The sequence below is a fragment of the Amycolatopsis coloradensis genome (assembly GCF_037997115.1).
Taxonomy (GTDB): domain Bacteria; phylum Actinomycetota; class Actinomycetes; order Mycobacteriales; family Pseudonocardiaceae; genus Amycolatopsis; species Amycolatopsis coloradensis_A.
In genome coordinates, this window is the sequence record NZ_CP150484.1 from 5,782,776 (window position 1) to 5,838,754 (window position 55,979).

At 69.5% G+C, this 55,979-nt stretch carries 53 protein-coding genes and 2 pseudogenes (2 of these 55 cut by a window edge); 35 read left to right on the forward strand and 20 right to left on the reverse strand.

Annotation, left to right across the window (positions count from 1 at the left end; genetic code table 11):
- A protein-coding gene (locus LCL61_RS27070) for an acyl-CoA synthetase (protein ID WP_340682324.1) crosses the window boundary here: on the reverse strand, window positions 1–317 show its 5' end (the start). It extends 1,099 nt beyond the left edge of the window; 317 of the gene's 1,416 nt are visible here — the first part of the coding sequence; the start codon lies at window positions 315–317; the stop codon falls past the left edge of the window.
- An 11-nt stretch (window positions 318–328) separates the two neighbouring features.
- Window positions 329–1,606 (reverse strand): SLC13 family permease, encoded by a 1,278-nt coding sequence (locus LCL61_RS27075; RefSeq protein ID WP_340682325.1) that lies wholly within the window; start codon window positions 1,604–1,606, stop codon window positions 329–331.
- A gap of 145 nt (window positions 1,607–1,751) precedes the next feature.
- Here LCL61_RS27075 and LCL61_RS27080 point away from each other — a divergent pair, with 145 nt between their 5' ends.
- Together LCL61_RS27080 and LCL61_RS27085 are read left to right on the forward strand one after the other, a co-directional pair.
- Window positions 1,752–2,456 (forward strand): FadR/GntR family transcriptional regulator, encoded by a 705-nt coding sequence (locus LCL61_RS27080; protein WP_340682326.1) that lies wholly within the window; start codon window positions 1,752–1,754, stop codon window positions 2,454–2,456.
- 90 nt (window positions 2,457–2,546) lie between these two features.
- Window positions 2,547–2,687, forward strand: a pseudogene (locus LCL61_RS27085) (FAD-dependent thymidylate synthase); the annotation flags it as partial.
- Between the two features lie 382 nt (window positions 2,688–3,069).
- On the opposite strand, the gene LCL61_RS27090 reads toward LCL61_RS27085, so the two are convergent.
- Entirely contained in the window at window positions 3,070–4,236 is a 1,167-nt protein-coding gene (locus tag LCL61_RS27090) for a PLP-dependent aminotransferase family protein (protein WP_340682327.1), read from the reverse strand.
- A gap of 110 nt (window positions 4,237–4,346) precedes the next feature.
- Here LCL61_RS27090 and LCL61_RS27095 point away from each other — a divergent pair, with 110 nt between their 5' ends.
- The gene (locus LCL61_RS27095; protein ID WP_340682328.1) at window positions 4,347–4,697 is read left to right on the forward strand and encodes a hypothetical protein; all 351 of its coding nucleotides are present in this window, start codon (window positions 4,347–4,349) and stop codon (window positions 4,695–4,697) included.
- Here LCL61_RS27095 and LCL61_RS27100 read toward each other — a convergent pair.
- Window positions 4,694–5,917 carry an FAD-binding protein gene (locus tag LCL61_RS27100; protein WP_340682329.1) on the reverse strand — a complete coding sequence of 408 codons (1,224 nt, stop codon included), beginning with the start codon at window positions 5,915–5,917 and terminating at the stop codon, window positions 4,694–4,696. The genes LCL61_RS27095 and LCL61_RS27100 overlap by 4 nt on opposite strands.
- A gap of 71 nt (window positions 5,918–5,988) precedes the next feature.
- Here LCL61_RS27100 and LCL61_RS27105 point away from each other — a divergent pair, with 71 nt between their 5' ends.
- From LCL61_RS27105 to LCL61_RS27125, 5 genes are all read left to right on the forward strand, one after another.
- Entirely contained in the window at window positions 5,989–7,227 is a 1,239-nt protein-coding gene (locus LCL61_RS27105) for an ArsB/NhaD family transporter (protein WP_340682330.1), read from the forward strand.
- 12 nt (window positions 7,228–7,239) lie between these two features.
- Window positions 7,240–8,010: an IclR family transcriptional regulator gene (locus LCL61_RS27110; protein WP_340682331.1), complete on the forward strand. Its 771-nt coding sequence runs from the start codon at window positions 7,240–7,242 to the stop codon at window positions 8,008–8,010.
- Window positions 8,011–8,042: 32 nt separating this feature from the next.
- The gene (locus LCL61_RS27115; RefSeq protein ID WP_340682332.1) at window positions 8,043–9,218 is read left to right on the forward strand and encodes a 4-hydroxybenzoate 3-monooxygenase; all 1,176 of its coding nucleotides are present in this window, start codon (window positions 8,043–8,045) and stop codon (window positions 9,216–9,218) included.
- Between the two features lie 227 nt (window positions 9,219–9,445).
- Window positions 9,446–9,922 (forward strand): hypothetical protein, encoded by a 477-nt coding sequence (locus LCL61_RS27120; protein WP_340682333.1) that lies wholly within the window; start codon window positions 9,446–9,448, stop codon window positions 9,920–9,922.
- A gap of 51 nt (window positions 9,923–9,973) precedes the next feature.
- The gene (locus LCL61_RS27125) at window positions 9,974–10,147 is read left to right on the forward strand and encodes a hypothetical protein (protein WP_340682334.1); all 174 of its coding nucleotides are present in this window, start codon (window positions 9,974–9,976) and stop codon (window positions 10,145–10,147) included.
- Here LCL61_RS27125 and LCL61_RS27130 read toward each other — a convergent pair.
- Window positions 10,131–11,894, reverse strand: a complete 1,764-nt coding sequence (locus LCL61_RS27130) for a bifunctional sugar phosphate isomerase/epimerase/4-hydroxyphenylpyruvate dioxygenase family protein (protein WP_340682335.1) — start codon at window positions 11,892–11,894, stop codon at window positions 10,131–10,133. The genes LCL61_RS27125 and LCL61_RS27130 overlap by 17 nt on opposite strands.
- Window positions 11,884–12,732 carry a shikimate dehydrogenase gene (locus tag LCL61_RS27135; RefSeq protein ID WP_340682336.1) on the reverse strand — a complete coding sequence of 283 codons (849 nt, stop codon included), beginning with the start codon at window positions 12,730–12,732 and terminating at the stop codon, window positions 11,884–11,886. Before LCL61_RS27135 ends, LCL61_RS27130 begins: the two co-directional genes overlap by 11 nt.
- A 110-nt stretch (window positions 12,733–12,842) precedes the next feature.
- On the opposite strand from LCL61_RS27135, the gene LCL61_RS27140 reads away from it, so the two are divergent.
- The 3 genes from LCL61_RS27140 to LCL61_RS27150 all read left to right on the forward strand — a co-directional run bounded on the left by LCL61_RS27140 (window position 12,843) and on the right by LCL61_RS27150 (window position 15,103).
- Complete coding sequence (locus tag LCL61_RS27140) at window positions 12,843–13,484, forward strand: TetR/AcrR family transcriptional regulator (RefSeq protein ID WP_340682337.1); 642 nt, start codon at window positions 12,843–12,845, stop codon at window positions 13,482–13,484.
- Window positions 13,485–13,604: 120 nt separating this feature from the next.
- Window positions 13,605–14,912 carry an MFS transporter gene (locus LCL61_RS27145; RefSeq protein ID WP_340682338.1) on the forward strand — a complete coding sequence of 436 codons (1,308 nt, stop codon included), beginning with the start codon at window positions 13,605–13,607 and terminating at the stop codon, window positions 14,910–14,912.
- Window positions 14,909–15,103, forward strand: coding sequence for a hypothetical protein (locus LCL61_RS27150; protein WP_340682339.1), 195 nt, complete (start codon window positions 14,909–14,911; stop codon window positions 15,101–15,103). Before LCL61_RS27145 ends, LCL61_RS27150 begins: the two co-directional genes overlap by 4 nt.
- Before the next feature lie 287 nt (window positions 15,104–15,390).
- On the opposite strand, the gene LCL61_RS27155 is transcribed toward LCL61_RS27150, so the two are convergent.
- The 4 genes from LCL61_RS27155 to LCL61_RS27170 form a co-directional block, all read right to left on the reverse strand.
- Complete coding sequence (locus tag LCL61_RS27155; protein ID WP_340682340.1) at window positions 15,391–15,822, reverse strand: SRPBCC family protein; 432 nt, start codon at window positions 15,820–15,822, stop codon at window positions 15,391–15,393.
- Window positions 15,823–16,167: 345 nt separating this feature from the next.
- Complete coding sequence (locus LCL61_RS27160) at window positions 16,168–16,329, reverse strand: hypothetical protein (RefSeq protein WP_340682341.1); 162 nt, start codon at window positions 16,327–16,329, stop codon at window positions 16,168–16,170.
- Between the two features lie 98 nt (window positions 16,330–16,427).
- Window positions 16,428–17,813 (reverse strand): PepSY-associated TM helix domain-containing protein, encoded by a 1,386-nt coding sequence (locus LCL61_RS27165; RefSeq protein WP_340682342.1) that lies wholly within the window; start codon window positions 17,811–17,813, stop codon window positions 16,428–16,430.
- Window positions 17,814–17,926: 113 nt separating this feature from the next.
- Complete coding sequence (locus LCL61_RS27170) at window positions 17,927–18,472, reverse strand: hypothetical protein (RefSeq protein WP_340682343.1); 546 nt, start codon at window positions 18,470–18,472, stop codon at window positions 17,927–17,929.
- Window positions 18,473–18,529: 57 nt separating this feature from the next.
- Here LCL61_RS27170 and LCL61_RS27175 point away from each other — a divergent pair, with 57 nt between their 5' ends.
- The 6 genes from LCL61_RS27175 to LCL61_RS27200 all read left to right on the forward strand — a co-directional run bounded on the left by LCL61_RS27175 (window position 18,530) and on the right by LCL61_RS27200 (window position 25,834).
- On the forward strand, window positions 18,530–19,726 hold the full coding sequence (locus tag LCL61_RS27175) for an MFS transporter (RefSeq protein WP_340682344.1): 1,197 nt from the start codon (window positions 18,530–18,532) through the stop codon (window positions 19,724–19,726).
- Between the two features lie 32 nt (window positions 19,727–19,758).
- The gene (locus tag LCL61_RS27180; protein WP_340682345.1) at window positions 19,759–20,763 is read left to right on the forward strand and encodes a LacI family DNA-binding transcriptional regulator; all 1,005 of its coding nucleotides are present in this window, start codon (window positions 19,759–19,761) and stop codon (window positions 20,761–20,763) included.
- 236 nt (window positions 20,764–20,999) lie between these two features.
- Window positions 21,000–22,373 carry an ABC transporter substrate-binding protein gene (locus LCL61_RS27185; RefSeq protein WP_340682346.1) on the forward strand — a complete coding sequence of 458 codons (1,374 nt, stop codon included), beginning with the start codon at window positions 21,000–21,002 and terminating at the stop codon, window positions 22,371–22,373.
- Window positions 22,351–23,325, forward strand: a complete 975-nt coding sequence (locus LCL61_RS27190) for a sugar ABC transporter permease (protein WP_340682347.1) — start codon at window positions 22,351–22,353, stop codon at window positions 23,323–23,325. Before LCL61_RS27185 ends, LCL61_RS27190 begins: the two co-directional genes overlap by 23 nt.
- Window positions 23,322–24,191, forward strand: a complete 870-nt coding sequence (locus tag LCL61_RS27195) for a carbohydrate ABC transporter permease (protein WP_340682348.1) — start codon at window positions 23,322–23,324, stop codon at window positions 24,189–24,191. The genes LCL61_RS27190 and LCL61_RS27195 overlap by 4 nt, the downstream gene beginning before the upstream one ends.
- A gap of 50 nt (window positions 24,192–24,241) precedes the next feature.
- Window positions 24,242–25,834, forward strand: a complete 1,593-nt coding sequence (locus tag LCL61_RS27200) for a glycoside hydrolase family 13 protein (RefSeq protein WP_340682349.1) — start codon at window positions 24,242–24,244, stop codon at window positions 25,832–25,834.
- On the opposite strand, the gene LCL61_RS27205 is transcribed toward LCL61_RS27200, so the two are convergent.
- Window positions 25,835–27,400 carry a BTAD domain-containing putative transcriptional regulator gene (locus LCL61_RS27205; protein ID WP_340682350.1) on the reverse strand — a complete coding sequence of 522 codons (1,566 nt, stop codon included), beginning with the start codon at window positions 27,398–27,400 and terminating at the stop codon, window positions 25,835–25,837. It lies immediately after the preceding gene.
- Window positions 27,401–27,538: 138 nt separating this feature from the next.
- Here LCL61_RS27205 and LCL61_RS27210 point away from each other — a divergent pair, with 138 nt between their 5' ends.
- Entirely contained in the window at window positions 27,539–27,970 is a 432-nt protein-coding gene (locus LCL61_RS27210) for an organic hydroperoxide resistance protein (protein ID WP_340682351.1), read from the forward strand.
- Here LCL61_RS27210 and LCL61_RS27215 read toward each other — a convergent pair.
- The gene (locus tag LCL61_RS27215; RefSeq protein ID WP_340688690.1) at window positions 27,945–30,659 is read right to left on the reverse strand and encodes a helix-turn-helix transcriptional regulator; all 2,715 of its coding nucleotides are present in this window, start codon (window positions 30,657–30,659) and stop codon (window positions 27,945–27,947) included. The two genes, LCL61_RS27210 and LCL61_RS27215, sit on opposite strands and share 26 nt — an antisense overlap.
- A 135-nt stretch (window positions 30,660–30,794) precedes the next feature.
- Between LCL61_RS27215 and LCL61_RS27220 the strand changes: the two genes are divergently transcribed.
- The 4 genes from LCL61_RS27220 (at window position 30,795) to LCL61_RS27235 (ending at window position 35,700) form a co-directional block, all read left to right on the forward strand.
- Window positions 30,795–32,372 (forward strand): tannase/feruloyl esterase family alpha/beta hydrolase, encoded by a 1,578-nt coding sequence (locus LCL61_RS27220; RefSeq protein WP_340682352.1) that lies wholly within the window; start codon window positions 30,795–30,797, stop codon window positions 32,370–32,372.
- A gap of 357 nt (window positions 32,373–32,729) precedes the next feature.
- Entirely contained in the window at window positions 32,730–34,076 is a 1,347-nt protein-coding gene (locus LCL61_RS27225; protein ID WP_340682353.1) for an alpha-lytic protease prodomain-containing protein, read from the forward strand.
- A complete protein-coding gene (locus LCL61_RS27230) occupies window positions 34,061–34,702 on the forward strand; it encodes a sigma-70 family RNA polymerase sigma factor (RefSeq protein WP_340682354.1) in 642 nt (213 codons plus the stop codon). The genes LCL61_RS27225 and LCL61_RS27230 overlap by 16 nt, the downstream gene beginning before the upstream one ends.
- On the forward strand, window positions 34,699–35,700 hold the full coding sequence (locus tag LCL61_RS27235; protein WP_340682355.1) for a LysR family transcriptional regulator: 1,002 nt from the start codon (window positions 34,699–34,701) through the stop codon (window positions 35,698–35,700). Before LCL61_RS27230 ends, LCL61_RS27235 begins: the two co-directional genes overlap by 4 nt.
- A gap of 6 nt (window positions 35,701–35,706) precedes the next feature.
- Here LCL61_RS27235 and LCL61_RS27240 read toward each other — a convergent pair whose 3' ends face one another.
- Window positions 35,707–35,943, reverse strand: a complete 237-nt coding sequence (locus LCL61_RS27240; RefSeq protein WP_340682356.1) for a hypothetical protein — start codon at window positions 35,941–35,943, stop codon at window positions 35,707–35,709.
- Between the two features lie 144 nt (window positions 35,944–36,087).
- Between LCL61_RS27240 and LCL61_RS27245 the strand changes: the two genes are divergently transcribed.
- Both LCL61_RS27245 and LCL61_RS27250 read left to right on the forward strand, forming a co-directional pair.
- Window positions 36,088–36,561 carry a DUF6130 family protein gene (locus LCL61_RS27245; protein ID WP_340682357.1) on the forward strand — a complete coding sequence of 158 codons (474 nt, stop codon included), beginning with the start codon at window positions 36,088–36,090 and terminating at the stop codon, window positions 36,559–36,561.
- 12 nt (window positions 36,562–36,573) lie between these two features.
- A complete protein-coding gene (locus LCL61_RS27250) occupies window positions 36,574–37,665 on the forward strand; it encodes an aldo/keto reductase (protein ID WP_340682358.1) in 1,092 nt (363 codons plus the stop codon).
- A 301-nt stretch (window positions 37,666–37,966) separates the two neighbouring features.
- Here the strand turns inward: LCL61_RS27250 and LCL61_RS27255 are convergent, their stop codons facing one another.
- Window positions 37,967–38,650, reverse strand: a complete 684-nt coding sequence (locus tag LCL61_RS27255; RefSeq protein WP_340682359.1) for an alpha/beta hydrolase — start codon at window positions 38,648–38,650, stop codon at window positions 37,967–37,969.
- A gap of 24 nt (window positions 38,651–38,674) precedes the next feature.
- Window positions 38,675–39,682: a hydroxyacid dehydrogenase gene (locus LCL61_RS27260; RefSeq protein WP_340682360.1), complete on the reverse strand. Its 1,008-nt coding sequence runs from the start codon at window positions 39,680–39,682 to the stop codon at window positions 38,675–38,677.
- A gap of 181 nt (window positions 39,683–39,863) precedes the next feature.
- Between LCL61_RS27260 and LCL61_RS27265 the strand changes: the two genes are divergently transcribed.
- The 9 genes from LCL61_RS27265 to LCL61_RS27305 all read left to right on the forward strand — a co-directional run bounded on the left by LCL61_RS27265 (window position 39,864) and on the right by LCL61_RS27305 (window position 49,832).
- The gene (locus LCL61_RS27265) at window positions 39,864–41,192 is read left to right on the forward strand and encodes a sugar ABC transporter substrate-binding protein (RefSeq protein ID WP_340682361.1); all 1,329 of its coding nucleotides are present in this window, start codon (window positions 39,864–39,866) and stop codon (window positions 41,190–41,192) included.
- Window positions 41,189–42,145 carry a sugar ABC transporter permease gene (locus LCL61_RS27270; protein WP_340682362.1) on the forward strand — a complete coding sequence of 319 codons (957 nt, stop codon included), beginning with the start codon at window positions 41,189–41,191 and terminating at the stop codon, window positions 42,143–42,145. The genes LCL61_RS27265 and LCL61_RS27270 overlap by 4 nt, the downstream gene beginning before the upstream one ends.
- Window positions 42,142–43,008, forward strand: coding sequence for a carbohydrate ABC transporter permease (locus tag LCL61_RS27275; protein WP_125690702.1), 867 nt, complete (start codon window positions 42,142–42,144; stop codon window positions 43,006–43,008). Before LCL61_RS27270 ends, LCL61_RS27275 begins: the two co-directional genes overlap by 4 nt.
- 32 nt (window positions 43,009–43,040) lie before the next feature.
- Window positions 43,041–44,342 (forward strand): alpha-L-fucosidase, encoded by a 1,302-nt coding sequence (locus tag LCL61_RS27280; protein ID WP_340682363.1) that lies wholly within the window; start codon window positions 43,041–43,043, stop codon window positions 44,340–44,342.
- Window positions 44,343–44,355: 13 nt separating this feature from the next.
- Window positions 44,356–45,798: a polysaccharide lyase 6 family protein gene (locus tag LCL61_RS27285; protein ID WP_340682364.1), complete on the forward strand. Its 1,443-nt coding sequence runs from the start codon at window positions 44,356–44,358 to the stop codon at window positions 45,796–45,798.
- Window positions 45,799–46,089: 291 nt separating this feature from the next.
- Window positions 46,090–47,127: a LacI family DNA-binding transcriptional regulator gene (locus LCL61_RS27290; protein ID WP_340682365.1), complete on the forward strand. Its 1,038-nt coding sequence runs from the start codon at window positions 46,090–46,092 to the stop codon at window positions 47,125–47,127.
- Complete coding sequence (locus LCL61_RS27295; RefSeq protein ID WP_340682366.1) at window positions 47,124–47,885, forward strand: sugar phosphate isomerase/epimerase family protein; 762 nt, start codon at window positions 47,124–47,126, stop codon at window positions 47,883–47,885. The genes LCL61_RS27290 and LCL61_RS27295 overlap by 4 nt, the downstream gene beginning before the upstream one ends.
- On the forward strand, window positions 47,882–48,514 hold the full coding sequence (locus LCL61_RS27300; protein WP_340682367.1) for an SGNH/GDSL hydrolase family protein: 633 nt from the start codon (window positions 47,882–47,884) through the stop codon (window positions 48,512–48,514). Before LCL61_RS27295 ends, LCL61_RS27300 begins: the two co-directional genes overlap by 4 nt.
- Window positions 48,515–48,530: 16 nt before the next feature.
- Window positions 48,531–49,832: a serine/threonine-protein kinase gene (locus LCL61_RS27305; RefSeq protein ID WP_340682368.1), complete on the forward strand. Its 1,302-nt coding sequence runs from the start codon at window positions 48,531–48,533 to the stop codon at window positions 49,830–49,832.
- Here LCL61_RS27305 and LCL61_RS27310 read toward each other — a convergent pair.
- From LCL61_RS27310 to LCL61_RS27320, 3 genes are all read right to left on the reverse strand, one after another.
- A complete protein-coding gene (locus LCL61_RS27310; protein WP_340682369.1) occupies window positions 49,829–50,848 on the reverse strand; it encodes a LacI family DNA-binding transcriptional regulator in 1,020 nt (339 codons plus the stop codon). The two genes, LCL61_RS27305 and LCL61_RS27310, sit on opposite strands and share 4 nt — an antisense overlap.
- Window positions 50,849–51,493, reverse strand: coding sequence for an NAD(P)H-dependent oxidoreductase (locus LCL61_RS27315; RefSeq protein ID WP_340682370.1), 645 nt, complete (start codon window positions 51,491–51,493; stop codon window positions 50,849–50,851).
- 64 nt (window positions 51,494–51,557) lie between these two features.
- A complete protein-coding gene (locus LCL61_RS27320; RefSeq protein WP_340682371.1) occupies window positions 51,558–52,262 on the reverse strand; it encodes an alpha/beta hydrolase in 705 nt (234 codons plus the stop codon).
- A 125-nt stretch (window positions 52,263–52,387) separates the two neighbouring features.
- On the opposite strand from LCL61_RS27320, the gene LCL61_RS27325 reads away from it, so the two are divergent.
- Together LCL61_RS27325 and LCL61_RS27330 are read left to right on the forward strand one after the other, a co-directional pair.
- The gene (locus LCL61_RS27325) at window positions 52,388–52,948 is read left to right on the forward strand and encodes a helix-turn-helix domain-containing protein (protein WP_340682372.1); all 561 of its coding nucleotides are present in this window, start codon (window positions 52,388–52,390) and stop codon (window positions 52,946–52,948) included.
- Between the two features lie 80 nt (window positions 52,949–53,028).
- Window positions 53,029–53,422, forward strand: a pseudogene (locus LCL61_RS27330) (AMP-binding protein); the annotation flags it as partial.
- A gap of 375 nt (window positions 53,423–53,797) precedes the next feature.
- Here the strand turns inward: LCL61_RS27330 and LCL61_RS27335 are convergent.
- Window positions 53,798–55,072, reverse strand: coding sequence for an MFS transporter (locus tag LCL61_RS27335; protein ID WP_340682373.1), 1,275 nt, complete (start codon window positions 55,070–55,072; stop codon window positions 53,798–53,800).
- A protein-coding gene (locus tag LCL61_RS27340) for a M20 family metallopeptidase (protein WP_340682374.1) crosses the window boundary here: on the reverse strand, window positions 55,072–55,979 show its 3' portion. The gene runs 475 nt beyond the window's last position; 908 of the gene's 1,383 nt are visible here — the last part of the coding sequence; the start codon falls outside the window, past its right edge; it ends in the stop codon at window positions 55,072–55,074. Before LCL61_RS27340 ends, LCL61_RS27335 begins: the two co-directional genes overlap by 1 nt.

The window sequence follows — 55,979 nt, forward strand, 5'->3', positions numbered from 1 at the left end:
AGCACATCGAGTTCCGGTGGCAGCTCGGCGTCCGGCGCGGCCAGCACGAGGTCCGGCGCGCTGTCGGCGACGATATGCGCCAGTTCGCGTGATCCGGCCTTCGGGTTGATCGGCACCACCGGGACACCGGCGGTCAGCGAGGCGACGATCGCGACGCAGGTTCGCAGCGTCGGTGTCGCCCACACCGCGACCCGCGGGCGCCCGGCCAGCCCGGCGGCGAGCGGGCCCGCGACGCACGCGAGTTGGCCGTAGGTCAGGGATTCGTCGCCGAACCGCAGGGCGACGCGGTCGTTCCCGGCAGTCAGTCGGGACAGCATGGATCTCCTCCTCAGCCCCAGTTGGGCACGACGAACACGAGCCAGGCGATCAGCGGCACGACGGCCACCACGAGCGCCCCGTAGACCAGCAGTTGTTTGAAGAACTTGTCGCGGTCGACGTCCTTCGCGTTGGCGAGGACGAGCGCGCCGTTGGTGGAGAAGGGACTGACGTCCACCATCGTCGCCGAGACCGCGAGGGCGGCGATCATGCCGACCGGCCCGATCGTGCCCTGTGCCAGGAACGGCACGGCCAGCGGGATGAGCGCGCCCATCAGCCCGACCGACGACGCGAAGGCGGAGACGACACCGCCGATGTAGCAGAGCAGAAGCGCCGCGAGCAGCGGGATCCCGACGGTGGTGACCGCGTTGCCGACGTAGTCGATGGTGCCGATCTCCTTCAGCACCGCCACGTAGGTCAGCACACCGCAGATCAGCAGCACGGTCGGCCAGGTGATCTCGGAGACGGCGGAACGGCTGGTCTTGGGCCACGCGACGCTCAGCAGGACGGCGACGGTGATGGCGGTCAAGCCCGGGTCGAGGTCGAACACGAGGGTGCCGACCACGAGCGCGACCAGGCCGGTCAGCGTCACGATCTTCGGCCCGTCCAAGGGAATGCGCTGTTCGTGCGGCAGCGGTTCTTCGTCGGCCTCCACTCCCCCGGCGCCCGCCGTCACGAGCTGGCGGCGCCGCAGTTTGGTCCCGCCGAGTACGACGAAAAGGACGCCCGCGATGGCGAGGTTCATGCCGAGGCTCGCGAAGAACAGCACCACGGGGCTCCCGGCGATGTGGTTGCGCTCGACGATCCCGTTGACGATCGAGCCGTAGACGCTGATCGGCGAGAACCCGCCACCCTGCGCGCCGTGCACGACCATCGCGCCCATGAGCAGTGGGCTGATCTTGTAGCGGGCGGCGAAACCGAGCGCGATCGGCGCGACGATCGCGCAGGCAGCCGGGCTCACCGCGCCGATCGCGGTCAGCGCTCCGGTGACCACGAACATCACCCACGGGATGAGCGCGATCCGGCCGCCGACCAGGCGGACGGCCGCGGCCACCAGCCAGTCGGTGGTGCCGTTGGCCCTGGCGATGGCGAACAGATAGGTGACCCCCACCAGGACCACGAAGATGTCGCCGGGGAAGCCGGCGAAGATGCCGTCGGTGTCCAGGCCACCGGCGAGGGTGCCGACGAGGAAAGCGCCGGCGAAGGCGAGCGCCCCCATGTTGATCGAGCGGGTCGTGGCGAGGGCGAAGATCACCACGAGAACAAGGATCGAGATCAGCTGGGCGGACATGACCGTCCTCCTTGACGGCGGGAGCCCCTTGGCGAGTGGCCGAGTGGACTAGTGGCTGAGCCACTTTCCCTGTGACGGCGACCACCTGTCAACCCATGAGTGGTAAATTGGCTGAGCCACTTGTCCAGCCAAGGGAGGGCACCGAGTGCCGGAGGCGTTGAGCCGGTTGAACCGGGCGAAGCTCTACGAGCAGGTCGTCGAGCGGATCAAGGCGCACGTCGAGGAGTCCGGCCTGCGCGCGGGCGGCAAACTCCCCAGCGAACGCGACCTCGCCGAGCGGCTCGGGGTCAGCCGCGCGTCGATCAAGCAGGCGATCGTCGTACTCGAGGTGCAGGGCCTGCTCGAATCCCGGCACGGCGGGGGCACCTACCTGCGGAACGATCACCTCGACGTCGAACCGGTCGACGAACTCGTCGCCCGCCGCAAGCGGCTTCCGGAAGTACTCGAAGCCCGCGAGGCGATGGAGACCAAGCTCGCGGAACTCGCCGCGTCTCGACGATCCGACGCGGACCTCGCCGCCATCGACGCGGCACTGGAGTACATGAAGACCGAAATCGAGGACGGCGGGCACGGCGCCGAAGGCGATCGCCGGTTCCACGAAGCGATCACCGCCGCCGCGAACAACGCCCTCCTCGCCGAGTTCATGCGTTCGATCGACACGCAGATCGCGGAAAGCCGCAACGAGTCTTTGCGGCAACCCGGCAGGCCGTGGCGCTCACTGAGCCAGCATCACAACATCGCCGAGGCCATCCGGAACGGCGACCCGAAGGCGGCCGCGAACGCGATGCGGCGGCATGTCCAGACCGTCAGCAAGGTCCGGTTGCTGACCTGGGACCCGCAGGCCGACTAGCGTTTCACCAAGCCGTTCGCGGCGATCTCGATCACCGAATGGGCGCGGCAACTTCTTTAGAGGCGAAGCGACCGTGGCGCGTTGGTCCGGCACGAGCTGATCCGCCACCGCCACTTCTCCTACTCGCAGCTCTCGCAGCGCTACGTGCCGGAGCGCGACGCCGCGTTCGTCGAGCCCGACGTCATCGCGCAGGACCCGGAGCTGCACGCGAAGTTCCTCGCCGCCTCGCAGGNCCGGTGCCGTTCTTGGTGATTCGAACTGGACCTCCCGAACGGATGACAGAGGCCCTGAACGGACGATGTCCACAAAGGACACCAGAGGGGCAGGTGAATGTCCGTTTGATGCCTATCTGTACGGCTTTGACCGGGGCCGTGAGTGATGAGGACGGTTCCAGCCCTCCTTATCGCTCACGACCCCTTCGCAAAACGCCCGAATCGACATGGTCGCCCCGAAAGCGTCCCCTGCGGACAGTCGAGAAGTGTCAGGCCACCGTGACGAGCCCTCCGCCACCCACTTGGGCAGCGTGAACACGACTTCGCCGGGACCCTGACCTTCAGAGTGGGCAAGGAGGCCTTCACTACCCCGAGGAGCGCGGCAGCGGCTCGAGACCTCACTACGACAGGGCTTTGCCCAGCCGCCGCAATCCCTCGGCGATCGTCTCCGGCGCGTGGGTGGCGAACGACAGCCGCAACGCCGAGCGCTCCGGCTCCCCCACCTGGAACGCCGAGCCGGGCACGAAAGCGACGTCACGCCGCAGCGCCTCGGGAAGCAGCCGGTCCGTGTCCGCGCCGCCGGGAAGGGTGACCCAGACGAACATCCCGCCGTCCGGGTCGGTCCATGTCGTCCCGGGAGGGGTGATCGCGGGCAGTTCGGCCAGCATCGCGTCACGGCGCACGCGGTACGTCGCGCACAGCTTCCGCACGTGCGCGTCGAGATCCGCGACGGCCAGATACTCGGCCGCGGCCGCTTGGTCGACGGTCGAGCTGTGCAGATCCGTCGCCTGTTTGAGGATCGTGACGCGGCGCAGCAGTTCCCTCGGCGCCCGGAACCAGCCCAGCCGCACCCCGGGCGCGATCACCTTCGAAAACGTGCCGAGATAGATCGTGCGCCCGGCGAGCTCGGGGCGGGCCGACAGCGGTTGCTCGCGTTCGCCGCGATAGCGCAGCTCGTGGTACGGATCGTCCTCGACGAGCCAGAACCCGTGACGCGCGATCACTTCCGCGAGCGCGCGGCGTCGCTCCGGACCGATCGTGCGCCCGGAGGGATTCGAGAACGTCGGGACGAGGTACAGCAGCGCCGGCCGTTCCCTGGCCGCGATCTCGTCCAGCGCGGCCGGATCGATCCCGTCCGCGTCGCCGGGAACGGGCACGACACGTGCCTCGGCGAGCTGGAAGCATTGCAGCGCCGACAGGTACACCGGTTCTTCCACCAGCACGGTGGCGCCGGGGTCGAGCAACGCGGTGCTCAGCAGTTGCAGGCCCTGCTGTGAACCCGTGGTGATCAGCAGATCGTCCACAGTGGTCGTGAGCCCGCGACCGGACAGCCGTCGCGCGAGCAGCTCGCGCAGCCGAGCATTGCCTTCGGTGGGCGAATACTGTAACGCGGACCTGTCGGCGAGTGCCCGGTCGAAGGCGGCGCGGAGGCCGTCCGCATCGAACAGTTCCGGCGCGGGCATGCCACCGGCGAACGAGATCACGCCCGGGCGGGCGGTGAGGGCGAGCAGGTCGCGCACGGGAGAACTGGTGACACCGTCCATACGACGGGCGAGGGGAAGAGACATGAAGGCTCCTCGGGAGAAACGTGCGGCTCCAGTGCAGCAGCCGGGGATCTTCCCGCGCGAGCAAGCAACTGCCGCCACGATAGCAGTTTCGCCTGTCCTAGGCTTGTGCCGTGCCTCTCGTGGAAATCACCTACGCGCCCCATCTTCCCGAAGCCAAACTGCGCGAGCTCGGCTCGGTTCTGCCGCATCTCGTGTCCGTCGCGGTGGAGTGCCCCGAGGAACCCTACGACGGCGACCTCCAGCCGGGCGACGTCGAACTGCGTTTCCGCGTACCGGGACCGTTCGACCGCTTCGGACTCGACCTCCTGGTGGAGGTCAGGTCGAAGTGGTTCCCGAGCCGGGCGGACAACCGCCAGGAGCGGGTGGACCTGCTGCGCACGAGCATCGAATCCGCGACCGGGATCGACGACGTCGGCGTGTACCTCTCACTGCCCGTCGCGGCTTGGTCGCAGTCGGACTAGTGCTCCCCGAACACGTACCGCCGGACGAACGGATTCCGGAACTTGCCGTCCGGGTCCAGTTCGCCGGCGAGCGCCCGGAAATCGGCCAGCTTCGGGTAATCCGCCGCGCGGTGGAAGAGCTTTCCCCAGTGCGGCCGGACGTCGAACGGTGCCAGCCGCTCCTCCATCACGGGCAGCAGCTCGCGGACCGCCTTCTCGTCCGGCAGCCACGTGAAGTGCAGCGCCAGCCGGTCTCCACCGTGGAACGGGCTGAGCCACAGGTCGTCCCCCGCGACCGTGCGGATCTCTGAGGTGAGCAGGACGGGCGCCAGCCGGTGCCCGAGTCCGCGCATCGCCTCCATTGCCGCGACGGCGTGCCGGACGGGCACGAAGTACTCGGTCTGGAGTTCGTTCCCGACGCTGGGCGTGAAGTCCAGGCGGAAATGCGGGATCCGTTCATGCCACGGCCCGGTGACGCCGAGCTGACGCGTGCAGTTGTCCGCCGGGATGCCCGCCGCGTGTGCCGGATGCCGTGGCCCGTCCGCCGCCGTCGCGCCGAAGAAGTCCGCGCCCGGTCGCCCCGGTCCTTTGACCCAGACCTGGTCGACCTCGTCACGGGCCCAGTTCGTGAACAGGCTGACGCTGTAACCGGCGTCCTGGATCTCGTCGAAGTGCTCGTACACCGATTCCCAGGGCAGGCCGTCGAAGACGTCCTGGCGGAGGTCGAAGGACGGCACCAGGTCGAGAGTCAGCCGGGTCACCACACCCAGCGCGCCGAGGCCGACGACCACGCCGTCGTGCCGGGAGAAGGTCTTCAGCCCGCCATCGGCGGTCACCAGCTCCAAACCGGACACCGCCGACGCCAGGCTCTGGTTACGCCGCCCGGAACCGTGCGTCGCCGTCGCGACGGTGCCCGCCACCGTGCAGTGAGGCAGCGAAGCGAGGTTTGCCAGCGCGAACCCGGCAGCGTGGACCTGGACGGCGATGTCGCCGTAGCGGGCCGCCGCGGGCACCGTGACCGTCGCCGAGTCCGCATCGAGGACGGCGTCGCCGTCGAGCGCGGACAAATCGAGCAGGACGCCACCCGGACAGTCCGCGATGTCGTTGAAACAGTGCCCGCTGCCGAGAGCCCTGACCGCGGCCGCTCCGGCCACGACGTCCTGGATCTGATCGACGGTGCGCGGGCGGAGGATCCGTTCCGCGGTGAAGCTCTGATTTCCCGCCCAGTTCGTCTCTCGCACCAGGCCCAGCCTAGATTGCCGGAGTCGGCTTCACCCGGAGGAGGTTCGCACTGACAGGCTTTCCCGGCGAGATGGTGTCCATCGCGCTCTTGCTGGTCGTCCTGGCCTTCGCGGTGATCCGGCCACGCGGACTCCCGGAGGCGGTCGCGGCCGTCCCCGCCGCCGGGATCGTCCTGGCGGCCGGGGCGATCTCGTTCCCCGACGCCCTCGACGAAGTGACCAGGCTCGCCCCGGTCGTCGCCTTCCTCGCCGCGGTGCTCGTCCTGGCCAAATTGTGCGACGACGAAGGACTGTTCCAGGCGGCCGGGACACTCATGGCGCGGTTCAGCCGGGGACGGCCACAACGGCTGCTGCCGGCGGTGTTCGTCGTCGCCGCGGCGGTCACCGTGGTGCTCAGCCTGGACGCCACCGTCGTCCTGCTGACCCCGGTCGTGTTCGCCACCGCCGCGCGGATGGGCGCGCGGGCCAAACCGCACGCCTACGCCTGTACGCATCTGGCGAACTCGGCCTCGTTGCTGCTGCCGGTGTCCAATCTGACCAACCTGCTCGCCGTCGCCGCGACCGGGATCTCGTTCCTGCGGTTCACCGCGCTGATGACCTTGCCCTGGCTCGCGGCCGTGCTCACCGAATACGTGGTGTTCCGCCGGTTCTTCGCCGCCGACCTGGCGGCCCGGCCACGAGGGGGAAAAGCGGTCCCGGCCGGGAAAGTCCCGGCGTTCGTCCTCGTCGTGCTCGTCCTGACGCTGGCCGGGTTCGTGGTCGCGTCCCTGCTGGACGTCAGCCCCGCGTGGGCCGCGTTCGCCGGTGCCGCCGTCCTGGCCTGCCGTGCCCTCGCGCAGCGAAGGACGTCGCCCGCCGCGATCGTGCGATCGGCGAGCATCCCCTTCGTCGCTTTCGTGCTCGCGCTGGCGATCGTGGTCCGCGCCGTCGTCGACAACGGACTGGACGAGGCGCTCAGCCACCTGGTGCCGTCTTCCACCTCGTTCCCCGCCCTGCTCGGCGCGGCCGCGGTGGCGGCCGTCCTCGCCAACCTGATCAACAACCTGCCCGCCGTGCTCGTGCTGCTGCCGCTCGCCACCGCCGGCGGGACACCGGTGGTGCTGGCCGTGCTGATCGGGGTCAACCTCGGGCCGAACCTGACCTACGTCGGTTCGCTGGCGACGCTGTTGTGGCGGCGGATCCTGCACCGGCACGACACCCGCGCCGAGCTGGGCGAGTTCACCAGGCTCGGGCTGCTCACGGTCCCGGCGTCCATCGTGCTCGCCGTCGGCGGGCTGTGGCTCGGGCTCGTCTTGACTTCCACTCAGTGAGAGAATGGGCGCATGCCCGGGAACCTGTCGACCCCCGGCGCCAGTGTCACGTCGCGGGCGTTCGCGCTGCTCGGCGCCTTCGACGTCGACCATCGTGAGCTGTCGCTGACCGAACTCTCGCAGCGGGCCGGCCTGCCGCTGCCCACCGCCCACCGGCTCGCCCGCGAACTCGTCGGGCTGGGCGCGCTGGAGCGGCGCGAGGACCGGTACGCGGTCGGGAGACGGCTATGGGACCTCGGGCTGCTCGCGCCCGTCCAGTTCGGACTGCGGCAGGTCGCCGCCCCCTTCCTCCAGGATCTCTACGGCGCGACCGGCGCCACCGTCCACCTCGGCGAACGTGACGGCGACCAGGTGCTTTACCTCGACCGGCTCTCCGGGAACGCGTCCGTGCCGGTGGTCAGCCGGATCGGCGGACGGCTGCCGCTGCACGCCACCGGGATCGGGAAGGTCCTGCTGGCCTGGGCACCGGAGGACGTTCAACGGCAAGTGCTCGCTTCGCTGACCCGCGTCACGCCGTACACCATCACGCAGCCAGGCCGCCTGCGCGAGCAGTTGCGGCGGGTCCGGCGAGAGGGCTACGCGCAGACCGTCGAGGAGATGAGCCGGGGCGCGTGCTCGGTCGCCGTCCCGATCCGGCCGTCGGGTGGCGACGTCGTCGCGGCGCTCGGCCTGGTCGTCCCGGATCTGAGCCGCGGCCGGGCCCGGCTGATCTCCGCACTCCAGGTCGCGGCCGCCGGAATCGGCCGGAGCCTGCGAGTTTCACTGAGTGGAAGCGACCGCTAGCGGTTCCGCGGCCGCGCGATCAGACTCCGGTCATGCGTACCCCAGTCGCCATCGTCGGCGCCGGCCCGGCCGGACTGCTCCTGTCGCATCTGCTCGATCTCGCAGGGGTCGAGTCGGTGATCGTGGAGACCCGCTCGCGCGAGTACGTCGAAGGGCGGATCCGGGCGGGCATCCTCGAACAGTCCACAGTGGACCTCCTTCGTGAGACAGGACTCGGCGACCGGCTCGATCGCGAAGGCGACGAGCACCGCGGTATCCATCTGCAATGGCCCGAGGAACGGCATCACCTCGACTTCGTGGACCTGGTGGGCCGAAGCGTCACCGTGTACGGCCAGACCGAGGTGACGAAGGACCTCGGCAAGGCGCGTGCGACTGCCGGGCAGCAGATCCACTACGAAGTCACCGGCACCGCCGTGCACGACATCGAGACCGAGCGGCCCTACGTCACTTTCACCGACGCGGACGGCGCACAGCAGCGGCTGGACGCCGACGTCGTCGTCGGCTGCGACGGCTCCTTCGGCCCCTGCCGCACCGCGATCCCCGACGCCGCGAAGCAGACTTGGGAACGCACCTACCCGTACTCGTGGCTCGGCGTGCTCGCCGACGTCGCCCCTTCGACCGACGAACTCATCTACGCGTGGCATCCCGACGGTTTCGCCATGCATTCGATGCGCTCGGCCAGCGTCAGCAGGCTCTACCTGCAGGTGCCCAACGGCACCGACATCGGCGCCTGGTCCGACGACAGGATCTGGGAAGCGCTCGCGACCAGGCTCGGCCACGGCCAGAACGGCTGGACGCTCACGCCGGGGCCGATCACCGACAAGAGCGTGCTGCCCATGCGCAGTTTCGTGCAGCAGCCCATGCGACACGGCCGCCTGTTCCTCGCCGGTGACGCCGCCCATATCGTGCCGCCCACCGGCGCGAAGGGCCTCAACCTCGCCGTCGCCGACGTCGCCCTCCTCGCCCCCGCGCTGACCGCTTTGGTGCGAGACAAGGACTTCGCGCTCGCCGACGCCTACTCCGACACCGCGCTGCGCCGGGTCTGGCGGTGTACGCACTTCTCGTGGTGGATGACGACGATGCTGCACCAATCCGGTGACCCGTTCGACCGGCAGTTGCAGCTTTCGCAGTTGCAGTGGCTGGCGCGGAGCGAGGCGGGCCGGGCGGGCCTGGCGGAGAACTACGCGGGACTGCCCATCGGGTTCTGAATATCGGTGGCTGCTGACGGTCGTCGTCGCGTACCTGACGCACCGGCGGTCCCATCGGGCATGTCGCGAAAGCCACATTCGGGACACCTCTGGTCAACCGTGCCGGCGACCGGGCGGCGAGGCGTTGTGATTTCCCGAAACCCGCCACGCGGACGGCGGCTCACCGCATAGGATCTCCGCGGCGTCGCCGGCCCCCGATCTCCGGCGGAGACCTGTGGAAGGCAGACATGTCACCCTTTGCGTTCGCGAGCATCGAGACCATCCCACTGATGTTGCAACTCGCGGTGGGCCTGCTCGGCCTGATCGTCTCGGTCAAAGGACGCGCCCGGGGAGTCTCCGGCCTGATGGTGGCCGCCTTCGCGGTCATGCTCGTCACGACGGTGATGAGCATCGTGTGGCAGTTCGTGGCGCTGAACGTGCCAGACTGGAGCGAGTCCGGCGACCTGTCCATCGACGCCATCCGCTCGATCTACCTGGCGGTCGCCCTGGTGTTCGACTCCGCCTCACTGCTGTCCTGGTTGCTGGTCGCTGTCGCGGTCGTCAAAAGCGGCCGGTCGTCCCGGCAGCAGCAGGGCTTCGCCCCGCAGGCCGGCTACCCGATGGCCGCTCAGCCGGGATACCCGGCCGCACAGCCCGGTTACGCCCAGCCAGGTCAGCCGGACCAGACACCGCCGAACCCGCCTGCTCAGCAGCCGCCGAGCTAGCGCGAGGCGACGAGAAGCCTCAGCCGCCGCAAGCCGGGCAGTCGGTGGGCGATGATCATCAGCGGGGCCATTTCGACCCTCGCCGGGACTTCCTTCCTCCTGCAGGCCGCCCAACCGGACGCCTCACCGGTCAACCTGGCCGGATACGCCGTCCTCGGCGGGGTGTTCGTCCTCGTCTCGGCGATCCGTCTCGGCCGCCACACCCGGCTCACCGCGTCAGACTGAGCCGCCGTTCCCGATGCGCGGTCATGTACACCGGCGTGTTCACGACCCCGTACCCGCGATACCCGCCGATCCGTTGCACGACCTCGAAGAACACCCGTGACCCGACCAGTTCGGTACAGAAGTGCAGGAACTCACCGGACGAGTCCCGGTCGTACAGCACCGAATTCTCCCGCAACGCGGCCGAAAACGGCAGATCGAACCGCGCGTCGAGGTCGTCGTAGTAGTTGCCGGGGATCGAAAGCAGTGGCGCGCCCGCCTCCCGCATGGTCCGCGCGACGGCGATCGCGTCATCGCAAGCGAAGGCGATGTGTTGCGGCGAAGGCACTCCTGGCGCCCACTCCCCGCGCCGCACCAGGGCGCTGTCCAACGTCAGCCGGACATCCCGGTTCCCGACCGCGCGGCTGCGCACGAGCCCGAACGGCGCCGCGAATTCGGACACCCGCTCGGGCCGCAGGCCCAGCACCGACCGGTAGAACAGCGTCGCCTCGTCGAAGTGGTCGAATGGCTGGGTCAGGGCGACATGATCGATTCCGGTGATCCCCACCTCCGCCGGGGCCGCTCCGGAGGGAACGAAGTCGCGAAGCCATTCGTCGTTGCCACAGAAGAAGATTTCGGTTCCGTCGGGCGCGGCGACGGCGGACAGGTCCGCCTCGTCCGGGCCGTGCTCGCGGGGTAGCACGGGCGCGAGCAGGGCCTCCGCGCGCCGCGCCGATCCGGCCGGATCCGCGCTGGTCAGGCCGAGGGCGCTGATCGTGCCCTCCGCTGCGGCCTCGTTCACCAGCAGCCGAGCCGATCCCTGTTGCCACAAGTGAACTGGCTTCGTGCGATGGGTTCCGACGTGCGCGAAACCGAGATCCGCGAGCACGGTGCCCGGAACCGCGAGCTCCGCGAAAGCGTGTCCATCCAGTCGAGGCGCCTCGGCAACCTCAAGGGCGCCAACGGATTCGCGCAGCGCCACCAGCGATCGCATGGCGTCGACGGCCGCGGGCCGCGGATCCGCCTGCCGGAAGACGTCGTTGAACACCTCCAGCGAAAGCGGCCCTCGATACCCCGCCGCCAGGACGTGCCCTGTGAACGTGGCCAGGTCGAACGCGCCCTGGCCGGGGAAGAGCCGGTGATGCCTGCTCCAGTGCAGCACGTCCATGTCCAGCAAAGGCGCGTCGGCCAGTTGCAGGAAGAAGATCTTCTCCCCGGGGATCGTCCGGATCGCGCGGGGATCGCTGCGGCGCGACAGGATGTGGAAACTGTCGAGGCAGACTCCCAGTACCGGATGATCGGCCCGCCGCACGATCCGCCACGCGTGCTCGTAGGTGTTCACGAACCGGCCCCACGCGAGCGCTTCGTAAGCGACCCGGATTCCACGCGACGCGGCCAGCGAAGCCAGCTCGTGCAGCTGCTCGGCGGCCAGATCGTCGTCGTCGACGGCGTCGGGCGAGACCGACGAGCAGACCAGGACGGTGTCCGTCCCGAGTTCGGCCATGAGGTCGAACTTCCGCCGCGCCCGGCGGAGGTTCGCGCGGAGCACGTCCGGCGGCACGGCCTCGAAATCGCGGAACGGCTGGTAGAGATCGATCGTGAGGCCGAGGTCGGCGCAGAGCCGCCGGATCTCCGACGGTGTCCGCCGGGACGCGATCAGGTCGTTCTCGAAGATCTCGACGCCGTGGAAGCCGGCCGCGGCGGCCGCCGCGAGCTTGTCCTCGAGCGTGCCGGAAAGACAGACGGTCGCGATGGCGGTGTCACCGGACATGGGAGGGTTTCCCTTCCAGCGCTTCGAAATGCCGGAGCATCCGGTCTGCGTCCGGCTCCGCGCCGGTGAACAGGCGGAACGAGTCCGCCGCCTGGAACACCACCATCCCGCCGCCGTGCAGTGTCCGGCATCCTCGCTCACGCGCCTGCTTGAGCAGCGTGGTCTCCAGCGGCCGGTAGACGATGTCGGCCACCCACATCCCCGGGCGCAGCGACTCGGCGGGAACGGGCGATCCCGGATACGCGGCCATCCCGGTCGGTGTGGCGTGGACGAGGCCGTCGGCGACACGGATGTCATCGAGGGAACCGGGGAGGGCCCGGTCGTCACCGAACCGCCGCAGCAGCGCGGAGACCAGTGTCCCGGCACGCGCCGAGTCGACGTCGTGGACGATCAGCCGCCCGGCCCCCAGCGAAAGCAGGGCATGGGCCACGGCCGCGCCCGCCCCACCCGCGCCGAGGAGGACGACTGTGTCCATCTCGGCATCCGGCAGGCCCTGGATGAGGTTGCGGGCGAAACCGGTCGCGTCCGTGTTGTGCCCGGTGGCGACCCCCTCGCGGAACACCACCGTGTTGACCGCGCCGAGTGCCGCGGCGTCCGGCGCGACCTCGTCGAGATACGGCAGCACCTGTTGTTTCACCGGATGCGTGACGTTGAGACCGTCGAAGCCCGCGGTCCGCGCGGCGGCCAGCACTTCGCCGATCGGCAGCCTCAGCACGTCGAGGTCGAGCCGCCGGTAGAGATAGCGCAGCCCGAGCTCGTCGGCTTCCCGTTCGTGCAGCGCCGGGCTGAGCGACGGCCCGATACCGGTACCGACCAGGCCGATGAGGTAGCTGGTCACCAAGATCCTCCGTAATGTACGAACTAGTGAGTTCACTGTAGCGCGGACCGGCCGGCACGAGAAGGGCTGCGCTAGAGTGAGGCCTCCACCAGCGGTTCGGAGGGAGTCAGGTGGCCGCACCGTCGTCCGAGGTCGAGCGTCAGCGCGACAAGGAACGCACCCGCGCCGAAATCCTCGCGGTGGCCACCAGGGAGTTCGCCGACAAGGGCTACGCCGGCGCCAGAGTGGACGAGATCGCCGCCCGCACGAGCACCACCAAGCGGATGATCTACTACTACTTCGGCGGCAAGGAACAGCTCTACGTCGCCGCCCTCGAACGGGCGTACGCGACGATCCGCGCCCTCGAACAGGATCTCGACGTCGACCACCTCGAACCCGAGGACGCGATCCGCCAGCTCGCCGAACTCACCTTCGACCACCACGAGGCGAACCCGGACTTCATCCGTCTCGTGAGTATCGAGAACATCCACCACGGCGAGCACATCGCGCGCTCGGAAGCCTTGTCCGGCATGGCGAACCCGGCCCTCGACGTGCTCACCCGCATCCTCGACCGCGGCCGCGAAGCAGGCCGGTTCCGCGACGACGCCGACGCACTCGACGTGCACATGGTGATCAGCTCGTTCTGCGTGTTCCGCCTCGCGAACCGGCACACCTTCTCGGCGATCTTCGGCCGCGACATGCTCGATCCGGCGCGCCGCGATCACTATCGCCTGATGCTGGGCGATCTGGTGATCGAGTACCTGACGGCCTGAAATCCCGGCTCTTGACAACCCGGGCACCGTCTCGCAGGCTGCATTAACTAACTAGATCGTACATTGCTGGATCGTCCCTGGAGCGTCGACGTGGCCTCTCCCTCCCCTGTCACGCAAGGCATGCCCCGCAAGGCCGCAATGGCCGCCTGGATCGGCAGCGCCTTGGAGTACTACGACTTCTTCATCTACGGAACCGCCGCCGCACTGGTGTTCAACAAGGTCTTCTTCCCCGCCTCCTCCCCCGCCACCGGAACACTGCTCGCGCTGGCGACCTTCGGCGTCGGCTACCTCGCCCGCCCGGTCGGCGCGTTCGTGCTCGGGCACGTCGGCGACCGCTTGGGCCGCAAGAAGGTCCTGGTGTTCACGCTGGTGCTGATGGGCGTCACGACATTCCTGGTCGGCTGCCTGCCGACGTACGACTCCGTCGGGGTGCTCGCGCCGGTCCTGCTGGTGATACTTCGCCTCCTGCAAGGACTTTCGGCCGCCGGCGAGCAGGCGGGCGCCAACTCGATGTCGCTGGAACACGCGCCGTCCCACCGGCGCGGCTACTACACGAGCTTCACCCTCAGCGGCACCCAAGCCGGTCAGATCCTGGCCACCGCGGTGTTCCTGCCGATCGCCGCGCTCCCCCAGGAGCAGTTGCTCACGTGGGGCTGGCGGATCCCGTTCTGGTGCAGCGCCGTCGTGGTGGTGGTCGGCTTCGTGATCCGCCGCAAGATCGACGAGACCCCGGTCTTCGAACAGAACCGGTCCGACATCGCCAAACTGCCGGTCGCCGTGCTGTTCCGGACGCACTGGAAAGACGTGCTCCGGGTGGTCGTCGCGGCCACCATCGCCTCCGTCAGCACGATCTTCACCGTCTACGCGCTGAGCTACGCGGTCAACACGGTCGGCCTGGAACGCGGGCCGATCCTGTGGGTCGGCGTACTGGCCAACGTCGCCGCGCTGCTCGCGATCCCTTTCCTGGCAGGGCTTTCCGACCGGATCGGCCGTAAACCGGTGTTCATCGCTGGCTGCCTCGCTTGCGCGGTGCTGATCTTCCCGTACCTGTGGTCCATTTCGGACGGTTCGTACCCGTTGATCTTCACCCTCGGAATCCTGCTGTTCGGTGTCGCCTACAGCGCCGTCAACGGGGTGTGGCCGTCGTTCTACGGCGAGATGTTCAGCGCCAGGGTCCGCCTTTCGGGGATGGCGATCGGAACGCAGATCGGGTTCGCCATCGCCGGGTTCGCACCCAGCGTCGTGGCCGCGATCGGCTCGGGGAAGGACGACTGGCTCGGCGTCGCCGTCTTCACCGCAGCCGTCTGCCTGCTCAGCGCCGCGGCCGCGCTCACCGCGCGCGAAACGCACCGTGTCCCGACCGAGGACCTCGGCGTGCCGCACGTTCGGCGGGTGAAAGAGTCCGCTTCGGTGACACGTGGCGGATGAATCCCCGAGGCCGGGGCGGCCAGAATCGGTGGCGGATCTCCCGCCGAGTCCGGAGTGCGACCGGTGACTACGCGTTCGACCCCGAAATCGCTCCGGCCGTCCCGCTGTTGCCCAAGCTGGACCTCACCGACCTGCCCGGCACCCGAGAACAGCTGAAGCGATCACCGTGCTCGCGCGGGCGCTACTCGTGAGTGGCGATTCGGGTTCTGACCCGGATCGCCACTCACGACGCGTTCGGTGGGCTCGGTACCGGCGCCCGTGCCCGCCTGAAGTACCTGAAGGCCCGCTTCACGCGCGGCCGCTGCGCCTGCTGTGGTCGCCGGTGCACCTGGGACGAGAGCGGCGCCCCTGAAGGTAGTGAAGGCCTCTTTCACTACCTTCAGGGTAGGCAAGGAGGCCTTCACGGACACATGATCAGCCCCAGCCAAACCCAGTCAGTAGGTACCCAAGACGCTGACCCGAATCGCCGCTCACGAGGTCAAAGCGCTTCGAGCGTCGCCTTCATCGCCGGCACCAACTCGTCGCCCATCCTTTCGAACTCCCGCTTGAGAAACGGGTCCGCGAGTTTGGCCAGGCCGTGGAACTCGATGGTGGCGTGGTAGCTGACGGTCGTCGCGCCATCTTCCTCGGAGATCGTCAGATCGTCGGTGGACGTCGCGGTCTTGTTGCTGCCGACGAACACGATCCGGTCCGGCTCCAGCCGCTCGAGGCGATAGGTCAGCTCGGTCTTCTTGCCGCGGAACTCGGACACGTTGTGCCATTGCGCTCCGACGGCGATCGGGCCGGTATCGATACGGGTGCAGGACACGGTACCGGGGTCCCACGACTCGGCGTGCGCGAAGTCCCGCAGGTAGCCGACGACGGTCTGGGCGGGGGTTCGGACGGTGATCGTCCGGTGCACGTGGACCATCTCGACAACGGTACGCAGGAGAACCTGGACCCGCAGCGTGGCTGCGCGTGAAGGCCCCCTTCCCTCGGTTCAGCCGAGGGAAGGGCTCTGCGAAGCCACCTGCGGGCTGGAGGTGACGATCGACGAGAAGAGCCTNCACATGATCAGCCCCAGCCGAATCCAGTAGGTACCCAAGACGCTGACCCGAATCGCCACTCACGACACGCGCGAAACCCGTGCGGCAGAACACTTCCAGTGCCGCGACGTCGGCGGCCCGGTCGGCGTCGCGGCAAGGGGCATCCAGCGCCAGGACGTGGTCCTGTCCCCCGCAACCGGGCCACCGGCACCTCGGCGAGCGAACCCAGGTCACCGTGCACCACGATCGGCTCGACGGCGGGGAACCGATCCGCCAGCTTGGCCTGCGACCACGAGCGACGGCGTCGCGTTCCCTCGCCCGTCGGCGAGCGACGCGCGCAGCGCGCCCACGATCGCGTCGTCGTCGCGGGGTTGCAGCAGTACAGCGGCCACTTCGCCCACCGTCGCCACGTGCAATCGAGGCAGCGAACCACCTCGCGCCAGGAGCCCGACGGCGGCCGTCCTCGGTACCGACGGCCAAGACCCGGAACTCACCCGGTGACGTCGGTCGAGTCCGGTGTGGACCGGCCACGGGACCGCAGGCCCAGCAGCAGGTCGATCACCAGGAACGCCAGCAGGCTGATCCCGAACAGCGGAACGAACCAGCCGATCGCGGCCGCGAGGACGAGAAGACCCACCACCAAGGCGAGCGGCGCCTTGCGCCACTGACCGCGCGGGATGGGCCGCCCCAAGGTCAGCCCGGTGGCGCGGGTCGGCCGACGCCGCCACCACATGCGGTAGCCGAGCACGACCAGCGTGACCAGACCGGCGCCGAGCAGGAGCAGCACGAGCTGGTTGGGCCAGCCGAACAGCACGCCCATATGCGCGTCGACCCCCCAGCGGGCGAGCTTGGCCATCAGCGGGTAGTCGGCGAACCGCACCTCGCCCAGGATCTGCCCGGTGGTCCCGTCGACCGCGACGGCGTCGACCTGCGTCGGCCAGCCGCGCTCGATTTCCGCCACCTGCCACGGAGCGCCGGGTTCCGCGGGCAGCCCGATCTCCACCGACGGCGCGTCGATCCCGGCGGCACGGGCCGACGCGAGCATCGCGTCCACGCTCTCGGGTTTCGCGGCGGGCGCTTCACCGTGACCCGAGTGCCCGGCGTGGCCGGCGTGCTCGCCGGCGCCGGCCACCTTCAACGCCGGGGTGGCCCAGCCGAGGGATTCACGCAGCGCCGAGACGTTCTCGCCCGCGTACGCCGACCACGTCAGCCCTGTCGCGGAAAGGAACAGCGCGCCGAGCAGCACCCACAGGCCGACAGATCCGTGACGGCGCACCGACTTCCCGCGCGCGGATTCGCTCTTCTCGTTCCGGCGGGCGCGGCGGCGGCTCACCCACAGCACGAGACCGCCCAGCGCGACCACCCACAGCCAGGACGCGGCCAGTTCGCTGTAGAGCCGGCCTGGCTCACCGAGAAGCAGGTTGCGGTGCAACTGGTCGAGCGTGGTCCGGAACGGCAAGGCGCCGCTCGAGCCGTACGCGACGAGATCCCCGCGCACCTGCGCGGTGGCGGGGTCGACGAAGATCGCGCGTCGTTCGGACTCGCCGAGCCCGTCCTCGGCGAAGAGCACGCGGGTGGTGTCGCCCGGTTCCGGAGCGGGCCGGATGGCGACCAGGTCACCGCCGGGGTTCGCGGCTTGTGCCGCTTTGACCTGGTCGGCCAGTGAGACCTGATTCAGCCCGACGGGTGCCCGGAGCTGATCGGCGTAGATCCAGGACTCCATCTGCGGAGTCGCCGCGTACAGAACGCCGGTGAGCGCGGCGATGAGGACGAACGGGCCGACGAGAACGCCGGCGTAGAAGTGGAGACGGAGGAACAGTCCGCGCCAGCCGGACGCGCGCGGCGGGCTCGTGGTCGATTCGATTCGCGTTGCCATGGGGGACTCCTGAGGCGTCGGTGGGGAGGCGTGCGCCTGCGCCGCGCGCCGGTGTGGTCACGGCACGCGTGCTGAGCCCTGCCGCGACAGGGGTCTCGGCAGGGTTTCGGGGATCAGGCGAACGTCACCGGCGGGCCGCGCCGGGAAAGCACGTCTCGCAGGAGCGCCTCGGTCGCGGGGAACTTCACCACGAGCGGGACGTGGATCCGCAGCGGCGCCGTCGCAGGCCGCGGTGTCAGACGGCGTGGAAGGACCGAAGCGATCAGCGCCGTGAGCGCGAACAGGACGCGCTCGGCGCCCGCGAGCACCATCGCCACCACAAGGGTCGCCGCGGCGTGCCCGGCCGCCATGGCCAGGCCGTTGCCGGGGGCCTCGGCGTGGTGGGCGTGTGACTGCCAGGTCAGGAAGGTCAGGCAGGCGTGCATCGCCAGTTGCCCGCCCGCCACCAGGCCGAGGATGGCGAGCGGACCGCGACGGCGTCCCGCGAACGCGTACGCCACCCAGCTCAGCAGGACGACGAGCAGCACGACCACGCCGAGGTCGGGGACTCGTCCGCTGGTCCCGGCGTGCGCACCGGTCGCCAAAGTGCCGGTCAGGACCCCCACGGCCCCGCCGCGGAGGCGCCTGGCCGGGCCTCGGGCCGAGGTCGGCGTACGCACGGGAGGCAGAGTAGAGCGCGAAAGGGCCCGCTGTCTCTCCTTGCTATCGTCACCCCGGTGTTCCGCAGCCTGTCGTTCCTCCGGCTCTGGACCGGGAACACCGCCTCCGGGCTGGCGACCTGGGCCCTGCCGTTCATCCTCGGACTCGCGGTGCTGGAACGGTCGCTTTCGGCTGTGGACCTCGGCATCGTGCTCGCCGCGCGGACCGCGGGATTCCTCGTGGCCGTACCGGTGGCGGGCGTACTGGCCGACCGGTACTCACGGCGCGGGGTCGTGCTCTGGGCCGGTTTCGTCGCGGGTGCCGCCACTCCCCTGATCGCGGTCGGTATGGGCCGATCGGTCGTGGCGATGGCCGTCGCGGCCGCCGTCGTCGGCATCGGGCAGGGCGCGTGCCGCCCGGCGTTCCAGGCGCTGACCGCCGAAGTGATCGCCGAAGACCGGCGCCAGCAGGCCAACGCCGCGATGACGCTCGCCGTCCGGGTCACGACCCTGGTAGCCCCCGGGCTCACCGCCTTGCTCTCGCAGTTCGCCTCTACGTCGGCCCTGGTGATCGGGACCGGAGTGCTGTGGCTGGGCGCGGCGATGATCCCGCCGCGAGGCACTTTCGCGCCTGCCCCGGCCACGACCAGGATCCGCTTCTTCGGCGAGTTCGCCGACGGTCTCCGCGAAGCTCGCCGTCATCCGTGGTTCCTGGCCGGGCTCGGCGCGCTGACCGCCGTGATCGCGACCGGCTATTCCGCCACCGGTGTCGTACTGCCGTTGGTCAGCCGCGACCGCTACGACACCGAAGCCGTCCTGGCCGCCGGGCTCACCGCATACACCGTCGGCGCCCTCGCGGGCGCCGTCGTCATCGCGCGCCGGCGACCGAAACGGCAGGGCTGGGCGGCGCTGCTCGGGCTCGGCTGCTATGGCTTCGCGCCACTGAGCCTGCTGTTCCCGGTGCACCCGGCCTTCGTCATCGCCGCCTACGCGGTCGCCGGGCTGGGCATCGAACTGTTCAACGTCCCGTGGTTCACCGCGACCCAGCGGGAGGTCGAGCCGGGGAAGCTCGCGCGGGTGTCCTCTTTGGACTTCCTGTTCTCCTATGGACTGGCGCCCGCCGGGCTCGCGCTCATCGCCCCCGCGATCGACCGGTTCGGGGCGGAGCCGGTGCTGGCGGCGTGCGCGGTCGTCTGCTTCGCCGCGCCTGCGGCCGCCGCCCTCGTTCCTTCCTCGCGTGACTTTCGGGCAACCGCACCGATCAAAAGTGTCTAGTTTTTGCGCTCACTTGCGGTAATGTTGCAACCATGACGCGTCGTCTTGCCGAAGTCGCCCGCAAGGTCGGGGTCAGTGAAGCCACGGTCAGCCGGGTGCTCAACGGCCGGTCCGGGGTCTCCGCCAGCACCCGGGCCGCCGTCCTCACCGCGCTGGACGTGATGGGCTATGAACGGCCGACCCAGCTGCGCGGAGATCGTGCCCGCCTGGTCGGACTGGTCCTTCCCGAACTTCAGAACCCCATCTTCCCCGCGCTGGCCGAGATCATGGGCAACGCACTCGCCCAGCAGGGCTTCACCCCGGTGCTGTGCACCCGCACCGCGGGCGGCGTCTCCGAAGCCGAGTACGTCGAACTGCTGCTGCAACAGCAGGTTTCCGGTGTCGTGTTCGCCGGCGGGCTCTACGCCCAGGCCGACGCGGTGCACTCCCACTACCACCATCTCGCCGAGCGCCGCCTGCCGACGGTGCTGATCAACGCCGCCGTCGACCACCTCGGACTGCCGCAGATCTCGTGCGACGACGCGGTCGCCGTCGAGCAGGTCGTCGGCCACCTGAGCTCACTCGGACACGAGAAGATCGGTCTCGTCCTCGGCCCGAACGACCACGTGCCGTCGCGGCGCAAACTCGAGGCGTTCCGCGCCTACGCGGCGAAACTCGGGCTCCCGGTCCTGGACGAACTCGTCGAACACGGCATGTTCTCCATCGAAGGCGGGCACGCCGCCGCGGCCAGGCTGTACCCGCGCGGCGCGACGGCCGTCCTGTGCGCGAGCGATCTCCTGGCACTGGGCGCGATCCGCGCGGCCCGGCGGCAGGGCCTGTCGGTTCCCGAAGACGTCTCGGTGGTCGGTTACGACGATTCGGCCCTGATGAACTGCACCGATCCGCCGCTGACCACGACCCGCCAGCCGATCGAGGCGATGGGCCGCGCCGTGGTGGAACTACTGGTCAAGCGCATAAACGGCGGCGAGGTCGCGGCCGAGGAACTGCTGTTCGCCCCCGAACTCGTCGTCCGGGGCTCCACCGCCCGTCGCATTTAGCCGACTACGCCACAACGACAGCGCGTGAAGGCCCCCTTCCCTCGGCTGAGCCGAGNATCGCCCGCTCGCTTCCCTCGGCTGAGCCGAGGGAAGGGGGCCTTCACGCGCTGTCCACACAGTCACCTATTGTCGGAAAGTTGCAAGTTCTCATCCAGTTATTGCGTTGATCCGGGGCTTCACTTTAGAGTGACCGCAATCACGTGACAGCCGTCGCGATCCCGAGATGAGGCTTGAAGATGAGCAGCACTTGGTCCCCCACCGTGCGCCGCCGGATGTTCTGCCTGCTCCTCGCGGGCGGACTCACCCTGGGGGTGGCCGCCTGCGGTTCCGGTTCCGGTGAAAGCACCGGGGGCAAGGTCAAGATCACCGTGACCGGCCAGCCCCCGACCAGCCAGCCGTTCGAGCGCGGCGTGTTCGACGCCGACGTCAAGGAGTTCGAGGAGACCCACCCGGACATCGACATCGAGCCCCACGAAGGGTTCATGGATCCGAAGACGTTCTCCGCCAAGCTCGCCGGCGGGCAACTCGAAGACGTCTACTACGTCTACTTCACCGACCCGGCGCAGATCATCGCGCGCCGCCAGGCCGCCGACATCACCGAAGCGGCCAAGGGCCTGAAGAACTTCGGCGACATCAAACCGGAATTACTGGACAACTTCCGGGACGCCGACGGCAAGCTGTACGGCCTGCCGACGATGAACTACAGCATGGGCCTGGTCTACAGCCGTCCGCTGTTCCAGAAGGCCGGGCTGGACCCGAACAAATCGCCCCAGACCTGGGACGAGGTCCGCGAAGCCGCGAAGAAGATCGCCGCGCTGGGCAACGGCACGGTCGGTTACGCCGACTACAGCAAGAACAACCAGGGCGGCTGGCATCTGACCGCCTGGCTCTACTCGATGGGCAGCGAGGTCGCCCGCAAGGACGGCGACAACTGGATCGCCGCGTTCGACAACGACAAGGCCAAGGCCGCACTGAACCAGCTGCGCGCCATGCGGTGGGAAGACGACACCATGGGCAGCAAGCAGCTTCTCGAAGCACAGGACGTCCAGCGCATGATGGGCGCGGGCCAGCTCGGCATGTACATGGCCGCCCCGGACAACATCCCGGTGCTGGTCAAGCAGTTCAACGGCAAGTACGAAGACTACGGCGTCGCCGGGATGCCGGGCGGGCAGGGCACGCTGCTCGGCGGCGAGGGCTACATGATCAACCCCAAGGCCTCGCCGGAGAAGATCAAGGCAGGTCTGGAATGGGTCCGCTGGAAGTACCTCAACCCGGAGCGCTTCGAGAAGCACGTCCAGCAGTACGTCGACGGAAAACAGCCGGTGGGGCTGCCCGCCGAGCCCACCCCGGACGTCTGGCAGGGCGCCGTCCGCGACCAGCAGCTCGCGATCAAGGCCAAGCACGCCAACGTTCCCGCCGAGAACTATCAGTCCTATGTGGACGCCAGTGCACGGATCAAGGGCAGTATCGAACCGCCGAACGCGCAGCAGGTCTACGCCATTCTCGACAGTGTGATGCAGGCGGTGCTCACCGATCGGAACGCGAATATCGATCAGCAGCTGTCGTCGGCCGTGTCGAAGGTCAACAGTGTCCTCGCCCAGGTCAAGTAGCGTCCTCGACTGGCCCGCGACAGCGTCGTCGCGGGCCGGTCGCCCGGTGGCTTCGGCCGCCGAACGCCGCCGGAACCGGTGGCGCCGCAAGCTCAAGGAGAATCTCACCGCGTACGGCCTGTTGTGCGCCGCGCTCGTCGTGTTCGCGCTGTTCTCCTGGTACCCGATCGTGCGCGGCGTGCTGCTGAGCTTCCAGCAGGTCGACTTCGTCAACCCGCCGACGTGGGTCGGCTTCGACAATTTCACCCGCCTGTTCGAAGACCCGCTGTTCGGCGTCGCCTGGCGCAACACGCTGTTGTTCACCGTGCTCGCCCTGGTCTTCGGGTTCGTGGTGCCGTTCGTGACCGCGGTGCTGCTCAACGAACTGCGGCACGCCAAGGCGTTCTTCCGGCTCGCGGTCTACCTGCCGGTGATGCTGCCGCCGGTGGTCACCGCCCTGATGTGGAAATGGTTCTACGACCCGGGCGCCGGCCTGTTCAACTCCGCGCTCGGCGCCGTGGGCCTGCCCGGCGGCCAGTGGCTCGACTCGAGCGACACGTCGATGTTGTCGCTGGTGTTCGTGTCGACGTGGGCGAACATGGGCAGCACCACACTGATCTACCTCGCCGCGCTCGGCACCATCCCCGGTGAGCTCTACGAAGCCGCGGAGCTGGACGGCGCCGGGCTGTGGAAACGCCTGATCCATGTCACGCTGCCGCAGACCCGGTTCGTGTTGCTGGTGCTCCTGTTGCTGCAGGTCGTCGCGACCATGCAGGTGTTCACCGAGCCGTACGTGATGACCGGCGGCGGACCGGACGACTCGACCGTCACCGTGCTCCTGCTGCTGTACCGCTACGCCTTCGTCTACAACGACTTCGGCTCGGCCAGCGCGTTGAGCCTGCTGCTGTTCGTCGCGCTCGGGGTGTTCTCCGCGTTGTACGTGCGCCTGACCAGGAAGGCGGATCAGTCATGAGGACGCTCGTCTCCCCCAGCACGCTCCGCAGTCCCGGCGGCAAGATCGGGTACGCCGTCATCTTCGGCTGCACCCTGCTCCTGTTCGTCATCGCGTTCCTGTTCCCGCTGTACTGGGCGGTGACCGGTGCGATGAAGTCACCGCAGGAGCTGGCGCAGACGCCGGCGACGTTCATCCCGAACGAGTGGCATCCGGAGACCTTCGCCGACGCGTGGGACCAGCTGAGTCTCGGCAAGTACTTCCTCAACACCGTCATCGTCGCCGGCGGCGCCTGGCTGGCCCAGCTGGCGATCGACGTCCCCGCGGCGTTCGCGTTGTCGAAGCTGCGGCCGAAGTTCGGCAACGTCATGCTCGGGCTGATGCTCGTGACGTTGATGCTGCCGGCGGCGGCGCTGCTGGTGCCCACCTACGTGACGATCACCGACCTGCCGCTGCTGGACGTCAACCTGATCAACTCGCCGGCGGCGGTCTGGCTTCCCGCCGCCGCGAACGCGTTCAACATCTACCTGCTGAAACGGTTCTTCGACCAGATCCCGGACGAGCTGATCGAGGCCGCGCGCCTCGACGGCGCGGGACCGGTGCGCACGCTGTGGCGCGTCATCCTGCCGATCTCCCGGCCGATCCTGGCCGTGGTCTCGATCCTCGCGGTGGTGGCCGCGTGGAAGGACTTCATCTGGCCGCTGCTGGTGTTCCCGGACACCGAAAAGCAGACGCTGTCGGTGATGCTGCAGCGGGTGGCCATCGACATGCCGCTGAACGTGCTCGTCGCGGGCATGGTGCTGGCCAGTCTGCCGATGGTGGCGCTGTTCCTGGCGTTCCAGCGGCATATTCTCGCCGGGCTCACCGCCGGCAGCGTCAAGGGCTGAATTCTTCGCCGCATTCGGGGTATCCACGAACGATTGAGGAGGGCACTTCCGTGACCGCATTGGAGCAGTCCGCCGGATGGTGGCGGAGCGCGGCGATCTACCAGGTCTACATCCGCAGTTTCGCCGACGGGAACGGCGACGGCGTCGGCGATCTCGCCGGCGTCCGCGCGCGGCTGGACTACCTGGCCGAGCTGGGGATCGACGCGATCTGGTTCACCCCGTGGTATCCGTCGCCGATGGACGACGGCGGCTACGACGTCGCCGACTTCCGGGAGATCGACCCGCTCTTCGGCACGCTCGCCGAAGCGGAGGACCTGATCGCCGCGGCCCACGCCAAGGGGATCCGCGTGATCATCGACATCGTGCCGAACCACTGCTCCGACGAGCACCGCTGGTTCTCCGACGCGCTCGCGGCGGAGCCGGGATCACCGGAGCGGCAACGGTTCTGGTTCCGGCCGGGTCGCGGGCCGGACGGCTCCGAGCCGCCGAACAACTGGAAGTCGCGCTTCGGCGGCTCCGCGTGGACACGGGTCCCGGACGGCGAGTGGTACCTGCACCTGTACAGCTCACGCCAGCCGGACTTCAACTGGGACAACCAGGACATCCGCGCCGATTTCGAGGACGTGCTGCGGTTCTGGTTCGACCGCGGCGTCGACGGTTTCCGCATCGACGTCGCCGACGGGCTGGTGAAGGACCCGCGGCTGCCCGACGTCGATCCCGGCGACGAGACGCCGTTCTCCGATCAGGAGGGGCTGCACGAGATCTACCGGTCGTGGCGCAAGATCGCCGACAGCTACCCCGGCGACCGGGTGATGGTCGGTGAGATGTGGCTGCCGGACATGTCGCGGGCCGCGCGGTACCTCCGCCGCGACGAGCTGCACGCGGCGTTCAACTTCGATTTCCTGGTGTGCCCGTGGGATTCCGCGCGGTTCCGGGACGTCATCGAGCGGACGCTGGCGGCACACGAGGAGGTCGGCGCGCCCGCGGCCTGGGTGCTGTCGAACCACGACGTCACCCGGCACGTCACCCGGTACGGCCGCCAAGGTGACACCGGTTTCGCGTTCGCCGACCGGCTGCACGGCACCCCGGTGGACCGCGAACTCGGGACCCGGCGGGCGCGGGCGGCCGCGTTGCTGACCATGGCGCTGCCCGGTGGTCTGTACGTCTACCAAGGAGAGGAGCTCGGGCTATGGGAGGTCGAGGACATCCCGGACGGACTGCGTCAGGATCCGGTGTGGGCCCGCACTGACGGCGCCGATCCGGGCCGTGACGGCTGCCGTGTCCCGCTCCCCTGGTCCGGTGACGCGCCGCCGTTCGGTTTCGGCACCGGTGGGACGTGGCTGCCCCAGCCCGGGGAATGGCGCGCCAGTACGGCGGAGGCGCAGGCGGCCGAACCCGGGTCGATGCTCCGGCTCTACCGCGCCGGTTTGCGCTTGCGGAACGAACTTCCCGCGCTGGGCCCCGGCAATCTGGAGTGGCTGGCGCTGGGTGACGGCGTGCTCGCGTTCACCCGGGAGCCGGGCTTCACCTTCGTGCTGAACTTCTCGGACAAGCCGGTGGCGTTGCCGTCACACCGCGAAGTGCTCAGTGGGCCCGTCGAGAGTGCGCTCCCGACGGACACGGCGGTGTGGCTGCGCACCTGATCACCGACCGGCCGTGACCCGGCTGATCCGGCCGCGCATCCGTGCGCGGCCCGCCGGGTCACGCCACCGGAGGTGCCTGTCGAGCACCTCGCGGAGCACACCGCCGAGGACGAGGCCGCCGATGGCGGTCTCGACGCAGGGGTGGTCACGGAGCCAGTCGAACAGCTCCGACGACCGTCCTCCCGGCAGCACGGACCGGAGGAGGTCTTCGGTGGTGTGGTCCGCTTGCGCGCACACGTACAACGCCCACCGATGTGCCTCCGTCGGCGGATCACCGGCCAGCTGCGCGTAAACCGTGTCCACCACGAAGCGCTCCGCGTCGGACCGCGGCGACCTGCTGACCTCGGCGGCCAGCGAGAGCGCGAACGGGTTGCCCGCCGCGAAGTCCACAATGGACTTTCGGAGCGCGGGCGTGACACCGCGTGCTTCGAGTAGCGCCACGGACTCGGCCTCGCTCAACGCTTCGAGTTTCCGGATCCGGAGCCTTCCCGCCCACGCCGGATCGACCAGCAGCCTGGCGTCCGGCCCGGCCCTGCCCGCGATCACGACCGTGGCGCCGTCGGGCAGGCGGCGCAGGGCGCCCGCCGGATCGTCGAGCCCGTCGAACAGCCGCACGGGCTTTCCCATGGCCGCCGCGTCGTCGGCGAACTTCCGCAGCAAGGTCGACTTCCCGATGCCGGGCGGTCCGGTGAGGAACAGAACCTCGGCACCGTCGGCCGGGTCCCTCGCGAGCAGTCGCCGGAATTCCGCGCGTTCGCGCTCGCGTCCGACGAACAGCGGTGCCGGGTCACGACGCGTGGGCACCGGATCGTCCTCGGCCCGAAGCACCTTCTCGTGCAACGCCCGCAGTTTCGGCCCCGGCCGGACCCCGAGTTCTTCGTCGAACAGCTCGTGGATCGAGCGGTAGAGTTCGAGCGCTTCGGCCCTGCGCCCGCCGCGATGAAGGGCGAGAAGATAGATCTCGTACAGCGGTTCCTCGAGGCGGTTTCGCTCGATCAGCACGGGTACCTCGGCCATCACCTCGTCGTGTTCCCCGAGTTCGAGGCGCAGCCGGAGCAGTTCCTGGGTCGCGGTCAGTTTCAGTCGCTCCAGGCGCGCACGTTCCTGTTCGGCCGCTTCACCGGGGACGCCGGCCAGCGCCGTTCCGGTCCAGAGGCCGAGCGCGCGTTCCAGCAGCTTTGCCGCCGTGTCCACGTTGTGCGCCTGTCGCGCACTCTCGATCTGCCCGGCGAATTCGACGGCGTCCACCTCGAAACGATCCGGGTCCAGCCGGTAGCCGCCGGACCGCGAGACGATCGCCGAGCCCAAGCCCTGCAAGGAGAGCAGCCGCCGGAGTCGGGAGATGTAGGTGCGGATGACGGCCTCACCGGTGGCAGGCGCCCGCTCGCCCCAGAGCCCGTCGATCAGCTCACCGGTCCGGACGAAACTGCCCGCGTTGGCCAGCAACAGCATCAAGACCGCCTGCTGCTGCGGCGAGCCGAGGTCGAGCCGGGTGCCACCGCTGGTGAAGCCGGGCGGGCCGAGCACGGTGAAGCGGTACCGGACTTCCTGCGGCAGGCTGGACATGAGCGGAAAGTAGGCGAGCGCGCGCGACGGCCGCGAGCGTCGGACGACGTCATCGGCGTACGTCGTCCACCCATGACGTACAGCAATGACGTCATCCGACGGGCGCCGCCGTCAGGTCGGGCTTCCTACGGTTTCGGCATGTCTGAAACCACGTATACCGCCGTCGCCACTTCGACCGCGGAAGGCCGCAACGGCGGCCGGGCGACCTCCGCCGACGGCGTGCTCGACGTCGGCCTCGCCGTCCCCAAGGCCTTCGGCGGCTCCGGCGACGGCACGAACCCCGAGCAGCTGTTCGCCGCGGGCTGGGCGTCGTGCTTCGTGGGCGCCGTCCGCCGCGTCGCGGGCGTCAAGAAGGTCAAGCTGGAGGACCTCGCCGTCGTCGCCGAAGTGACGCTGCATCACGACACCGAAGCGGGTGAGTTCCACCTGAGCGCCGCGCTGCACCTGGAGGCCACCGGCATCGACCAGGCCACCGCCGACGAGCTGGTCCAGGGCGCGCACCAGGTGTGCCCGTATTCCAAGGCGACGCGGGGGAACATCGAGGTCACGTTGGACGCGACGGTCGCGTGAGCCCCAACGCACCCTTGAGCTCCGCCCGCGAACTCACCCCGAGCTTGGGGAAGATCCGGTGCAGGTGCGTGCCGACCGTCCGGTGCGACAGGTAGAGGCGCTGCCCGATCTCCCGGTTCGTCAGGCCCTCCGCGGCCAGCTGCACGATGCTCAGCTCGTGCGGGGTCAGTTTCTCCCGCGCGTCGGGACCACGGTTGGGGCTGGACTCCCCCGCGCTCCGGAGTTCACGGCGCGCGCGTTCGGCCCACGCGGTCATGCCGAGCGCGTCGAACGTCTCCCGCGCTGTGCGCAGGTGCACCCGTGAGTCCACGGCGCGCCGCTGCCGCCGTAGCCATTCGCCGTAGGCCAGGTGCAGCCGACCGCGTTCGGCGGGCCAGCCGTCCAGCTCCGCCCGCAGAGCGGTCCCGAACAGTTCGTCGCTCGGTTCGAGCACGGCGCGGGCGAAGCGCAAGCCGACGTGCAACGCGGGTGCCGGGGTGACCAGTGCGAGCTGTTCCATCTCCGCGACGATCTCGCGCAGGGCCTCGACCTGACCTGCCCGGATCGCGACCTCGGTGAGTTCCGCGACGAAGTAAACGCGCAGCGCCAGCTGGAAGGCGGGATCGGCGGGGTCGAACAGGCGCCGCAGATCGGCGAACGCGTCGTCGAAGCGGCCCTCGCTCGACGCGGTGATCCCTCTGGCGAGCTGCACGGTCGCCAGCACCGGACGGGCACCGGCGGCGAGCGCGGTCCGCTCGGCCTCGTCGGCCAGCGCCTTGGCCTGTTTGTGGTCACCCCGCAGCGCGGCGATCTCGGCTTGTACGGCGGTGGCGAGGCCGTACATGAACGGTTGCCCGGTCTCCTTGGCGAATTCGGCCGCTTCCGCCGCGGCCGGCACGGCCGCGGCGAGGTCGCCGAGCCGGACCCGGCTCCACGCCTGGACCGCCAGCGCTCGCGGCAGCAGGCCTAGCCTGCCCTGTGCCCGCAGCCCCGGCGCCGCGGCCGCCGAGAACCGGGCCGCCAGATCGACCGCGCCGACCTGCAGCGACGCGCTGCCGAGAAAACGGTCGACCTCGGGATCGGCACCGGTGACGACGGCGAGTTCGCGCAGCTCGGCGAGCACCGATCCGGCCCGGTCGAACGGCGCCACGTAGGCGGCGACGGCGACCATGCGCGGGTCCGAGTTCCCGACCGGGAGGCGGTCCGCGACGGCCAGCAGCGTTCGCCGCGTGTCTTCACCGGGTTCGGCCCAGAAACAGCGCATCGCGGCACCCCACAGGACACGCATCGCCGGATCCGGCTGTCCGTCCTCCGCGACCGATTCGGCCAGCCGCGCCAGTTCCGCGATCCGCGACAGGTCCTCGCGGACACCGTCCTCGAACCCGCTGAGCAACCAGCTCGCCGTCGCTCGTTGCCGCGGCGTGAGTTCTCCCGCGCGGGCGTCCCGGACGAGCCGTTCCGCGGTCTCGCGACCGCCGGAGTCGACGGCCAGCTCGGCAGCGCGCAGCAACCTGTCCGCCCGCCGTTCCGGATCGCCGCTCACCAGCGCCGCTTGCTCCAGCGCCGCGACGGCGGCCGTCGCTCCGCCGCGGTGCCGGGCGCGATCGGCGGCGTGCTCCAGCTCCCGGGCCACGTCCTCGTCGGCGCCGGTCGCGGCGGCCGCCCGATGCCAAGCGCTGCGATCCGGCTGCCCGCGGAAGACGTCGGCGAGGCTCAGGTGCGCGCGGCGCCGTTCCTCGAACGGCACCGAAGCCGGGATCGCCGAGCTCATCAGCGGATGCCGGAACGAGACCGCCCGCGCTTCGAGGTCGATCAACCGGGCATCGGCGGCCGGTGCCAGTGCCGACGGCTCGACGTCCTCACCCAGCAACGCGCCTGCCGCCGCGAGTGTCTCGGCGAGCGAGCCCGTCTCGTTGAGCGCGGCGACCAGCGAAGTCGTCCGGGCCGGTTCCGGCAGCGCGGTGAACCGGGCGCCGAACGTCCGCTCGAGCCGTTCGGTCAGCGGCAGCACGGGCTCGGGCGCCTCGGTCACGGCCGACGGCAGCTCGGTCAGGGCCAGCGGATTCCCGGCGGCCTCGGCGAGCACCCGTGACCGGACCGGCGAGGAGAGCCCGGGGGCGACGGAGTCGAGCAACTCGGCCGCCACGTCGCCGGGAAGGCGTTCCAGGTCCATTGAGGACAGTCCCGCGTCGCGCAGCGGCGACGGCTCCCCGTCCCGGACGGTCGCGATCAGCACGATCGGCTCCGTCTCGATCCGCCTGGCGACGAACGCGAGCGCGTCGGCGCTCTCGCGGTCCATCCAGTGGACGTCCTCGGCGACGATCAGCAACGGCTTGGCCGCCGCTTCGTCCGAAAGCAGCGTCAACGCGGCGAGCCCGACCAGGTACGCGTTGGGCTCACCCGCTTCGGCGAGCCCCAGCGCCGCCCAGAGCGCGGAACGCTGCGGCGCGGGCAGGGTGTCGGCACCGGCCCGGACCGGATGGAGCAGCTGGTGCAGGGCGGCGTACGCGTAGTTCCGTTCGACCTCGACGCCGGTCGTGCGCAACACCCGCAGGCCCCCGACCGTCGCGGCGGCCACCGCCTCCGCCACGACGGCGGACTTGCCGATGCCCGGTTCGCCCTGGACGAGGACACCACCGCAACCCGCGGCGGGCCCGTCGACGAGCTCGGCCAGGTCCTTCAGCTCGGCTTCCCGTCCGAAAAGCGGCATGGTGCGGCATTCCTCCCCTCGGCCGTGGGCGGCCGCCCGTCCGACGATACCCATACGGTCCGGTTAGGACTCCCCGGCGGCGTCCACAGGATGTAGACGGCGTGTCGACACGATCGGCCTAGCTTCGGGAAAGTGATGAGACACAAGAAGTTGTTCCTGGCGGTGGCGCCGCTGGCCGCCCTGCTGCCGCTCGTGCTGACCTCGGTCACGCAGACGGCGCCCGCCGAAGCGGCGGTGACGTCGTGCTCGGCGGTCCCCGTCTCGGCGCCCGAGGGCGCGCGAATCGAGTCGGTCCAGGCTGAGCAGAAGCCCGGCGGGACCGTCACGTTCCCGCCCACCCCGTTCTCGGCTCCGTCCGCGATCGCGGACGTGCCCGCGTACTGCGAAATCACCGTCACCCTGACCCACGGCACGGCGGGTGACCATGTCAAGGTCGCCGTCGCGCTGCCGCGGACCGGGTGGACGGGCAGGCTCCAGGCGGTCGGCGGCAGCGCCTACACCGCCGGTGACTTCGGTGCCCCGCTCGTCCAGGCCGTCAAAGACGGCTACAGCGGTGTGACGACCGATGCCGGTGTCCCGCTGACGTTCCTCGACACTTCGTGGGCGCTCACTCCCCAGGGCGAGATCGACAAGCCGCTGGTGACGAACTTCGCGTCCCGTTCCGTGCACGAAGCGGCCCTCGTCGGGAAGGACGTGACGCGGAAGTTCTACCAGCGGGAAGTCGGCTACTCGTACTGGAACGGGTGCTCGACGGGAGGCCGTCAGGGCTACTCCGAAGCGCAGCGGTACCCGGGAGACTTCGACGGCGTCCTGGCGAACGCTCCCGCCGTGCACTGGGCGGAGTTCGCGGTCGCGACCCTCTGGCCGCGAGTCGTGATGAACCAGGAGAAGACCTTCCCGCCGCCCTGCGTCTTCACCGCCTTCCAGCAGGCGGCGATCAAGGCCTGCGACGGCCGGGACGGGGTCACCGACGGCATCGTGGACCGGCCGGACGAATGCGGCTACGACCCTCGATCGCTCATCGGCACGAAGGTGCTCTGCGGCGACAGGGAGGTCACCGTCACCGCGTCGGACGCCGAAGTCGTCCGCAAGATCTGGGCCGGGCCGTCCGACGAGCACGGACGACGGCTCTGGGCCGGTCTCCCCAAGGGCGCGGACTTCGGCCCGGTGACGAACGCTCCCGGTTTCCCGGTGGCCACGGGCTGGGTGCGGACGTTCCTGAAGAAGCAGCCCGGATTCGACACCGAGACGCTCACCTATCGCCAGTTCGCCGACCTGTTCCGCCAGTCGGTGCGGGAGTACGACGACGTCATCGGGACCTCGGACCCCGATCTGTCGGCGTTCCGCCGGGCGGGCGGCAAGCTGATCACCTTCGTCGGCACCGACGACCAGCTGATCCCGCCGGGCGGCACGCTGCAGTACCGCCGCGAGGTCGAGCGTGAGATGGGCGGCCCGAAGCGGGTCAACGACTTCTACCGGCTGTTCCTCGCGCCGGGCGTCGCGCACTGCTCCGGCGGCGCGGGTGCCGCACCGACGAACGCGCTGGGCGCGCTCGTCGACTGGGTCGAACACGGCAAGGCGCCGTCGACCCTGCCCGCGGCGAACGGCGACAAGACCCTCAGCCGGGATCTCTGCCCGTATCCGCAGGTCTCGCGATACCGCGGCCACGGTGATCCCGCGGTGGCCACGAGCTACCGCTGCACCGGCCACTGAGGCCCCGCACACCGGTGCCCGTCGTGCCGTCGCTCCCTCCGGCACGACGGGCACTGCACTTCCCCACACTGTGAGAAGTTCCGCCGTTCCCTTTGCCCTACCCCTCAAAAGTACGGTATGGACGACAGTGGACATTGCGGCGAAGCGCCTCGCACGTCGGTGCCGCCTTTCCGCCGGCAACGGCTGAACCGTTGCACCGCAACGGAAACGCCACGCGGATCAGCACGGATCACCGCCATATCACCCCGCGTTCCAGCCGGGCGATATGACCCAAATGGTATGTACCAGTTGCGTGATCCGCCTCGTACGGTCGGGGACGAATCCCCCTCCCCCGCCCGTTTCGAGGAAAGCGTTGAAATGAACAGAAAGATCTTAGCCGCCACAGCCGCGGCCATAGCCGGGGCAGGCCTGGTCACCGCCATCGCCCTCACTCCCAACGCGAGCGCCGGTCAGCAGGCCACCGCCGGTGACCAGTCCCAGTCCGAAATGCTGGCCGCGATGGCCCGCGACCTCAAGATCAGCCCGGAACAGGCCAAGCTCCGGCTCGCGAGCGAACAGCGCGCCGCGGTCGCCGACAACACGCTGAAGAAGCAGCTCGGCACGTCATACGCCGGATCGTGGCTCGACGGCTCCGGGACCACGCTGACCGTGGCGGTCACCGACGCCGCCGTGGGCGACCTCGTCCGTGCCGCGGGCGCCACCCCGAAGACGGTCGCCCGCAGTGCCGCCGACCTCGACGCGGCGAAGCTGCGGCTCGACGCCAAGTCCGCCAAGGCGCCGAAGACCGTGCCGGGCTGGTTCACCGACGTCACCACCAACTCGATCGTCGTCCTCGCCAACGCCGGTGGCGAATCCGCCGCGAAGTCGTGGGCTGCCGAGGCCGGTGTGCCGTCCGACCTGGTCCGGGTCGAGGCCAGCACCGAACAGCCGCGTGCGCTGATCGACATCATCGGCGGCAACGCCTACACCTTCGGCTCGGGCCGCTGCTCCATCGGTTTCGCCGTCGACGGCGGCTTCGTGACCGCCGGCCACTGCGGCACCACCGGAACGCGCACCTCGAACCCGAGCGGGACCGTCGCCGGCTCCAGCTTCCCCGGCAACGACTACGCCTGGGTCCGCGCCGACGCGGGCAACACCCCGCGCCCGCTGGTGAACCGTTACCCCGGCACCGTGCCGGTCGCCGGCTCGACCGAGGCCCCGGTCAACTCCTCGGTGTGCCGCTCCGGCTCCACCACCGGCTGGCGCTGCGGCACCATCCTGCAGAAGAACACCTCGGTCACCTACCCCGAGGGCACCATCACCGGCCTGACCCGGACCAACGCCTGCGCCGAGCCTGGTGACTCGGGCGGCTCGTGGCTCACCGGTGACCAGGCGCAGGGCGTCACCTCCGGTGGCTCCGGCAACTGCACCTCCGGCGGCACCATCTACTTCCAGCCGATTTCGGAGATCCTGAGCGTCTACAACCTGCGTCTGACGGTCAGCGGCAACCCACCGTCCAGCACCACCACGACGCCGACCACGCCCACCACCCCGACCAGCCCGACGACGTCGAACCCGCCGGGCGGCACCTGGGCGCCGTACACGTACTACGGCTCCGGCGCGACCGCCAGCTACGGCGGCAGCAACTACCGGGTCATCCAGCCGCACACCTCAATGCCCGGTTGGGAACCACCGAACGTGCCCGCGCTTTGGGAACTCGCCTGACCTGGACCGCCCCCGGCGACCTCACCTCGCCGGGGGCGGCTCCTCCCCCTGACGACGGCGCGCTGACGGCGGATCTCGAATCCCTCGTCCCCCGCGCCCGCCGCGGCGACCCCGCGGCGACGAACGAGCTGATGAACATCGTCCAGCCGGTGGTCGCGGACTACTGCCGGAGCCGGATGGACGGAACCGACGCGCGGGAGATCGCCGCGGACGACGTCGCGCAGGAGACCTGTCTCGCCGTGCTCACCAGCCTGCCCACCGCGCGGACCACCGGAGGCTCTTTCCTCACCGCCGTCCTGGGAATCGCGGCGAGGAAGGTCGCCGCCGCTTTCCGGCGGCGAGCCCGGGACAAGTCGGAACCCACGCCCGATCCGCCCGAACGCGCGACGCCCGAACCCAACGAACCCGAGTGGCAGGCGCTGGCCGCCGACGGCCACGACCGGTTGACGCGGCTGATGAGCACCCTGCCCGGTATCCAGCAGGAGATCCTCCGGCTGCGGATCACGGTCGGCATGACGGCGCCCGAGGCGGGCGCGGTCCTGCGGGTGAGCCCCGGCCTGGTCCGGGTCGCCCAGCATCGCGCCCTGCACAAACTCCGCACGATCATCAGCGAGGACGACCTGTGATCAGCCCCCTGATCGGTCCCGGGGACGGCCACACCTGGCCGACGGAGATCGATGTCCGGCATCTGCGCCTCCTCGACGCCATCGCGTCGGCGGGCAGCATCGCGAAGGCCGCGACCGCACTCGGGCTCTCCCAGCCCGCGTTGAGCACGCAGCTCCACCGAGTCGAACGGGCACTGGAACGGACGGTGTTCGAACGCGACCGGCACGGCGTGCGGCCCACCGCGCTGGGCGAGGTGCTCCTGAACCACGCGCGCCGGGTACTGGCCGCGGCGGACGACCTCGAACTGGCGATCCGCCGGTTCCACAGCGCGCCTTCCGAGGGACTGCTCCGGATCGGCGCGCTTCCGACCGTCTTCGCCGAGACGCTGAGCGGTGTGGTCGCCGCGGCGGCTCGTGGCCGTCCCGTCGAACTGCTGGCCGTGACCAGCCGGACGGCGTTGTTCTCGGCGCTGGTCGACGGCACGGTCGAATTGGCGCTGTACATGGATCACCCAGGGCAGGAGATCGTTCCGCCCGACGGCGTCCACATGCTTCCTGTCGGCACGGAGCCGGTCTTCGTGGTCGTGTCCCCGGACCATCCCGCCGCCGGACTCGGCGAGGTGTCCCTGGCCGAGCTCGACGGCTCGGTCTGGCTGATGCCGTCGGACGAGGACGACGAGTTCCACGCTCACCTGACCGACCAGTGCGCCCGCGCCGGCCTCGGCGAGATCACCGTGCGGAAGCTGGATCCGATGGCGTTGCGGCAGAGCGTCCGGCACGAACCTCGCGCGGTGGCGCCCGCCCGCTCCCTCGGTTCCGGTTCCACGATCCCGGGCCCGGTGGTGGCGCTGCGGGGTGTGCCGCTGAGGACGCGGCATCTCCTGCTGTGGCGGGACGGCTCGTCCATCGACGTGCCCACTGTCCGAAGTGGACTGGTGGACGCGATCACCGAGCCCGCCGCGATCCGGCATCGGCTTCCCGAGTGGGCGGCCGCCAACCCCGGCTGGCTCGGCACCTGACCGGATTCAGCGCTGGATGCAGTCGAGACCGAGGCCGAAGGCCGTGAGCACGTACTGACAGATATGCGTCGCGTGCGCTTCGTCGGTCTCGAGGCAGCCCACCGGCACGCCCAGCAGATCGACCGCGCACGACGCGTAGAACTGGTTCGGGCTGCCGGGCACCGGGTCCGCTATGGCGGGCGAGGCGGTGACGGCGCCCAAGAACGTGACCGCGGCCGCCAGCGCGGCGATTCGAGTCTTCATCGTGCTCTCCCATCCGTCGATGCCCCCGGGTTCCCCGGATCCGGCCGGTTCACTGGGTGATCACCGGAAAGTGTCACGGTGACGTACACCGATGACGTCGTCCGACAGGCGCCGCGGCCCCTTCGGCCGTCTTAGCGTGAATTCATGCCCGCACTGGGAAAGACCGTCCTCGCCGCCGCCGTCCTGTTCACCGCCGCGTGCGGTGCCCCCTCGCCCGCTCCGCCGGTGACCGCTCCCCCCGCCGCGGCCGCCGGCTGGTCGCCGGCTCCCGTGGTGCCGTTGCCTTCCCAGCCGCCGCCGTCGCTGGTCGTGGACGCGCCGTTGCCAGCACAGCTCGCGATGGGCCTGGTCGTGCTGCGGTACCGGGCGGAGAACCTCCGGATCGTCCCGGTGTACGGCCCCGCCGCACTGGACGTCTCACCCCGGATCGGCCATATCCACGTGACCGTCGACGACGCGGCGTGGCACTGGGCCGACGGCAGCGGCGAACCGCTGATCATCCAGTCGCTGCCCGCGGGACCGCACAAGGTGTGGATCGGTCTCGCCGACCCGACGCACAAGATCCTCGACCAGAAGACCGTGGACTTCGTCGTTCCCGCCCACACCGGACACCACTGAGGAGACGCTTTCATGACACTGGATCAGTACTACCTGCTCGGCCGCTCCGGACTGCGCGTCAGCCGGATCGCGCTCGGAACGATGAACTTCGGTACCGGCGGTTTCCACGCCGCGTACGGGAAATCCGAGGACGACGTCCGCCCGATCTTCCGCAAGTACCTGGAGGCGGGCGGGAACTTCATCGACACCGCGGACTTCTACACCGCGGGTGAGAGCGAGACCATCCTCGGCCGCCTCATCGCCGAGGCGAAGGTGCGCGACAGGGTCGTGCTCACCACCAAGTACACCAACAGCGTCGACCCCGGCGACCCGAACGCGGGCGGCAACGGGCGCAAGCACCTGATCAGGGCGCTGGAAGCGTCGTTGCGGCGGCTGGGCACCGACCACGTAGATCTCTTCCTGCTGCACACCTGGGACCGCGTCACACCGGCGGAAGAGGTGATGCGCACGTTCGACGACCTGGTGCGCGCGGGGAAGATCCGCTACGCCGGGCTCTCCGACGTACCCGCCTGGTACGCCGCCCGGGCGCAGAGCTTCGCCGAGGCGAACGCGCTCACCCCGGCCGTCAATCTCCAGCTGCCCTACTCGCTCGTGGAAAGGACGATCGAGACCGAGCACGTGCCGATGGGACAGCATCTCGGGCTCGGCATCACCGCGTGGAGCCCGCTGGCCGGCGGGTTCCTCACCGGCAAGTACCGCCAGACCGGCGAGACCACGAGCGGTGACGGCAGGCTGAGCGATCCGGGGAACGCCGGGAAGTCGTGGACGGACCGCGACTGGGCACTGCTGAAACCGCTGGAGAAGGTCGCTGACGAACTCGGCGTCACGATGGCCCAGGTCGCGATCAACTGGGTCGCGACCCAGCCGGGCGTCGCGGCCGCGATCGTCGGGGCGAGCAGCGCCGATCAGCTGGGCAAGAGCATGGCCGCACTGGACTTCACGCTTCCGCCGGACCTGCGGGCGCTCCTCGACGAGGCCAGTGCCGTCCCGCCGGAGTCGGTGTACCGGATGTTCACGCCCGCGTATCAGAATTGGGTGATCAGCCCCGGGGTGAAGGTCGGGGACAAGCCGGCGGGGTACGTGCCCGCGGTGCGGAACTGGTGAGCTGACCATCGGCGTGCCCACGATCTGTTGCCGTTTCGCGGCGACGGGCCGTGGGCGTTGCGCAGGCGGACCTTCACCTCGCCGCCCCTCCGCGTCGCCGATTCGCGGCAACGGGCCGTGGGGTCACCCGGAGCGTCGCCGTTTCGCGGCAACGGGCCGTGGGGTCACCCAGAGCGTCGCCGTTTCGCGACCACCCATCGAAAGGTGGCCCCGGCGTCCAGCCCCCTCCACCGCGGCCGTCGCCGTTTCGCGGCAACGACCCACGCTCGCCATGCCTGCCAGAGACACGCGGTATAGACCGTTATACGGCTCCTATCCGCGAGATCGACATGAGGTCGCGCGGATGCTTCGGCAGTGCCCCCAGGCAGGTCACCCTGATTACGCCGGACCGAGGAACTCCCCCCGCCACCGCCGCGAACTCCGCCGGATTGGTGCCGTGCACCAGATGCCCCGCGTCGTCGATGGTCACCAGGCGGCAGTCCGGGATCAGCCCGCACATCCGCTCCAGCGACTCCCGGGTGACGTGGCTGGCCGGCCCGCCGCTGACCAGCAGGGTGGGCGCGGTGATCGCGGCGAGCCGGTCCCACCAGACGGGGTCGGCGTGCGCAGTTCGGCCATGATCGGGGTCGATCAGCCGCCAGTCGAACGGCAACCGCTCGGGCGGCTCCTGCGCGGGAGCCAACGGCTCCAAGGGCCCGAGAGGAGGCGGCGCAGTGTCCTCGACGACCAGCCGCCGGACGCGTCCCGGCAGGCGCTGGGCGAGCAGCACGGCGACCCGGCCGCCCAGATCCGCCCGTTCCCCCAGAAGATCGGTCACCTCGTCGGCCATCGCCGCGAGCGAGTACTTCTCCGCGTGAGCACTGTCGCCGTGTCCCGGCAGATCGACGGCCAGCACACGACGACCGGCCAGCCGGGCGCCGAAATCGCCCCAAGTGCCCGATCCTCTGCCCAAGGCGTGCAGCAGGACCACGGCACTCCCGCCCACGGACCGTCTCTCGAACGGCGAGCGTCACGCCCGCAAGTGCGCCCGGTCCGGCGCGACGGCGTGCTGAAGCGGCTCCCCGAGCACGAACCGCCGTAGCTCTCGCGCGACGAGTTCACCCATCCGAGCGCGTTCGGCGCCCAGCGCGCCCGCCAGATGCGGGGTGAGCACCACGTTCGGCAACGTGTACAGCGGCGAGTCCGGCTCGGGCGGTTCGGGCCAGGTGACGTCGAGGATCGCCGTGAGATCGGGCCGCTCGCGCAGCACCGGGACGACCGACGGCTCGTCGACGACGGCGCCGCGGGCGGTGTTGATCAAGGTCGCGCCGATGCCCATCCTCGCCACCAGCTCCCCGTCGACCAGACCTTCGGTCTCGGGGAGCAGTGGCGCGTGCAGACTGACCACGGGACACGTGGCGAACAGTTCGTCCAGGCCCACCAGCCGCACGCCGAGACCGTCGGCCGTCGCCGGGTCGACGACGGGGTCGCTCGCGAGCACGTCCACGTCGAAACCGCGCAAATGCGACGCGACGAGAGCACCGATCTCGCCGAGGCCGAGCAGCCCGACCCGGGACCGGTAGGCACCCGCGACCCTCGGGTCCGGCGGGTAGGCTCGCCGCTCCCGGATCTCCCGGGAGATCCGGTGCACCTGCTTGAGTCCTAAGAGGACCTGGGCAAGGGTGAACTCGGCGACCGGGATGGCGTTCGCGGCCGCGGCGGATACGATCGGCAGCTCGCGCGCCCAGAACTCGGGCGTGGTCAGCGGCCGGACCGAGCCGGCGGCGACGAACACGGCCCGCAGGTCCCGCGCGTGTCCCAGGAGGACGGAGTCCAGCGCCGGGGCACCCCAGCCGGACAGCAGGATTTCGACCCCTTCCAGTGCCGCCGGGTCCTCCGCCAGCCGCTCACGGGTGAGCGGCTCACGCAGGTCCACCAGCGTTTCGATCTCCTTCAGCACCGCCTCGGGATAAACGTCGTCGCGGCGGCGTTCCTCCATCACGAGAAGTGCCGTCGGCCGGTGTCGCAGCTCGGTCATTCCTACCTCCGCGGCGACCATACATCGGATGCTTGACCCGGTCCACGCGCGGCGAGTCCCACGCAGAGGCGACCAGGGGCGATTGAAATTCGTAATGATCGGACCATTGACCGGAGACCGGGAAAGCGCTTACCGTCCCCTCCGAGGTAGACAGCGTGGTCCACAGTGAACAGGAGATGCGATGCGGAAATCGCGGTGGATCGGCGTGGGACTCACTGTCTCAGCGCTGGTCCTTTCGGGCTGCTCGGCAGGCCCCGCCGGAACGAACGTCGCGCAGGACACCAAGGCGCCGTTGGAACTGTGGACCCGGACGACCCCCGGCGGCCCTGGTGAACAGGCCACCAAGCGGCTCGCGGAAGCCTTCGAGAAGGCCACGGGATTCAAGGTGCAGGTCACCGCGATCTTCGACGACTTCGAGACGAAGCTCGCCCAGCGGGCCGCCCAGCGCGACCTGCCGGACATCGTGATGAACGACGTCACGCAGCTGGGCACGCTGAAGAGCCAGGGTCTCGTCCGCGAGGTCGAGCCGGGCAAGATCAAGCACACCTCGGAACTCACCGAGCAGGCCCTGAAGTCGAACCAGACAGCGGACGGCAAGCTGTACGGCCTGCCCTACAGCGCGCAGGCCTCGGCGCTGCTCATCCGCAAGGACTGGCGGGAGAAGCTCGGCAAGAGCGTCCCGCAGAGCTGGGCCGAGCTGGCGGACCTCGCCAAGGCCTTCACCACCGGCGACCCCGACGGCAACGGCAAGGCCGACACCGCGGGCCTGAACGCGACGCTGTCGACCAAGCGGGGCTACGCCTCCTGGTACTTCTCGAACTTCCTCTGGGCCGCCGGCGGCGACTTCATCTCCGAGACCGGTGGTGGCAAGTACAAGCCGGCGATGAGCACACCCGAATCCGTGGCCGCGGTGCAGTGGTTCCGCGACCTCGGCTGCAAGGACAACGTCATCCAGCCCGGTTCGGTCACCATGCCGACCCCGGCGACCAACGAGACCTTCGAAGCGGGCAAGGCCGGGATGTACGTCGTCGGCCCGTACCTGCTGCCGCGGTTCGACAAGTCGCTCGGCAAGGACAAGTACGAGGTCGTCCCGATGCCGAAGGGCGCCAAGAACGCCGACGTCCTCGCCGAGGGCCTGTCGATCTACATGATGGCCGGTTCGCCGAACCAGGCCGGGCAGGACGCCTTCGGTGACTTCGCGATCTCGGTCGACGGCCAGAAGATCGGCATGGAGGGCGAATCGGCCTTCATCGTGCAGCTTCCGGTGAACAAGAACGTCGACATCACCCAGGTCCGCTCCGACCCGCGCTGGAAGACCTACGCCGAGATCTACACCAAGTCCGGCCACTACGCGCCGTCCATCCCGAACTGGACGCCGGTCCGCCAGGACACCGCCGACACGATCAGCGCGCTCGTGGCCGACTGCAAGCTCGATCTCAAGGCGGAACTGTCCAAACTCGACACCAAGCTCACCGCGACCTTGCAGCAACAGGGGATCAGCGCCTCATGACCGTAGATCACGCCAAGCCGGCGGCCGTCGGCGCGGACCGTCCCGCCGTCAAGCGGGCACCCGCGCCGAAGGCCCGCAGGCGCAGCGACCGCGACGGGAAGTGGTGGACGCCGTGGCTGTTCCTGGCCCCCGCCCTGATCCTGTTCGTGTACTTCAAGTTCATCCCGATGATCACCGCGGTGACGATGTCCTTTCAGGACGTCCAGCCGTACCTGGGCAACCAGTGGGTCGGCGGGCAGAACTACAGCACCGTCCTCGGTGACGAGGCGTTCCACTCCGCGATCTGGCACACCATCGTGATCGCGGTCGGGCAGACCGCGGGATCGATGATCATCGGCCTCGCCCTCGCCCTGCTGATGGAGGGCCAGAGCAAGCGGCTGAAGTTCCTGCGGTCGGCGGCGTTCCTGCCGGTGGTCGTGCCGATCGCGGTGGTCGCCGAACTCTGGCGGATCATGTACCACCCGACCGAGGACGGGATGCTGAACTCCATCCTCGGCCTGGTCGGGCTCGGCCCGTCGGGCTTCATCAACGATCCCGACAGCTCGATGATCTCGGTCATCATCACCGGGATCTGGCGCGGCGCCCCGTACGACATGATGATCTTCCTCGCGGGCCTCGCCGGAATCGACAGGGGACTCTACGAAGCGGCCACTGTGGACGGTGCCTCGCGCTGGCGCAAGATCCTCCACGTGACGCTGCCGGGCCTGAGGTCGGTGTTCTCGATCCTGTTCGTCCTCGCGGCGATCCGTGGCCTGCGGGTGTTCACCGAGGTGTTCCTGCTGACCAACGGCGGGCCGAACGGCTCGACCGAGGTGGCGATGACCCTGATCTACAAACTCGGCCTGGAACAGAACCGGCTGGGCGTCGGTGCGGCGGGCGCGGTCCTGCTGTTCCTTGCGACGCTCGTGCTGACCTTGTTCGTCCAGGTGCTCCGACGGAGGCGAGACGCATGACCGCGGCCAACGATTCCGCACTCGGCCTCGACGCCGTCAAGTCACCGGCCGGGCGGATCCTGAAGTTCGTCCTGTACGCCCTGCTGCTCCTGGTGTTCGCGGGACCACTGCTGGCACTGCTGGTCAGCGCGTTCAACGACGTCTCCGATCCGACGGCGCTGAGCGTCGTCCCGTCCAGCCCGACCCTGGACAACTTCGGCATCGCCTTCGACCTCGGTGTGGGGATGTACCTCCTCAACTCGTTCCTGGTGGTCGGCTTCGGCCTGCTGCTGCAGGTCGTGATCTCGGTGCTGGCCGGCTACGCGCTGGCGCGCAAGAAGTTCCGGTTCATGACCTTCGTGCTGGTCGCGATCCTGGCGACGCTGATGCTCCCGGAGGAGATCCTCGCGATCCCGCTGTCGCTGATCCTGTCGGATCTGCCGGTGGTGCATCTGAACCTGATCGGCAGCCTCGCCGGGATGATCGTGCCACTGGGCGCGTGGGCCTTCTCGATCCTGGTGATGACCGAGTTCATGAAGGACGTCCCTCGCGAGCTCGAAGAGGCCGCGCGGATCGACGGGGCCGGCGACCTGCGGATCTTCGCCCAGATCATCCTCCCGATGTGCAAGCCCGCGCTCGGCGTGATCGGCGTCTTCGGCTTCACGATGATCTGGGACCAGTACCTGCTGCCGTTGCTGGTGTCGACCGATGCTTCGACCTACACCCTGCCGCTGGCCCTGCGGACCCTGCGGATCGACACGAACGTCACGCCCGGCGTGATCATGGCCGCGTCGCTGCTGGCGCTGCTCCCGTCGGTCGCCGCGTTCCTGTTCTTCCAGCGTTCGTTCGTCCGCGGCCTCGCCTCGGGCGCGCTCAAGGGCTGACTCACCAAAGACAATCAAGGAGCGATCCTGCAGTGAGTTCCACCGCCTGGTTCACCCACGACAGGTTCGGGATGTTCGTCCACTGGGGACTGTATTCCCTCGCCGCCCGGCACGAATGGGTGCAGAACCGCGAAAAGCTGACCGACGAGCAGTACCGGGTGTACTTCGACCACTTCGAACCGGACAAGTACGACCCGCGTTCCTGGGCGCGCGCCGCGAAGGCCGCGGGCATGACCTACGTCGTGTTGACCACCAAGCACCACGACGGTTTCTGCCTGTGGGACAGCGACCTCACCGACTTCAAGGTGACGAACACGCCGTACGGCAAAGACCTGCTCGGCCCGTTCGTCGGCGCCTGCCGCGAAGAGGGTTTGAAGGTCGGCTTCTACCACTCGCTGATCGACTGGCACCACCCCGCGTTCCCCGTCGACGGCACCCATCCCCGCCGTGACGATGCCGAGTACATCGCGGCGCACCAGTACGCCGACATCGCCGAGTACCAGCTCTATCTGCACGGTCAGGTGCGCGAACTGCTCACCCGCTTCGGCACGATCGACTACCTGTTCTTCGACTTCTCCTACAAGGGCCGCAAGGAATGGTGGGGCGGCAAGGGGCCGGACGACTGGGACTCCCCCGGCCTGCTCGCGCTCGTCCGCGAACTCCAGCCCGGCATCCTGGTCAACGACCGCACCGGGATCCCTGGCGACTTCATCACCCCGGAGCAGTACCAGCCGTCCGGCCCGATGACCCGCGACGGCGTCCCGGTGGTGTGGGAGGCGTGCCAGACACTGAACGGCAGCTGGGGTTACGACCGCGACAACCTCGACTACAAGAGCCCGGAACTGCTCATCCGGATGCTGGTCGACGGCGTGTCCAAGGACGGCAACCTGCTGCTCAACGTAGGCCCGAACGGCCGGGGTGAGATCGACCCCCGTGCGCACGAAGTCCTCGCCGAGATCGGCCACTGGATGGACCGGCACGAACGGTCCATCCGCGGCTGCGGTCCCAGCGAGTTCACCGCGCCCGCCGACGGCCGCTACACCCAGCGCGGTGACCGGCTGTACCTGCACCTGTTCAGCTGGCCGATGAACCACGTCCACCTGCCCGGGCTCGCCGGGCGGGTGCGCTACGCCCAGTTGCTCGACGACGCCTCGGAAATCCGGCAGGTGCACACGGATCCCGGGCAGACCGCGCAGAACACCCAGATGGGCGGGCAGCCGGAAGGCACGCTCACCCTGAAACTCCCCATCCGGAAACCGGACACCCCGGTCCCGGTGATCGAACTGTTCCTGAGCAAAGAAAGCCCCGCCGCCGAAACCCTCCCCACCGATTGAGCACGGAGGCATCATGGATCGCAGAAGGTTCCTCAGCGGCGCCACCCTCGGCGCCGCGCTGATCACCGTCCCCTGGGTCACCGCGGGCACGGCGTCGGCCAAACCGAAGGGGCTGTGCGCCCTGAACGTCAGTTCGCTGACCGAACTGCAGAACGCGATCAACCAGGCGGGCCCCGGTGACGTCATCACCGTGAACAACGGGACGTACACCGTGCCGTCGGGCAAGCCGATCGTCATCAAGGGCAGGCGCGGCACGAAGGACCAGCCGATCTCCATCGTCGCCCAGTCCCGCGGCGGGGTGACCTTCAACGGTGAGCAGAGTTTCGTCTTCGACGACTCCACCGGCGTCACGCTCAGCGGGTTCAATTTCCGGCAGAGCACCACGCTGGAGATCCCGGCGAACTGTTCGCGGATCCGCCTGACCCGCAACGACTTCCAGCTGGCCGACATCGAAGGCCTGCACTGGGTGATGGTCCGCGCCGACTACAGCAAGGTCGACCGCAACCACTTCCACCACAAGACGACGCTCGGCGTCATGCTCTGCATCGAGGGCGCGGACGAAGACAAGATGGCGACCGGCGTCCACGTCGTGCGGAACTACTTCTCCGACCACACCTTCCCCGGCGACAACGGCGGCGAGCCGATCCGGCTCGGCGTCAGCCCGCGCGCGCTGAGCACCGCCGGCGCCACGGTGGAGTACAACCTGTTCGAACGCGCGAACGGCGACCCGGAGGCGATCTCGATCAAGTCGTCGGGCAACTTCATCCGCAACAACACCATCCGGAACAGCCTCGGCGGCATCGTGCTGCGCCACGGGAACAAGTCCGTCGTCGAATCCAACTTCATCCTCGGCGGCAAGGAAGGCATCCGGATCTACGGCAACGACCACAAGATCCTCAACAACTACGTCGCCGGAGTGTCCGGCAGCGCGCTGGTCGTCGGCAGCGGCTCCGTTCGGGACCACTTCCCGGGTGAATCGAAGGAATCACGGCGCGGCAACGACGCTGCGGACCGCGTGCTCATCGCGCACAACACGCTGCTGAACAACGGCGGCACGCTCGCCGGCGAGACCAAACGGACGATCGAACCACGCGATTGCACGATCTCCGACAACATCTTCGTCGGCGGCAACGGCGACCTGGTCGCGATGAGCACCACGGGCAACTTCACCTGGTCCGGCAACATCCTGTGGGGTTCGGGCGGGGACGGGAACATCCCGGCGGGGACCTTCCGCCGGGTCGACCCGAAGCTCGTACAGGGCACCGACGGGGTCTCGCGGCTCGCCGCGGGCAGCCCGGCGATCGACGCGGCGACCCTGTCGACCGCACCGGTCACGTTGGACATCGACGGTCAGGCTCGCGGCAGCCTGCGTGACGTCGGCGCCGACGAGTACTCGACGGCCGCCATCGCCAACCGGCCGCTCACCACCGCGGACGTCGGCCCCGGCGCTCCGTAGCGAAGCCGGGCTCACGCCGGCGGCAGCCCACGNGGCCGGACGTCGCGATCGTCGTGTCCGGCGGCGGATCGTCGCTGTCCGAGCTGGCCGGGCTGGTCGTGGACCGCGTCGGCACACGCCGGCGTGAGCCCACCGCACCACCGAGTGCCCGTTGGCGGAGCCGAAGAAGTACCCGAGAAGCGACCAAACGCGTGAACCCGCCTCGGCCGAAGGCCCGCCGTCGCGGTGGCAGGGCGCCCTGCCGACGTCGATCGCGGTCGCGGGTTCACCGCCAGACTCCGAGGAGGAACCATGGCGCAGCGCGCCGCGGGTTCGGCCACCCTGGCCGACGTCGCCCGCGAGGCCGGAGTGTCGCTCGCGACGGCGTCGAGGGCGCTCAACGGCGGGACCAGACAGGTCAGCCTGACGCTGCGCGAATCGGTCCTGCGGGCCGCGGAACGGCTGCAGTACACGGCGAACGTGCCCGCGCAGGCGATGGCCCGCGGCCGCGGCAACGTCGTCGGGCTGCTGGTGCACGACATCGTCGACCCGTACTTCTCCTCGATCGCGTCGGGTGTGATGCGCGTGGCGGCGCGACACGGGCTGACGGTCACCATCGCCAGTACCGAGAACCATCCGGAGAAGGAACTCGAGTACGTCACCACGTTGCGAGGGCAACGAGCGCGAGCGGTCATCCTCGCCGGGTCGCGTAACGAAGACAGTGCCCTGCAACGGAGCCTGACCAAGGAACTCAAGGCGTTCGAGGCCGCCGACGGTCAGGTCGTGGTGATCGGCCAGCGGAAGCTGCCGTTCGACACCGTCATGCTGGAGAACCGGGCCGGAGCGGCGGATCTGGCGGAGAACCTCGCCGTGCTCGGGCATCGGGACTTCCTCGTGCTCGCCGGGCCGCCCGGCCTGCTGACGTCGCGGGATCGTGTCCTCGGTTTCCGTGACGGGCTCGCCCGGCACGGTATCCCGCTGCCCGAGAACCACGTGCTGCGGGCGGAATTCACCCGCGACGGCGGCTACGCGGCGATGGTGCGCGCGATCGAGAACGGCTTCCGCGGCTGCGTTTTCGCGGTCAACGACGTGATGGCCGTCGGCGCGATGGCCGCCTGCCGCGACCGTGGGCTGCTGGTCCCCGCGCAGATCGCGATCGCCGGGTTCGACGACATTATTACGTTGCGCGACATAAGGCCTTCGCTGTCGACTGTGCGTGTGCCGATCGAGCGCATGGGAGAACAAGCACTCGATTTCATCCTCGACGACCGCGCGGCCGCTCCCCGGGTCAAGCCGATCACCGGTGAGGTCGTGCTGCGCGAAAGCACTCGACCGTTGGAGGGAAAATGATCCGCCCGGGACTGTGTTCGGTGACGCTGCGGCGGCTGGACGCCGACGAAGTCGCCAGCCGCGCCGAAAAGGCGGGCCTGCGAGTGATCGAGTGGGGCGCGGACGTCCATGTGCGCCCTGGTGACGACTGGGCGGCCGAGCGCGCGTTCGAGGCCATGGCACGGCACGGGCTGACCTGCGACTCCTACGGTTCCTACTTCCGCGCCACCCCGGTGGAGGCCGGGAAGTTCGGCGACATCGCCGCCACCGCGGTCCGGCTCGGCGCCTCGCGGATCCGGGTGTGGGCGGGCAAAGCAGGCTCCGAGGACGTCGACCCCGACGAACGCGAGCAGGTCGCCGCCGGTCTCCGCGAGGCCGCCGACGTCGCGAACGAACACGGTCTGGAGGTCGCGCTGGAGTTCCACGGCGGGACGCTGACCGACACCGCGGAATCGACCGTCCGGCTGCTCGAAGAGGTCGGCCGCGACAATCTCGGCACCTACTGGCAACCGCCGCAGGACCTGCCGGACGACCAGGCGCTGGCCGGCCTGGAACTGGTGCTCGACCACGTGCGCGCGGTGCACGTCTTCTCGTGGTGGCCCAGCAACGAGCGGCATCCGCTGACCTTCCGGGCGGACCTGTGGACGCGGGCGTTCGGCCTGCTCGCCAAGACCGGACGGCCGCTCGACGCGCTGCTGGAATTCGTCCCGGACAACGATCCGGACCTGCTCCCCGGCGAGGCCGACTCGCTGCGGAAGCTGATCGAGGCGGGCGCGTGAGGTTCACCGAAACCGACAGGCTGCTCTTCGCCGGCGACTCCATCACCGACTCCAGCCGTGACCGCACCGATCCCGCGTCGCTGGGCAAGGGTTATGTCCGGCAGATCGCGGACTTCCTCGGTGACGGACCGGAGGTGATCAACAGAGGCGTCAACGGAAACCGGATCTACGACCTCGAAGCCCGGTGGGCCACCGACGTCCTCGCGGCGCGCCCCACGGTGCTGACGGTGAAGATCGGCATCAACGACACCTGGCGGACCTTCGATCGCGGCCTGTCGAGCCCGATCGGGAAGTTCCGTGCCGCCTACACCCGGCTGCTGGCCGGTGCGCGGGAGCACCTCCCGGCCGAGTTGTACGTGATCACGCCGTTCCTGCTGCCGGTGGAGCCGGGACAGCGGGAGTGGCTCGGTGATCTGGCGCCCCGCGTCGAAGCGGCGATCGACGTGGCGACCGAGTTCGGCGCGCGGCTGGTGCGCGCGGACCTGTTCATGCCGCGCGCGGCGGCCGAGCACGGGGCGGCGACGCTCGCCCCGGACGGCGTCCACCCCAGCCCGCTGGGTCACCGGTTACTCGCTGAAGCATGGCTCGCGGCGGCCGGTGCGCCGGTCGAGGAGGCCAGGCTCACTTAGCGGATACAGTTGCCCCGTGAACCGGAACGCCATCATCGCCGGTCGTTACCGGCTGGAGCACAAGGTCGGCCGGGGCGCGATGGGCGTGGTGTGGCAGGCGCGGGACGAGCGGCTCGACCGCACGGTCGCGGTCAAGCAGTTGCTGCCGGACAACTCCCCGGACGACGCGCCGTTCCGGTCGATCGTGCGCGCGATGCGGGAGGCCCGGGTCGCCGCGCGGCTCAAGCATCCGCACGCCGTCACCGTCTACGACGTCGTCGAACAGGACGGAACCCCGTACCTGATCATGGAGTTCCTCTCGTCGCGGCCGCTGACGGAACTCCTCGCGGACGGCGGCCCGCTCCCCGCGGGCCGCGTCGCTGAGCTCGGCGCGCAGATCGCCTCCGCGCTGGCCGCCGCCCACGAGGACGGCATTCTGCACCGGGACGTCACACCCAACAACATCCTGATCACGGAGGACGGGCAGGCGAAGATCGCCGACTTCGGCCTGTCCCACGCCACGGGTGAAGGGACGATGACCGGCGACGGTCTCGTCGTCGGCACCCCGGCGTACCTCTCCCCCGAGGTCGCCGACGGTGAGGAACCCGGGTACCCGTCGGACGTGTTCTCGCTCGGCTCCACGCTCTACACCGTGCTGGAAGGCGCGCCGCCGTTCGGCACCGACGGCAACCAGATCGCCCTCCTCAAACGGGTCGCCCGCGGCGAGATCATCGCACCGCGATCCACCGGCCCGCTCACGGACGTCGTGCTGCGGCTGCTCCGGCGCGATCCGCGGGAACGGCCGGACATGGCCGAAGCCGAGCGGATGCTCGCCGCCGTCGCCGACGGCCGTCCGGCGATCCTCTCCGGCACCAAACGGCTTCCCGCGCCCACCCGCCGTTCGTGGTTGCCGTTCGCCATCGCGGGCGGCGTGGTCGCGGCGGGTGGTGTCCTGGCGGGGATCCTGCTGTTCGACGACGGTCCGCCCGACGCCGCCGCTCCAGTGGCGGCGCCGTTGCCTTCGGCCGCGAAACCGGTGTGCGAAGCGCGATACGAGGTCGCCAACCGCTGGCCCGGCGGTTCGGAGATCCGCGTGTCCGTGCGGAACTCCCAGGACACCCGGCTCACCGGCTGGGAGGTCAGCTGGACCCTGCCGCCCGGCACCCGCATCGCCAATCTGTGGAACGGTTCCCTGGCACAGGACGGCGACCGCGTGCGAGTGTCCGAAGTGGGCTGGAACGCGGTACTGCCCGTCGGCGGGACGACCACCTTCGGCTTCATCGCGACCACCGAGGACGACGGCGGAGCCGCACCGGTCGCGACGTGCCGGAGTTCTTAGCGAGCGGTGGATTCCCTCGCGTTCAGGCGCACGGGGACTTCGATCCGGCGCGGCTCGCCCTCGGCCGCGTTCCCCTCGACGAGGTCCATCAACGCCGTGGCCGCACGGCCGCCCACCTCGCGGGGATGCACGAACATCCCGGTCACCTGCGGCGAAACGAGGCGGAGCGAACCGCTGTCCACCGCACTGCAGATCCCGAGCGCACCGGGCACCGCGAGCCGTCGGCGGCGGGCCTCGTGGAGGACGCCGAGGGCGAGGTTCTCCGATGTCGTGAAGACGGCGTCCGGGCACACCCGCCGGTCGAGGAGTCTGCCCAGTGCCTCCGCCGTGCCTTCGGTGGTCGGCGGCTCGTCGATCTCGGCCACCACCGGCTCCAGCCCCCGGCCTTCCATCCAGCCGGTGTACCCCGCGACAAGATCGGCCGCGTAGGAGCGGGCGGTGTCGGTGGTGATCATCGACGGCCGCTCGTAACCGTTGTCCGCCAGGTGATCCAGCATCAGCCGGGCGGCCGCGACGAGGTCGTTGTCGACGACGACCGGCACCGGGCACGGCGCCGCCATCGGACGTCCGACGGTCACCAGCGGCCTGTCCTGGCACCAGCCGGTCGCGAAGAAAGGCTCATCTCCGCGGGGATCCACCAGGATCGCGCCGTCGACGGCGAAGGCGTTCAGCCGGTCGAGGTCGGCGTCCATCGGAGCCAGGAGCAGGGCGTACGAACGTTTCGACGCGGCCTCGGCCGCGCCGTTGAGGACCTCCAGGAAGTAGTCCGAATTGGGCACGAGCGCGCAGGAGCTGCTCGCGTCGACCGAGTTCGCGAGCTGGATCGCCAACGTGCGGCTGCGCCGGGTGACCAGCTGCTGCGCGTGCACACTGGCCTGGTAGCCGAGTTCGGCCGCCGCCCTCGCGACGCGCTGCCGGGTCTCCTCGGAGATCCGGCCTTGCCCGCTGAGCACATGGGAAACGGTGGTGATCGAAACCCCCGCGGCGGCGGCGACGTCACGGATGGTCGGCGACACTCAGGCCTCCACGGGCGGTCCCCAAACGCGGTTCGGCCGGTCGGTGTCCAGCCGATAGTCGGTGACATGGGCGTCGCCCAGCCTACGGCCGAGGTCCGCCGCCGCCTCCAGCGGCCGCGCGGGGTCGCGCTCCACCTCGCCCCGGCTGTTGCCGACGCCGACCACGATCCCGGCGAGGTCCTGGCGCAGGTATCGGGTGAGCTCCTGGAACTGGGCCTCCAGGCCGAGTGTCGCGCCGCGGTAGCTCTCCTCGCACGAGATCAGCACCGCGGCGCGTTTGTGCATCAACCCCGGCACGACCTCCGCGGTATGCGGCGAACTGCCGGAGGTGTAACAGAAAAGCCGGTCGAAGAAGGACTTGAGCCGTCCGGTCATGCCGTACCAGTGCAGGGGTGTCGCGTAGACGATCGCGTCCGCCGGGAGCACATGATCGAACAACAGGCGCTCGTAGCCGTCGCCGATGCCGCAGGACCGGTCGCTCAATCGGCAGTCGCGGCAGTCCCCCAGCGGCGACTCGACGAAATCGGAGAGCCGGATGAAGCCGACCGTGTGCCCGGCTTCATCCGCCCCCTTGGCCAGCGCCTGCCCGAGCGCCCAGGAGTTGCCTTCACGGCGCGGGCTCGAATCGAGCACCAAGACCTTCATGCGGTTCTCCCCCGGAGAGACTGCCAAAACGTTTTAGCAGTCTCTCCGGGGAGGGTTTCCCTTGTCAAGCGACCTTGGCCGCCGCGGCGAGGAGGACCTCCGCGACGACGTCCGGCCGCGAGACCGAGACAGCGTGCGAAGCCTCGACCCTGGTGACCTCCGAACCGGCACGCTCGGCCATGAACGCCTGCGCGGCGGCGGGGATCGCATGGTCCTGCTCGGCGATCAGCGCCCACGAAGGGAGGTTCTTCCACGCCGGCTCACCGTCGAACGGCGTGGCGAGCGCGCGCTCGGTGACCGGACGCTGGGTGACCGCCATGACGTCGGCGGTCTCCGCGGGGACGTCGGCCGCGAACACGTCCGAGAAGTTCTCGGGCTTGATCGACAGCTCACCCTGCGCGGCCAGGACGTTCGTGGTGTCCGGGCCGAGCTTGCCGCCTTCGAACCGGCCGGACAGCTCGAACACACTCTCCCCCGCCTCCGGCTGGAAAGCGGCGACGTAGACGAGCGCCTTGACGTTCGGCGCGGTGGTGGCCGCACGGCTGATCACCACGCCGCCGTAGGAGTGCCCGGCCAGCACCACGGGACCGTCCACGCCGTTGACGACGTCGGACACGTAGTCCGCGTCGGACTCGATCCCGCGCAGCGGGTTCGCGGCGGCCAGCACGCGATAGCCCTGCTCACGCAGCTTCGGGACGACGCCGTTCCAGCTGGACGAGTCGGCGAAAGCGCCGTGGACCAGGACGATGGTGGGCTTCTGGTTGCTCATGGTGACTCCTTCAAGTCAGGAAGAACGATCGGTCTTTCTGCCTGAACGATGCTCGCCGGAGAGGTCTTCCGCAACGTGATGAAGCCGACCTAGTGGAATGACCGTTCTTTCTCTAAGGTTGGGTAATGCCGACTGTCGACCGGGACGTCCACCCGAAGATCCGGCTGCTCGAGACAGCGTCGCGACTCTTCTACGCCGAGGGCATCCATGCCGTCGGCGTGGAGCGCCTGGTCTCCGAAGCGGCCGTGACCAGGGCGACGTTCTACCGCCACTACCCCACCAAGGACGACCTCGTCGCCGCCTACCTGAGCACTACGAGCGAGCGGATCCGCGCGGGCGTCGACGCGGTTACGCAAGGGAAGCCCGCTCGCGAAGCACTGCTCGCCGCACTGGGCATCGTCGGCGACCGGACGCTCGACGACGACTTCCGCGGCTGCCAGTTCCTCAACGCCGCGGCCGAATACCCCGATCCCGCGCACCAGGTGCGCCAGGTCATCGACGACCACCGGGACTGGTTCTTCGGCGTGCTTCGCGACTTGGCGCGCGACGCGGGTCATGCCGATCCCGAGCACGCCGCCCGCACCCTCGTCCTCCTCCGCGACGGCGCGCTTCACGGCGGGAACCTCGACGACGCCGCGACCGTGCGCGCCACTTTGCACCGAGCCGTGGCCGAGCTCGTCCCCTGACGTTCATCGCGTCTTCTCGACGGTCGTAACGAGTGCCACCTTCGCGGAAGGGGGCGCGGCCGGACCGAGGAGCGGCGACGATGAGGCTTTCTCCCAGCGCGCACGTCGACCCGTTCTGCCACTGACCGGCTGCCGCCCGCCGGTCAGTGGCCGGAGTTCGTGTTCGACCTGCCGGAACTCCGGTACACCGCCGCGCGCCTCGGCCACGACAGGCCATGCCTGCTCTCCCCCGCCGAAACGTGGACATACGGCGAAGTCCTGGCCCGCGCCAACCGCGTCGCCCACGTCCTGGTCACCGAGTTCGGGGTCGTTCCCGGAGACCGGGTGCTGTTGCGGGGCACCAACACTCCATGGTTCGCGACCGCATGGCTGGCCGTGCTCAAGGCGGGCGCGGTGGCGGTCACCACCATGCCGATGCTGCGGCGCACCGAACTCGACAAGATCGCCGGCCGCGCGAAACCCGCGGTCGTGGTCTGGGTCCCTGCCAGATCCAGGTCGGGCAGCACTGAGGACGGGCCAGAAGTCCCAGTAGTTCAGCCTGATGACCGGACAGCCTCAGCGAGCACGATCGGGGCAAGCAGGAGAAGCCACAGTGCTACGCCGCCGGGGCGGGCAGCCGTGCGGGCTGGGCTGCCCGGAGCGCAGGCTCCAGCGTATGACCCACGCCCCCAACGTAAAGCTGATCGAAGACTGTGGGACTCAACACCGGTTGACTGACGCGACACGCTCGCCACCAGGCGGAACACTCCACCTTTACCTTACGCCTCAAGAATTCCGCCGGGACCGCCGCGCTGTCGATCCGCCGTCCACTCTGGACACCATCCCGGAACCCGGCACCCTCCCCGGACTTCAGCGAATCCCGCGCCGCCGATTCGCCGCGACCAGCGCGACAATGCTCAGCGAGGCCGTCGCCAAAAGATAGTAACCAGGCGAAACAGGTGATCCGGTGGCCGCGATCATCGCGGTCGCGATGGTCGGCGTGAACCCGCCGAAGATCCCGACGGTGGCGTTGTAGGCGAACGAAAGTCCCGTCGCCCTGGTGTGTGCCGGGAACACGTCCGCCATCACCGACGGAAGCGCGCCGAAGTAGGTGGCCTTCAGCAGCCCCAGGATCGTCATCGTGATCGTGAGGGTCAGGAACGACGGCGAGGTGGTGACCCACAGGTACAGCGGCACCACGCCGGCCCCGATCACCGCCGCGGCACCGATCATGATCCTGATGCGGCCGTGCCGGTCGGTGAGCAGCCCGACGATCGGTGTCACGACGGTCAGGATGGCGGCGGTGATCATCAGGGCGACGAACGAAAGCGAGTCGTCCAGGCCGAGATTCTTGATCGCGAACGTCGGCAGTGACTGAAGGATGAAGTTCAGCGAGGTCGAGACGACCAGCGCTCCCCCGGCGATCAGCAGGCCGCCCCACTGGAAGCGGAACAGCGTCCGGACCGGTGCGGACTTCGGCTGATCCTCCTTCGTGGCCTCGGGTTCGTCGACGTGGCGCCGGATGTAGTAGCCGACCGGGCCGACGAGCAGCCCGAAGACGAACGGGATCCGCCAGCCCCAGGACGTCATCGCGTCGGCGCTGAGCGAAGCGGTAAGCCCGGCGGCGAACCCGGCGGACATCAGTGTCGCGAAACCCTGGCTGGCGAACTGAAAACTGCCGAGGAAGCCTTTGCGGCGGTCGTCCTGTTCGATCAGGAACGACGTGGCCGCCCCGAATTCCCCGCCCGCGGCGAAGCCCTGGATCAGCCGCGCGACGATCACGCCGACCGGCGCGAGGAAACCGATCGTCGCGTAGCTCGGCATCACCGCCAGCAGGAACGTCCCGGCGACCATCAGCCAGATGGTCAGCACCAGCGCCTTCTTTCGGCCGAACCGGTCGGCGTAGGCGCCGAGCACGAGACCGCCGAGCGGACGCACGAGGAACGTGATGCCGAAGACCGCGTACGCCTGCACGAGCTGGACGGCGGCGTTCCCGCCGGGGAAGAAGGTCTTGCCGATATAGGCCGCCATCAGCGCGTATACGCCGAGGTCGAACCATTCGAGCGCGTTGCCGATCGTCGCGGCGGCGATCGCGCGGCGCGTGGACGACGGCGTGCGCGGCCTGGCCACCGTCCGCTCGCTCATCATGCCTCCCCGCCACGCCGTCCGAGCGCGTGGAACAGTGCCGCGGCGAGGACGATTCCCTCGCGGGCGATCGGCGCGAGCAGGTGTTCGTCGGGCGCGTGTTGCAGGCATCCGGGATAGGAGTGCGGCAGCCACAGCGTCGGGAGGCCGAGAAGGTCGGTGAACACATGGTTCGGCAGTCCTCCGCCGAAGCTCGGCAGGATCGCCACGCGCCGATCGGAAACCTCGTCGAGGACGCCCTTCGCCCAGCCGACCCACGGGTCGTCGACCGGCGTGCGGCTGGCGCGGAAACTGCCCTCGGCGATGACGTCGACCATGGAAAACCCGTGTGCGGCAAGGTGTTTCGTGAGCGCCTCGCCCACCCCGTCGACGTCGGTGCCCGCGACGTAGCGCAGTTGCAGCATCGCCCGTGCGCGGCCGGGGATGGCGTTGACCGGCCTGTCTATGTCCGCGGCGCCGAGCGAGAGGACTTCGAGGGTGTTCCAGCCGTACAGCCGCTCCGCCGCGGTCAGCCCGGTGTCGCCCCAACCCTCGTCCAGCCCCGGATCACCCGGTTTGTTCCCGATCTCGAGTTCGGCGAGCGCCGCGCGGACGCTGTCCGGGAGCTCGGGCGGCAGAAGTCCCGTCACCTGGACGCGGCCGTGTCCGTCGACGAGACAGGCGATCGCCCCGGCGAGGGTGGTGGCGGGGTTCCGCAGCACGCCGCCCCAGTTCCCCGAGTGGTATGCGTCGGGGCGGAGGTCGACGTCGAGGGCGATCCGGACACTGCCTCGCGCGCCGAGGAACAGCGTCGGCGTCGCCGCGTCCAGGCGCGGGCCGTCGGACGCGATGAGGACGTCGGCGCTCAGTGCCTCCCGGTGCGCCGAGACGAACTCGTCGAGCCCCGGCGAGCCGATTTCCTCCCCGG

What these genes read in the sequence shown, in the direction of transcription:
- LCL61_RS27075 (WP_340682325.1), bottom strand. Translation starts at nt 1,606, where the DNA reads ATGTCCGCCCAGCTGATCTCGATCCTTGTTCTCGTGGTGATCTTCGCC.
- LCL61_RS27090 (WP_340682327.1), bottom strand. Translation starts at nt 4,236, where the DNA reads ATGTCTCTTCCCCTCGCCCGTCGTATGGACGGTGTCACCAGTTCTCCC.
- LCL61_RS27105 (WP_340682330.1), top strand. Translation starts at nt 5,989, where the DNA reads ATGGTGTCCATCGCGCTCTTGCTGGTCGTCCTGGCCTTCGCGGTGATC.
- LCL61_RS27110 (WP_340682331.1), top strand. Translation starts at nt 7,240, where the DNA reads ATGCCCGGGAACCTGTCGACCCCCGGCGCCAGTGTCACGTCGCGGGCG.
- LCL61_RS27115 (WP_340682332.1), top strand. Translation starts at nt 8,043, where the DNA reads ATGCGTACCCCAGTCGCCATCGTCGGCGCCGGCCCGGCCGGACTGCTC.
- LCL61_RS27120 (WP_340682333.1), top strand. Translation starts at nt 9,446, where the DNA reads ATGTCACCCTTTGCGTTCGCGAGCATCGAGACCATCCCACTGATGTTG.
- LCL61_RS27125 (WP_340682334.1), top strand. Translation starts at nt 9,974, where the DNA reads ATGATCATCAGCGGGGCCATTTCGACCCTCGCCGGGACTTCCTTCCTC.
- LCL61_RS27130 (WP_340682335.1), bottom strand. Translation starts at nt 11,894, where the DNA reads ATGTCCGGTGACACCGCCATCGCGACCGTCTGTCTTTCCGGCACGCTC.
- LCL61_RS27145 (WP_340682338.1), top strand. Translation starts at nt 13,605, where the DNA reads ATGCCCCGCAAGGCCGCAATGGCCGCCTGGATCGGCAGCGCCTTGGAG.
- LCL61_RS27150 (WP_340682339.1), top strand. Translation starts at nt 14,909, where the DNA reads ATGAATCCCCGAGGCCGGGGCGGCCAGAATCGGTGGCGGATCTCCCGC.
- LCL61_RS27155 (WP_340682340.1), bottom strand. Translation starts at nt 15,822, where the DNA reads ATGGTCCACGTGCACCGGACGATCACCGTCCGAACCCCCGCCCAGACC.
- LCL61_RS27165 (WP_340682342.1), bottom strand. Translation starts at nt 17,813, where the DNA reads ATGGCAACGCGAATCGAATCGACCACGAGCCCGCCGCGCGCGTCCGGC.
- LCL61_RS27180 (WP_340682345.1), top strand. Translation starts at nt 19,759, where the DNA reads ATGACGCGTCGTCTTGCCGAAGTCGCCCGCAAGGTCGGGGTCAGTGAA.
- LCL61_RS27185 (WP_340682346.1), top strand. Translation starts at nt 21,000, where the DNA reads ATGAGCAGCACTTGGTCCCCCACCGTGCGCCGCCGGATGTTCTGCCTG.
- LCL61_RS27195 (WP_340682348.1), top strand. Translation starts at nt 23,322, where the DNA reads ATGAGGACGCTCGTCTCCCCCAGCACGCTCCGCAGTCCCGGCGGCAAG.
- LCL61_RS27205 (WP_340682350.1), bottom strand. Translation starts at nt 27,400, where the DNA reads ATGTCCAGCCTGCCGCAGGAAGTCCGGTACCGCTTCACCGTGCTCGGC.
- LCL61_RS27210 (WP_340682351.1), top strand. Translation starts at nt 27,539, where the DNA reads ATGTCTGAAACCACGTATACCGCCGTCGCCACTTCGACCGCGGAAGGC.
- LCL61_RS27215 (WP_340688690.1), bottom strand. Translation starts at nt 30,659, where the DNA reads ATGCCGCTTTTCGGACGGGAAGCCGAGCTGAAGGACCTGGCCGAGCTC.
- LCL61_RS27220 (WP_340682352.1), top strand. Translation starts at nt 30,795, where the DNA reads ATGAGACACAAGAAGTTGTTCCTGGCGGTGGCGCCGCTGGCCGCCCTG.
- LCL61_RS27225 (WP_340682353.1), top strand. Translation starts at nt 32,730, where the DNA reads ATGAACAGAAAGATCTTAGCCGCCACAGCCGCGGCCATAGCCGGGGCA.
- LCL61_RS27240 (WP_340682356.1), bottom strand. Translation starts at nt 35,943, where the DNA reads ATGAAGACTCGAATCGCCGCGCTGGCGGCCGCGGTCACGTTCTTGGGC.
- LCL61_RS27245 (WP_340682357.1), top strand. Translation starts at nt 36,088, where the DNA reads ATGCCCGCACTGGGAAAGACCGTCCTCGCCGCCGCCGTCCTGTTCACC.
- LCL61_RS27250 (WP_340682358.1), top strand. Translation starts at nt 36,574, where the DNA reads ATGACACTGGATCAGTACTACCTGCTCGGCCGCTCCGGACTGCGCGTC.
- LCL61_RS27260 (WP_340682360.1), bottom strand. Translation starts at nt 39,682, where the DNA reads ATGACCGAGCTGCGACACCGGCCGACGGCACTTCTCGTGATGGAGGAA.
- LCL61_RS27265 (WP_340682361.1), top strand. Translation starts at nt 39,864, where the DNA reads ATGCGGAAATCGCGGTGGATCGGCGTGGGACTCACTGTCTCAGCGCTG.
- LCL61_RS27270 (WP_340682362.1), top strand. Translation starts at nt 41,189, where the DNA reads ATGACCGTAGATCACGCCAAGCCGGCGGCCGTCGGCGCGGACCGTCCC.
- LCL61_RS27275 (WP_125690702.1), top strand. Translation starts at nt 42,142, where the DNA reads ATGACCGCGGCCAACGATTCCGCACTCGGCCTCGACGCCGTCAAGTCA.
- LCL61_RS27285 (WP_340682364.1), top strand. Translation starts at nt 44,356, where the DNA reads ATGGATCGCAGAAGGTTCCTCAGCGGCGCCACCCTCGGCGCCGCGCTG.
- LCL61_RS27290 (WP_340682365.1), top strand. Translation starts at nt 46,090, where the DNA reads ATGGCGCAGCGCGCCGCGGGTTCGGCCACCCTGGCCGACGTCGCCCGC.
- LCL61_RS27295 (WP_340682366.1), top strand. Translation starts at nt 47,124, where the DNA reads ATGATCCGCCCGGGACTGTGTTCGGTGACGCTGCGGCGGCTGGACGCC.
- LCL61_RS27315 (WP_340682370.1), bottom strand. Translation starts at nt 51,493, where the DNA reads ATGAAGGTCTTGGTGCTCGATTCGAGCCCGCGCCGTGAAGGCAACTCC.
- LCL61_RS27320 (WP_340682371.1), bottom strand. Translation starts at nt 52,262, where the DNA reads ATGAGCAACCAGAAGCCCACCATCGTCCTGGTCCACGGCGCTTTCGCC.
- LCL61_RS27325 (WP_340682372.1), top strand. Translation starts at nt 52,388, where the DNA reads ATGCCGACTGTCGACCGGGACGTCCACCCGAAGATCCGGCTGCTCGAG.
- LCL61_RS27335 (WP_340682373.1), bottom strand. Translation starts at nt 55,072, where the DNA reads ATGAGCGAGCGGACGGTGGCCAGGCCGCGCACGCCGTCGTCCACGCGC.